The 57,671-nt window shown below is 47.2% G+C and carries 49 protein-coding genes, 7 tRNA genes and 1 CRISPR repeat array (2 of these 57 cut by a window edge); of the genes, 29 read left to right on the top strand and 27 right to left on the bottom strand.

Features of this window, described 5'->3' with window-relative positions; genetic code table 11:
• Together yaaA and gdhA are read right to left on the bottom strand one after the other, a co-directional pair.
• Positions 1–26, bottom strand: partial view of a peroxide stress protein YaaA gene (yaaA, locus tag MJ595_RS10180; RefSeq protein WP_263322203.1) — the start only. 754 nt of this gene lie to the left of the window's left edge; 26 of the gene's 780 nt are visible here — the first part of the coding sequence; its start codon is at positions 24–26; its stop codon lies beyond the left edge, outside the window.
• Positions 27–516: 490 nt separating this feature from the next.
• Entirely contained in the window at positions 517–1,863 is a 1,347-nt protein-coding gene (gdhA, locus tag MJ595_RS10185) for an NADP-specific glutamate dehydrogenase (protein ID WP_263322204.1), read from the bottom strand.
• Between the two features lie 79 nt (positions 1,864–1,942).
• Here gdhA and MJ595_RS10190 point away from each other — a divergent pair, with 79 nt between their 5' ends.
• A complete protein-coding gene (locus MJ595_RS10190) occupies positions 1,943–2,572 on the top strand; it encodes a flavin reductase family protein (protein WP_263322205.1) in 630 nt (209 codons plus the stop codon).
• Positions 2,573–2,597: 25 nt separating this feature from the next.
• Here the strand turns inward: MJ595_RS10190 and MJ595_RS10195 are convergent, their stop codons facing one another.
• The 7 genes from MJ595_RS10195 to MJ595_RS10225 form a co-directional block, all read right to left on the bottom strand.
• Positions 2,598–4,001 carry a PhoH family protein gene (locus tag MJ595_RS10195; RefSeq protein WP_263322206.1) on the bottom strand — a complete coding sequence of 468 codons (1,404 nt, stop codon included), beginning with the start codon at positions 3,999–4,001 and terminating at the stop codon, positions 2,598–2,600.
• Between the two features lie 385 nt (positions 4,002–4,386).
• On the bottom strand, positions 4,387–5,790 hold the full coding sequence (gene rhlB, locus MJ595_RS10200; RefSeq protein ID WP_263322207.1) for an ATP-dependent RNA helicase RhlB: 1,404 nt from the start codon (positions 5,788–5,790) through the stop codon (positions 4,387–4,389).
• Positions 5,791–6,072: 282 nt separating this feature from the next.
• Positions 6,073–6,390, bottom strand: coding sequence for a hypothetical protein (locus MJ595_RS10205; protein ID WP_263322208.1), 318 nt, complete (start codon positions 6,388–6,390; stop codon positions 6,073–6,075).
• A gap of 200 nt (positions 6,391–6,590) precedes the next feature.
• Complete coding sequence (pyrI, locus tag MJ595_RS10210; RefSeq protein WP_263322209.1) at positions 6,591–7,046, bottom strand: aspartate carbamoyltransferase regulatory subunit; 456 nt, start codon at positions 7,044–7,046, stop codon at positions 6,591–6,593.
• A gap of 10 nt (positions 7,047–7,056) precedes the next feature.
• Entirely contained in the window at positions 7,057–7,980 is a 924-nt protein-coding gene (pyrB, locus tag MJ595_RS10215; RefSeq protein WP_263322210.1) for an aspartate carbamoyltransferase, read from the bottom strand.
• A gap of 333 nt (positions 7,981–8,313) precedes the next feature.
• Positions 8,314–10,062 (bottom strand): formate--tetrahydrofolate ligase, encoded by a 1,749-nt coding sequence (locus tag MJ595_RS10220; RefSeq protein WP_263322211.1) that lies wholly within the window; start codon positions 10,060–10,062, stop codon positions 8,314–8,316.
• 140 nt (positions 10,063–10,202) lie between these two features.
• A complete protein-coding gene (locus MJ595_RS10225) occupies positions 10,203–12,011 on the bottom strand; it encodes an extracellular solute-binding protein (RefSeq protein ID WP_263322212.1) in 1,809 nt (602 codons plus the stop codon).
• Between the two features lie 248 nt (positions 12,012–12,259).
• Between MJ595_RS10225 and MJ595_RS10230 the strand changes: the two genes are divergently transcribed.
• Positions 12,260–14,224 carry a hypothetical protein gene (locus MJ595_RS10230; protein ID WP_263322213.1) on the top strand — a complete coding sequence of 655 codons (1,965 nt, stop codon included), beginning with the start codon at positions 12,260–12,262 and terminating at the stop codon, positions 14,222–14,224.
• Here the strand turns inward: MJ595_RS10230 and yfaE are convergent, their stop codons facing one another.
• The 4 genes from yfaE to MJ595_RS10250 form a co-directional block, all read right to left on the bottom strand.
• On the bottom strand, positions 14,225–14,503 hold the full coding sequence (gene yfaE, locus MJ595_RS10235; RefSeq protein ID WP_263322214.1) for a class I ribonucleotide reductase maintenance protein YfaE: 279 nt from the start codon (positions 14,501–14,503) through the stop codon (positions 14,225–14,227).
• A 168-nt stretch (positions 14,504–14,671) separates the two neighbouring features.
• Positions 14,672–15,802, bottom strand: coding sequence for a ribonucleotide-diphosphate reductase subunit beta (gene nrdB / locus MJ595_RS10240; protein ID WP_263322215.1), 1,131 nt, complete (start codon positions 15,800–15,802; stop codon positions 14,672–14,674).
• Between the two features lie 134 nt (positions 15,803–15,936).
• Entirely contained in the window at positions 15,937–18,207 is a 2,271-nt protein-coding gene (gene nrdA / locus MJ595_RS10245) for a ribonucleoside-diphosphate reductase subunit alpha (protein WP_263322216.1), read from the bottom strand.
• Complete coding sequence (locus MJ595_RS10250; protein ID WP_263322217.1) at positions 18,207–18,413, bottom strand: hypothetical protein; 207 nt, start codon at positions 18,411–18,413, stop codon at positions 18,207–18,209. The genes nrdA and MJ595_RS10250 overlap by 1 nt, the downstream gene beginning before the upstream one ends.
• 423 nt (positions 18,414–18,836) lie before the next feature.
• Between MJ595_RS10250 and MJ595_RS10255 the strand changes: the two genes are divergently transcribed.
• The 12 genes from MJ595_RS10255 to MJ595_RS10310 all read left to right on the top strand — a co-directional run bounded on the left by MJ595_RS10255 (position 18,837) and on the right by MJ595_RS10310 (position 24,512).
• Positions 18,837–19,556 (top strand): winged helix-turn-helix domain-containing protein, encoded by a 720-nt coding sequence (locus MJ595_RS10255; RefSeq protein ID WP_263322218.1) that lies wholly within the window; start codon positions 18,837–18,839, stop codon positions 19,554–19,556.
• 2 nt (positions 19,557–19,558) lie between these two features.
• Positions 19,559–21,148, top strand: coding sequence for an ATP-binding protein (locus tag MJ595_RS10260; RefSeq protein WP_263322219.1), 1,590 nt, complete (start codon positions 19,559–19,561; stop codon positions 21,146–21,148).
• Between the two features lie 155 nt (positions 21,149–21,303).
• Positions 21,304–22,122: a M48 family metallopeptidase gene (locus MJ595_RS10265; RefSeq protein WP_263322220.1), complete on the top strand. Its 819-nt coding sequence runs from the start codon at positions 21,304–21,306 to the stop codon at positions 22,120–22,122.
• Between the two features lie 143 nt (positions 22,123–22,265).
• A complete protein-coding gene (gene grxD, locus MJ595_RS10270) occupies positions 22,266–22,610 on the top strand; it encodes a Grx4 family monothiol glutaredoxin (RefSeq protein WP_263322221.1) in 345 nt (114 codons plus the stop codon).
• Between the two features lie 263 nt (positions 22,611–22,873).
• Complete coding sequence (locus MJ595_RS10275; RefSeq protein WP_263322223.1) at positions 22,874–23,476, top strand: peroxiredoxin; 603 nt, start codon at positions 22,874–22,876, stop codon at positions 23,474–23,476.
• Between the two features lie 219 nt (positions 23,477–23,695).
• Positions 23,696–23,771 (top strand) — tRNA-Asn (locus MJ595_RS10280).
• Between the two features lie 29 nt (positions 23,772–23,800).
• Positions 23,801–23,876 (top strand) — tRNA-Lys (locus MJ595_RS10285).
• An 82-nt stretch (positions 23,877–23,958) separates the two neighbouring features.
• Positions 23,959–24,034, top strand: a tRNA-Lys gene (locus tag MJ595_RS10290).
• 47 nt (positions 24,035–24,081) lie between these two features.
• A tRNA-Asn gene (locus MJ595_RS10295) sits at positions 24,082–24,157 on the top strand.
• A 40-nt stretch (positions 24,158–24,197) separates the two neighbouring features.
• Positions 24,198–24,273, top strand: a tRNA-Lys gene (locus MJ595_RS10300).
• Between the two features lie 47 nt (positions 24,274–24,320).
• A tRNA-Asn gene (locus MJ595_RS10305) sits at positions 24,321–24,396 on the top strand.
• Positions 24,397–24,436: 40 nt separating this feature from the next.
• Positions 24,437–24,512, top strand: a tRNA-Lys gene (locus tag MJ595_RS10310).
• A gap of 39 nt (positions 24,513–24,551) precedes the next feature.
• Here the strand turns inward: MJ595_RS10310 and MJ595_RS10315 are convergent.
• Both MJ595_RS10315 and MJ595_RS10320 read right to left on the bottom strand, forming a co-directional pair.
• The gene (locus tag MJ595_RS10315; RefSeq protein ID WP_263322224.1) at positions 24,552–25,307 is read right to left on the bottom strand and encodes a lipase family protein; all 756 of its coding nucleotides are present in this window, start codon (positions 25,305–25,307) and stop codon (positions 24,552–24,554) included.
• Positions 25,308–25,475: 168 nt separating this feature from the next.
• A complete protein-coding gene (locus MJ595_RS10320; protein ID WP_263322226.1) occupies positions 25,476–25,823 on the bottom strand; it encodes a hypothetical protein in 348 nt (115 codons plus the stop codon).
• Between the two features lie 473 nt (positions 25,824–26,296).
• Here MJ595_RS10320 and cas3 point away from each other — a divergent pair, with 473 nt between their 5' ends.
• From cas3 to MJ595_RS10360, 8 genes are all read left to right on the top strand, one after another.
• Positions 26,297–28,702: a CRISPR-associated helicase Cas3' gene (cas3, locus tag MJ595_RS10325; protein ID WP_263322227.1), complete on the top strand. Its 2,406-nt coding sequence runs from the start codon at positions 26,297–26,299 to the stop codon at positions 28,700–28,702.
• Between the two features lie 10 nt (positions 28,703–28,712).
• Positions 28,713–29,375, top strand: a complete 663-nt coding sequence (gene cas5c, locus MJ595_RS10330) for a type I-C CRISPR-associated protein Cas5c (RefSeq protein WP_263322228.1) — start codon at positions 28,713–28,715, stop codon at positions 29,373–29,375.
• Positions 29,372–31,192, top strand: a complete 1,821-nt coding sequence (gene cas8c / locus MJ595_RS10335) for a type I-C CRISPR-associated protein Cas8c/Csd1 (protein WP_263322229.1) — start codon at positions 29,372–29,374, stop codon at positions 31,190–31,192. Before cas5c ends, cas8c begins: the two co-directional genes overlap by 4 nt.
• On the top strand, positions 31,189–32,163 hold the full coding sequence (cas7c, locus tag MJ595_RS10340) for a type I-C CRISPR-associated protein Cas7/Csd2 (RefSeq protein ID WP_263322230.1): 975 nt from the start codon (positions 31,189–31,191) through the stop codon (positions 32,161–32,163). Before cas8c ends, cas7c begins: the two co-directional genes overlap by 4 nt.
• Positions 32,163–32,783, top strand: coding sequence for a CRISPR-associated protein Cas4 (gene cas4 / locus MJ595_RS10345; RefSeq protein ID WP_263322231.1), 621 nt, complete (start codon positions 32,163–32,165; stop codon positions 32,781–32,783). Before cas7c ends, cas4 begins: the two co-directional genes overlap by 1 nt.
• Positions 32,780–33,799, top strand: a complete 1,020-nt coding sequence (gene cas1c / locus MJ595_RS10350) for a type I-C CRISPR-associated endonuclease Cas1c (protein WP_263322232.1) — start codon at positions 32,780–32,782, stop codon at positions 33,797–33,799. Before cas4 ends, cas1c begins: the two co-directional genes overlap by 4 nt.
• Positions 33,800–33,816: 17 nt before the next feature.
• Positions 33,817–34,110 (top strand): CRISPR-associated endonuclease Cas2, encoded by a 294-nt coding sequence (cas2, locus tag MJ595_RS10355; protein WP_263322233.1) that lies wholly within the window; start codon positions 33,817–33,819, stop codon positions 34,108–34,110.
• A gap of 207 nt (positions 34,111–34,317) precedes the next feature.
• A CRISPR array of direct repeats spans positions 34,318–35,673; the repeat unit is 32 nt; unit sequence GTCGCGCCCTTCCCGGGCGCGTGAATTGAAAC.
• A gap of 107 nt (positions 35,674–35,780) precedes the next feature.
• On the top strand, positions 35,781–36,899 hold the full coding sequence (locus tag MJ595_RS10360) for a hypothetical protein (RefSeq protein ID WP_263322234.1): 1,119 nt from the start codon (positions 35,781–35,783) through the stop codon (positions 36,897–36,899).
• A gap of 178 nt (positions 36,900–37,077) precedes the next feature.
• Here the strand turns inward: MJ595_RS10360 and MJ595_RS10365 are convergent, their stop codons facing one another.
• The gene (locus MJ595_RS10365) at positions 37,078–37,263 is read right to left on the bottom strand and encodes a DUF3094 domain-containing protein (RefSeq protein WP_263322235.1); all 186 of its coding nucleotides are present in this window, start codon (positions 37,261–37,263) and stop codon (positions 37,078–37,080) included.
• Positions 37,264–37,361: 98 nt separating this feature from the next.
• On the opposite strand from MJ595_RS10365, the gene MJ595_RS10370 reads away from it, so the two are divergent.
• Positions 37,362–38,048, top strand: coding sequence for a class I SAM-dependent methyltransferase (locus MJ595_RS10370; protein WP_263322236.1), 687 nt, complete (start codon positions 37,362–37,364; stop codon positions 38,046–38,048).
• Positions 38,049–38,211: 163 nt separating this feature from the next.
• On the top strand, positions 38,212–38,664 hold the full coding sequence (locus tag MJ595_RS10375) for a hypothetical protein (protein ID WP_263322237.1): 453 nt from the start codon (positions 38,212–38,214) through the stop codon (positions 38,662–38,664).
• A gap of 393 nt (positions 38,665–39,057) precedes the next feature.
• Here the strand turns inward: MJ595_RS10375 and MJ595_RS10380 are convergent, their stop codons facing one another.
• From MJ595_RS10380 to MJ595_RS10410, 7 genes are all read right to left on the bottom strand, one after another.
• Complete coding sequence (locus MJ595_RS10380) at positions 39,058–39,822, bottom strand: hypothetical protein (RefSeq protein ID WP_263322238.1); 765 nt, start codon at positions 39,820–39,822, stop codon at positions 39,058–39,060.
• Between the two features lie 302 nt (positions 39,823–40,124).
• Positions 40,125–41,117, bottom strand: coding sequence for a nucleoid-associated protein (locus tag MJ595_RS10385; RefSeq protein WP_263322239.1), 993 nt, complete (start codon positions 41,115–41,117; stop codon positions 40,125–40,127).
• A gap of 101 nt (positions 41,118–41,218) precedes the next feature.
• Positions 41,219–42,163 (bottom strand): phosphatase PAP2 family protein, encoded by a 945-nt coding sequence (locus MJ595_RS10390; RefSeq protein WP_263322240.1) that lies wholly within the window; start codon positions 42,161–42,163, stop codon positions 41,219–41,221.
• On the bottom strand, positions 42,163–42,759 hold the full coding sequence (locus MJ595_RS10395) for a TetR/AcrR family transcriptional regulator (RefSeq protein ID WP_263322241.1): 597 nt from the start codon (positions 42,757–42,759) through the stop codon (positions 42,163–42,165). The genes MJ595_RS10390 and MJ595_RS10395 overlap by 1 nt, the downstream gene beginning before the upstream one ends.
• Positions 42,760–42,924: 165 nt before the next feature.
• Positions 42,925–43,452 (bottom strand): cytochrome b/b6 domain-containing protein, encoded by a 528-nt coding sequence (locus MJ595_RS10400; protein ID WP_263322242.1) that lies wholly within the window; start codon positions 43,450–43,452, stop codon positions 42,925–42,927.
• Positions 43,453–43,554: 102 nt separating this feature from the next.
• On the bottom strand, positions 43,555–45,180 hold the full coding sequence (locus MJ595_RS10405) for a glycosyltransferase family 39 protein (RefSeq protein WP_263322243.1): 1,626 nt from the start codon (positions 45,178–45,180) through the stop codon (positions 43,555–43,557).
• Between the two features lie 73 nt (positions 45,181–45,253).
• The gene (locus tag MJ595_RS10410) at positions 45,254–45,499 is read right to left on the bottom strand and encodes a DTW domain-containing protein (RefSeq protein ID WP_263322244.1); all 246 of its coding nucleotides are present in this window, start codon (positions 45,497–45,499) and stop codon (positions 45,254–45,256) included.
• A gap of 59 nt (positions 45,500–45,558) precedes the next feature.
• Between MJ595_RS10410 and MJ595_RS10415 the strand changes: the two genes are divergently transcribed.
• Both MJ595_RS10415 and MJ595_RS10420 read left to right on the top strand, forming a co-directional pair.
• Positions 45,559–46,065, top strand: a complete 507-nt coding sequence (locus MJ595_RS10415; RefSeq protein ID WP_263322245.1) for a hypothetical protein — start codon at positions 45,559–45,561, stop codon at positions 46,063–46,065.
• A gap of 40 nt (positions 46,066–46,105) precedes the next feature.
• Positions 46,106–46,534 (top strand): hypothetical protein, encoded by a 429-nt coding sequence (locus MJ595_RS10420; protein ID WP_263322246.1) that lies wholly within the window; start codon positions 46,106–46,108, stop codon positions 46,532–46,534.
• Between the two features lie 23 nt (positions 46,535–46,557).
• Here MJ595_RS10420 and MJ595_RS10425 read toward each other — a convergent pair whose 3' ends face one another.
• A complete protein-coding gene (locus tag MJ595_RS10425; RefSeq protein WP_263322488.1) occupies positions 46,558–46,980 on the bottom strand; it encodes a transposase in 423 nt (140 codons plus the stop codon).
• Between the two features lie 136 nt (positions 46,981–47,116).
• On the opposite strand from MJ595_RS10425, the gene MJ595_RS10430 reads away from it, so the two are divergent.
• A complete protein-coding gene (locus tag MJ595_RS10430) occupies positions 47,117–48,484 on the top strand; it encodes a transposase (protein ID WP_263078002.1) in 1,368 nt (455 codons plus the stop codon).
• 302 nt (positions 48,485–48,786) lie between these two features.
• On the opposite strand, the gene MJ595_RS10435 is transcribed toward MJ595_RS10430, so the two are convergent.
• The 3 genes from MJ595_RS10435 to MJ595_RS10445 form a co-directional block, all read right to left on the bottom strand.
• The gene (locus tag MJ595_RS10435) at positions 48,787–49,260 is read right to left on the bottom strand and encodes a helix-turn-helix domain-containing protein (protein WP_263078037.1); all 474 of its coding nucleotides are present in this window, start codon (positions 49,258–49,260) and stop codon (positions 48,787–48,789) included.
• A 328-nt stretch (positions 49,261–49,588) separates the two neighbouring features.
• Positions 49,589–49,864, bottom strand: a complete 276-nt coding sequence (locus tag MJ595_RS10440; protein WP_263322247.1) for a YfcZ/YiiS family protein — start codon at positions 49,862–49,864, stop codon at positions 49,589–49,591.
• Positions 49,865–49,959: 95 nt separating this feature from the next.
• Complete coding sequence (locus tag MJ595_RS10445; RefSeq protein WP_263322248.1) at positions 49,960–52,521, bottom strand: autotransporter domain-containing protein; 2,562 nt, start codon at positions 52,519–52,521, stop codon at positions 49,960–49,962.
• Positions 52,522–53,046: 525 nt separating this feature from the next.
• Between MJ595_RS10445 and ppc the strand changes: the two genes are divergently transcribed.
• Entirely contained in the window at positions 53,047–55,695 is a 2,649-nt protein-coding gene (ppc, locus tag MJ595_RS10450; protein WP_263322249.1) for a phosphoenolpyruvate carboxylase, read from the top strand.
• A 674-nt stretch (positions 55,696–56,369) separates the two neighbouring features.
• Positions 56,370–57,671, top strand: the 5' portion of a protein-coding gene (locus tag MJ595_RS10455; protein ID WP_263322250.1) for an oligopeptide:H+ symporter. It continues 192 nt past the right edge of the window; the window shows 1,302 of its 1,494 coding nt (coding positions 1–1,302); it begins with the start codon at positions 56,370–56,372; the stop codon falls past the right edge of the window.

Below are 57,671 nucleotides of genomic sequence, written 5' to 3' on the forward strand. Positions count from 1 at the left end.
TTGGCAGGGGATACAACAAGCAGCATAAAGGTTCCTTATAAACAGTCGTAAAAGAGCTTCCATAGTAGATGAGAGTCTGGGTCTTGGATAGGGGGGGCTATTTGTTTTCTTCAGCAGCCCCTATCCTGCTTCCGAAAGAGTACTCCCTGCGACCTGGCAGGGAGGTGAATTTCGTTTTCCATAGTGCTACTATGTATTTGTCCTTGTGACCTACCCTCGGACAGAGGGAAAGTAAAGTCTGTGGAGTTAATGTAAGTCTCTTTGAAGCCATAACCATGAAGCAGAAACCTGTGTAAAATCGCGAGAAAGTAGCACCCTGTAACAGGAATCCTCCAGCGATCTAGTGCAGCCAAGCGTTAAAGACCACACACCGTTCGCACTGAGCCTGTCGAAGTGCGGGGACTCTATCCTTCGACAAGCTCAGGATGAACGGGGTGTATACCTATCAACGCTTCGCTGCACTAGCTGGAGGAGGATGTCAAAAGTATGGTATAGGTGTGAGTTTGTGGTTTTTCTCTAAACAACCCCATAAGCCAACATGGCATTGGCCACTTTCTTGAAGCCCGCAATATTGGCACCTTTTACATAATCGATGTAATCACCCTCCCGACCATGCTCTACACATTGTTCATGGATTTTTCGCATAATAGTGTGCAGACGGTCTTCCAGCTCTTCAATTGACCAGGAAAGACGCATGCTGTTTTGGCTCATTTCCAGCCCGGATACCGCGACGCCACCGGCATTGGCAGCCTTGGCCGGGGCAAACAGTACACCCGCTTCCCGAAGGCAGTGACTGGCTTCCAGAGTGGCGGGCATATTGGCTCCCTCGGCAACAACCATACAGCCATTTTTAATCAAGGTTTTTGCATCTTCCAGTTGCAACTCATTCTGGGTGGCACAGGCAAAGGCCGCCTGGCAGGGGTATTGCCATACTGAGGTTTCGGGATTGAACTGGCAATGGAAATGCTCGGCAAACTCATTGATTCTTCCCCGACGGTTTTCTTTCAGGTCGATTAACCAGTCCATTTGTTCCCGGGACAGTCCTTCCGGTACATGAATGCTTCCGGATGAGTCTGACAGGGCAACAACATAGCCTCCCTGCTGCATAATTTTTTGGGCTGCATACAGGGCAACATTGCCAGAGCCTGAAACAACACAGCGTTTACCAGCCAGTTCCTGATTGTGCTTTTTTAATAGTTCTTCAGTGAAGAATACAGTGCCATAGCCCGTGGCTTCTTTTCGAATCAGGCTGCCACCAAATTCAAGGCCTTTTCCGGTAAGAACCCCCTGGAATTGATTTTCAAGCCGTTTGTACTGCCCGAACATATAGCTTATTTCACGGCTTCCGACGCCTATATCGCCGGCAGGAATATCGGTGTGGGCACCAATATGTTTATGTAACTCGGTCATAAATGACTGGCAGAAGCGCATAACCTCCCGGTCACTTTTGCCTTTAGGGTTGAAATCAGCCCCCCCTTTAGCGGCTCCCAGTGGCAACGTTGTCAGGCTGTTTTTAAAGGTTTGTTCAAAGCCGAGGAACTTCAGGGTATCAAGGGTAAGGGTCGGGCTAAATCTTAGCCCTCCCTTATAGGGGCCGATGGCATTATTAAACTGGACACGACAGCCGCGATTCACCCGGATATGTCCCTCATCATCTTCCCAGCACACTCGGAATAAAATAATGCGGTCGGGTTCCGTCATTCTCTCGAGAATACGTTCTTTGACATATTTCGGATGCCTGTTGATAAAAGGAATGACACTTTCGGCAACTTCTTGGACTGCCTGGTGAAAATCCGGTTCATTGGGATTTCGTTTCACCAGGCCATGCATAAAATCATCGAGATCGAGCTGATTTGAGAACATAGGTTGAGTACCTTGCAGCGGGTAACTTTTTTTAGGCATGATAAGCCTAGCGAGGAGTTTAACCGGCAAGGGGGGGCATATGCATATAAATCCGGATACGGTATCAGCCAAAGATATCTATAAGCTATTAACCAGCACAGTGACACCCAGGCCTATTGCCTGGGTTTCAACAATCAATCAAAAGGGAGGGGTTAATCTGGCGCCTTTTTCTTTCTTTAATATTGTTAGTGTTGCCCCACCCGTTCTGGGATTTTCACCACTACTTGATGGTAACGGGCAAAGAAAGGATACCCTTAATAATATTGAGTCTACCGGAGAGTTTGTGGTGAATATTGTGGGGCCGGATACCTTGCAGCAGATGAATCAGACATCGGCCTCATATGCCAGTGATATTAACGAAATGGCGGAAGTGGGATTAACTGAAATGGCATCCTGCAGAGTGTCTCCACCCTCGGTTAAGGAAGCGTTGGTTCATTTTGAGTGCACTCTTCATGACATTGTCCCGTTTGGGGATGATCCACTGGCAGGCAGTCTGATTCTGGGAAGTATCTGTCATATTCATCTGGATGATACCGTTTATGATGGTAATTATGTGGATGTCACCGTATTGGATACAGTAGGGCGTATGGAAGGAAGTTGCTATACGAGGACTCGTGACCGACTTGAATTAAAGAGGCCTGTATCCGTCAAAACAGATACAGGCCAGTAGGTTGTTATCGTAGGTCAGCAGAATCCTAGAGATGGGCTTCTGCGTAAGCAGCCAGTGGTGAGCGGGGAACGCCCTTGAGTTGTATGGACCCTCCGTTGGGGAAGTTCTTCAGACGCTCTGTCATATAGGTGAGTCCCGAGCTGGTGGGTGCCAGGTAAGGAGTATCAATCTGGGCCAGGTTGCCCAGGCAGATCACCTTGCTGCCAACCCCTGCGCGGGTAATGATGGTCTTGATTTGATGGGGTGTCAGGTTCTGGCACTCATCAATAATGATCAGGCTGTGCTGAAAGCTTCGTCCCCTGATGTAATTCAGCGACTTAAAATGAAGGGGTACTTGCTTCAGGATGTAATCCACACTGCCATTGGTGGACTCGTCATCGCTATGCAGGGCCTCCAGGTTGTCGGTGATGGCACCAAGCCAGGGTTCCATTTTTTCCGCTTCGGTTCCCGGCAGGTAACCAATATCCTCATCCAGTCCCCGGGTGGAACGGGTGGCGATGATTCGCCTGTATTGTTTACTGGCCAGGGTCATTTCAATGGCGGCGGCCAGGGCCAGGATGGTTTTTCCTGATCCGGCGGCACCGTTGAGGTTGACCAGATGTACGTCAGGGTCCAATAGCAGGTTAAGGGCCATGGCCTGATAAATATCAAGGGGGTGTAATCCCCAGGCCTCCTGGTTCATCAGGCTGTCAGTGCTCAGGTGTTGCAGTTGAACTTCTGTTTCTGTCAGCCCGATCACTTTAGCGATAAATCCCTGGTCATCAATCAGGAACTTATTGAGGTAAAGGTCTTCCTTTATCTCATCCTTGGACAGGTTATGGGTGGTAACTCCTTCCTGTTGACAGGTTTTTACCTGAGTCACCCTGTCCCAGAAATTACCGGGATAGTGGATATAGCCTTTGGTCAGAAGGCCAATATCCGAAACCAGCTGGTCATTGTGGTAGTCTTCGGTTGATATGCCACAGCCCCTGGCCTTAAGACGCATATTAATGTCTTTGGTCACCAGAGTGACTGGCTGGTTTGGATTATCCCGTTGGTACTGAAGAATATCGTTGATAATCCGGTTATCGTTATTGCTGGTGGGTAGTGTGGTGACATTATCCAGCGCATGATTCATCAGGATGGACAGCCGACCATTAGGGGGGCTTTTATCTCCCCGGGCAATGGGCACTCCCTCTTCGATTTCTGCCGGGGAGGCTGATCCGAGAATATGGTCAATAAGCCGAATAGCCTGTCGGCAATCCGCTGCAATGGTTTGCTTGCCGTTTTTAAGTTTGTCCAGTTCCTCCAGAACGGTGATGGGGATAACTACCTGATGTTCTTCGAAGTTGAGTATTGAGTTAGGGTCGTGGATTAAGACATTACTGTCTAGTATGTAAGTGGTTGTTTTACTTGAGTTGATCGGCCTGGTCTCCAAGGCGTTTCCCATAGGCGGCTCCATGTCCGTTTTTTTATGATCACTCAACTTTGATTCTTATCTAAAAGTGGGGAGTGGGCAAGCCTAAATTCATACAGGTAATAAAAAAATAATAATTGGATAGTTATCTATTTGAAAATGAATAAGTTCTTTTTAATATTACAAAGTTAACCACGTTCTTAAGGTAAAGCTTCCTGTTTTTCTATGCAGATCATATGAATAGGGAGGTGGAAGGAAAATAACTCCACACTCCTCCCTGGTGCAGCCAAGCATTAATATCCATACAAGATAAGCGCCTCGTTCCCAGCGTCCCCGCTGGGAATGCATATGAGTGCTTCAACTTATTCAGTGGTTGTATGGATATTCACGCTTCCCTGCACTAGTACTCAGTTACAGGTTATGCGTGAGTAGGTTTTGTCAGCAGTTCCTGAGGGGGGTAACTGGTGTTTATCTTTCCACCTAGTAACTCTTCCAGGTCAGGAATCAGGAAGGAGTCATCTTCACAGGCAAAGCTGATACTGGTGCCACTGGCACCCGCCCGTCCGGTTCTGCCAATGCGGTGAACGTAATCTTCAAGGTCTTCAGGCAAGTGGTAATTGATAACATGGCTGATGCCGTCAATATGTATACCCCTGCCAGCAACATCGGTGGCAACAAGAACGGCTATGTTGCCCTGGCGGAAGTTTTCCAGTGTTCTGAGTCGCTTGTTCTGGGGAACTTCCCCGGAAATCTGGTCAGCTCTGATACCACTTCTCTGTAGTCTTTCAGTCAACTTCCGGGTCTGGTCGCGTCGGTTAGTAAACACAATTACCCGTTTAAGTTGTTTTTGGTTTATCAGGTTAACAAGCAGGGGGTACTTTTGCTGGCTGGTAACGATGTATATTTTTTGGTCAACGGTGTCGGTGGCGAGGCTATCGGGTTCAATCTCCACCTTGACGGGTTGCCAGGTCCACTGTTCTCCAAGCCTCAGTACTTCATCGGTAAAGGTGGCTGAAAACAGGAGTGTCTGGCGGTCACCTGGCCGGGGTGTCATCCGGACAATACGTCGAACCTGTGGAATAAAGCCCATATCCAGCATTCGATCGGCTTCATCAATAATCAGGGTTTCCACCAGGTCCAGGTGCAGGTCCCTGCGCTCACAGTAATCCAGCAGTCGTCCCGGGGTTGCAACCAGGATGTCAACATAGTTTTCATTGAGTCGCTTGCGTTGTCTATCGTAATCCATGCCTCCCACAACTGTGACGACGTGAAGGGGTAAGTGCTTGGTTAAATTTTCCGCATCATTGCCAATTTGAAGTGCCAGCTCACGGGTGGGGGCAATAATGACAGCTCTTGGCTCTCCGAGGTATCGGGGGGAGGGAGCCGGAATGTCTACTAACTGTTTGATGGTACTCAGCAGAAAAGCGGCTGTTTTGCCGGTTCCCGTTTGAGCCTTGCCAATGGCATCCCGTCCGGCCAGGGTGCTACCCAGTACCTCTGCCTGGATAGGTGTGCAGTATTTAAAACCTAAATCCTGAATGGCATGCATCAGGCCATCAGGTAGCTCAAAGTCGTGGAAACGGGTTTTGTCGGCTTCGGGTTCCACTTTGAACTGGCTGATATCCCAGGCGGGTTGTTGATGTTTGTGATGAGAGGAGTGCCTGGCTTTTCCTGTCTTATGGCTACGGGGAGATCTGGCTTTTGGTGAATGGCTACCAGAGGTGGGGGGCGCTTCGAAGTGCTGCCTGGAGTCTGATCTCCCACTTTTTTTGACTGGGGGAGAATCTTTCTTTTTTCCAAAAATGCCTAGAAAACCGCTCAATGCTTTAGTCTCGTTCCATTATTGTCAGTAAGTGGACTTGAAGCGAGTGGTTTCTGTCGTCGCTTCTGTTGACATAAGGTGATCAACAAAGCCTGAATGAAAAGGCATATTACTGACAATTGAATTGATGGTGAGCCGGGATGTTAAACCTGTATCATAGGAATAGCTCCGGTTTTTCAATGATAAAGCTTTGGTGTCTGTCATGGAATACGAAGGTATGCGAGGTGTTAATTTTATGCTCCAGACAAACCCTTGACTGCCAGTTTGCATTGTCACTGTTGTTTATACGTATTCTTTTGCCTGCTTTTCATGGCTATCAGGCTCGTGATCCCGTTTGCGTAATAATAGTCCGGGGACGCCTTTCTTCTTGTTGACCCGACGAAGTTCCTGCCTGCGCTTTTTTTCGTCCTCTTTATAAAGACGCCGCCAGAGGAAGGGCGCTATATCTTCAGGCCGAACCTGTTTCTTGAAAAAAGCGATGAAAAAGCTAGCCTCTTCCGTGAATTTACCGGCCTTTGTGGTATCAGATTCAGCTTGTGGCCTGGTTTCCGGTTCACTGCTGTAAAGCGTCATAATTTTATTTAAGGGATTGAACTGCATATTCCAAATCCTTATATCAATTATTTAATCGCCCTTGCACTGTAAAGGGTGCTTGCCATTTAGACTATTAGACTTTGGTGGCAGAGGTAAGTTCCATGGTGGTGAACCGGGTGATATAGAGGAGGTTGAAGGGGGATATTCTTCTCGTTCCCGGCCTCGGGAGTCCGGGAACGAGTCTATGGGCTTTGATTTATTGAATTTTATAATCCGGCCACAATATCTTTGCTAAATATTTTTTCACAGTAATGGCACTTTAACTGAGTATCACCTTTATTCTGGCTGAGCTGGAAATGGCTTTGAACCGGTTCGTTATGGGAGATACAGTTTGAATTGGGGCACTCAAAAACGCCTACCAGTTTTTCAGGAATCGCCATTTTGAACTTGCCTGTAACCTGATAATCATCAATCACATTGATTGTGGCGGTTGGGGCAAAAAGAGCCAGTTCATTGGCTTCCTGCTCGGTGAACTTTCTGTCGGCCACCTTGATAATGTCTTTTCTCCCGTGCAGCTTGCTGGGCAAATTAAAGCCAACGGTGATCCGGGCGTCGCTATCAAGAAGATGCAGGCGGTCGAGAATTTTCACGCCCTGGCCGGCAGGAATATGGTCGATGACAGTGCCCTTTAGGATCGCTTCTACCTGAAGTTTATTGTTCATGACCTGCTCCTTAAATGGTTTCATTCAGAATAAGTGCCAGCAGTGCCTGGCGTGCGTAAACACCATTCTGTGCCTGCTGGAAGTAGTAGGCGTGAGGGGTGTGATCAACATCAACGGTGATTTCATCCACCCTTGGCAGCGGGTGAAGGACTTTCAGGTGTGCCGGCGCTCCTTTCAGGCTATCTGCTGTCAGAATGTAGCGGGAGGCCATATGCTTATATTCCGTTTCGTCAAAGCGCTCTTTCTGAACCCGGGTCATGTAAATGATATCTGCTTCCGGTGCAATATCTTCGATGGAGCTGGCATTTCTGTAACGACAGCCCTTGGCATCCAGGTCGTCAAGAATATAGTCAGGCATAGCCAGGGCTTCGGGAGCCAGGAAACTGAATTCGGCGTTGAAGTGAGTGAGTGCCTGGGTCAGGGAGTGAACAGTGCGGCCATATTTGAGGTCGCCGACAAAGGCAACCTTCAGGTTGTCCAGTTTGCCTTGGCATTCTTTGATACTGAACAGATCCAGCAGGGTTTGGGTGGGGTGCTGGTTAGAACCGTCACCACCATTAATAACGGGTACTGATGCGAACTCGGAAGCAAGCCGGGCGGCACCTTCCTGAGGGTGGCGCATCACAACCGCATCGGTGTAAGAGCTAATCACCTCAATGGAGTCTGCCAGGCTTTCCCCTTTTTTGGCCAGGGATGTATTGCCCCCATCTGCGAAACCAATAATTGAGCCACCCAGCCTTTGGATGGCGGTTTCAAAGGAAAGGCGGGTTCGGGTTGATGCCTCAAAAAAACAGCTGGCAATTACTCTACCCTGGAGTAGTTCGGGACGAGGTGCATTCTTTAGTGAAGCAGCCTTATCCAGAATCAGTTCCAAATCCTCACGGTCAAGATCCGATATGGAAATGATATCCCGTTTGAAAAGCCTGTTGCCCATAGGTTTCACCTGTTGCTTTTGCTCATTAGGCTGGTTTTAGCTCAAAAAAAAGCCCCTGAAACAGGGGCTTTGGAAATGACCTTGGTAACGGAAAAAAATAATGGGGCAGGCATGCTTGCCTGCTGACAGGGCGGCTGGAATATATGCAACCATCTCTGTTTTTCCCCGTTACTATTAAAACCAGATTAACTTCAGCGGCAATTACAGGCAATGGTGGATGATCATTTTGCCTGAGCTGCCGACAAATTGCCGGGTATTTTACGTATATTTCTATGGGGGTCAAGGTTTTTTGTACAATGGTTCCATAGTATTCAAGCTTCCCTGCCTGAATGCTTAACTCAACCCGGTAATATGCCCTTCACTGTCAATATCAATATTCATATAACCCGGTTTGGAACCCAGTCCGGGCATGGTCATCACCTTGCCACAGAGGATGTAGACAAAGCCGGCACCGGCAGATACCCGGACTTCCCGAACAGGAAAATCAAAGCCCTTGGGAGCACCTTTCTGGCTTGGGTCATGGGAAATAGAAAGTGGAGTTTTAGCCATACAAACCGGCAGTTTGCCATAGCCTTCAGCTTCCAACCGGACAATTTGCTGTTCAGCCTGTTCAGAGAAATTAACCTTGGCTGCACCATACCCCTTGATGGCGATGGCCTTTATTTTATCTCTGAGTCCGGATTCCAGGGGATACAGGCGCTGGAAGTGGGCAGGCTTATTGCTGGCTTGTTCAACGGCACTGGCAACGGCCATGGCACCTTCACCGCCAAAGCGGAAGGTGTCGCTGATGGCCACCTCGTCAGCCCCGAGAATTCGGGTTTGCTTAAGCAGCCAGTCCAGTTCCTGCTGGGTGTCTTCCGGGAAGCGGTTTACAGCAACCACCACAGGGAGGCCGTAACGTTTAACGTTATTAATATGCCAGCTCAGGTTGGATAACCCTTTATCCAGGGCTGCCATATTAGGTTCAACCATTCCCTTATCAAAGGGGCGACCCGGTTTAAGGTCAAAAAGTCCGGAATGGGATTTCAACCCGCGCAGGGAGCATACCAGTACCACGGCATCCGGTGTCTTGCCGGAATAACGGGCTTTGATGTTACAGAATTTTTCCAGGCCCATATCGGAACCAAAGCCTGCCTCTGTCACAACGTAGTCCGCCAGTTTCAGGGCGATTTTATCGGCCAGAATGGAAGAATTGCCATGGGCAATATTGGCAAAGGGACCCGCGTGAATCAGACAGGCGCCGCCTTCCAGGTTCTGCATCAGGGTCGGGTTGATGGCATCTTTCATAATGGCAGTCATGGCTCCGGCCACTCTAAGCATTTCTGCGGTGACCGGGTTGCCATCCAGGTCATAGGCCAGAATGATATTACCAATACGTCGCCGCATATCCTGAAGGCTGTCTGTGAGAGCCAGAATCGCCATCAGTTCTGAGGCTACGGTGATATCAAAGCCCTCTTCCCTGGGGACGCCATTGAGGTTTTTGGGTGAATTGCCGGGAAGTCCGGTAGTAATTGCGCGTAAGGCCCGGTCATTATGGTCAACCACCCGTTTCCAGAGGATGCGGTCTTTATCAATTTTCAGGGCTTTCAGGCCGCTGCGTTGTTCAAAGGCGTCATAACCTTCCCGTTCCTCATGGTAAAGGCGACTGTCCAGTGCCGCTGAAGCCAGGTTATGAGCGCTGCTGATGGCATGGATATCACCCGTCAAGTGCAGGTTAAAGTCCTCCATGGGAACCACCTGGGCATAACCTCCGCCGGCAGCTCCCCCTTTTATGCCAAATACCGGACCCATGCTGGGTTGGCGAATACAGCTGATCGCCTTGCGACCCAGCATGGACAGTCCCATGGTCAGGCCAATGGTGTTGACAGTTTTTCCTTCTCCAAACGGAGTTGGGGTAATAGCACTGACCAGGATCAGTTTGCCTTCTTTTTTATCTTTGAGTTTATCCAGGGTCTCGATGCGGACTTTAGCTTTATAGTGTCCATGCGGTTCAATATCATGGAGATCGAGGCCAAGTCGGGTAGCAATATCGGTGATAGGTGATAAGCGTGCGCTGCGGGAAATTTCAATATCTGACTTCATGAAACTGGGAACCCCCCCTTGATTCAAGCTGTTAAAGCCATCTTGCAGGAGGGGCAATAGTGACAGAAAGCCGTTGATATAAGATTGATCTAAGGCATGGAATGTTTCTCGTTATTTAATTATATGGATACCCCTTTATCCTATTTGTGCCACATGGCTTCCAGCACATGGTAGTGGGGGTTACCCGTTCGAGGACGGTCAAGGTCATGCCAATAGGCAATGTGGTTCTGGTTGTCATGCCAGCGGGGGATTACGTAATAATTCCATAGCAGTACCCTGTCCAGTGCTTTAGTAACATCAATGATTTCATCGTATGTTGAGGCTTCCCTTAACTGCTTCACCAGTTTGTCGACGATTGGCTGGTTGACTCCCGCTAAATTATTGCTGCCAGGTTCCTTAGCCGCACTACTGCTCCAGTTATTGGTTTGCTCTGAGCCGGGAAAGGGTGAATGGATGAAGTGCCAGCTGGCCATTTCGAAATTGAATTCCTTGATCCTTTTTCGGTATTGACTGACATCCAGCGTTTGAATATTCATGGTGATGCCAATATCAGCCAAACTCTTTTTAAAAGGCTGGGTAACTCGCTCTGCTCCTGGGGAGTCAAGAAGCAGGGTGAAAGAAAACAGCTGGTTGGTTTCCCTGTGACGCATTTTACCTTTGTCAAGATGCCAGCCCGCCTGCTTTAACAGTTGTATGGCTGTTTTTTTATGGTTCCGGCTATTTCCATTGCCATCCGATACTGGTAGCGATGGCGGCAAGGTAAAAAGCTCTGGAGGAAGCTGGCTTTTATAGGGCACCAATAACTTTAACTCACCGGGAGAGGGTAACCCGGTTGCCATCAATGGCGTATTGCTAAAAAAGCTGGTGGTTCTTGTTTCATTGGAATGCAGTAGATAGTTATTGATCCACTCAAAATCAAAAACCTGAAGCAGTGCTTTTCTAACCGGCCTGTTTTTAAAAAGGGGGATACGGGTATTGAAAACCAGGGAACTCATACCGGGAGGGTGCAGGTTCGGGACATTTTCCTTAATCACCTCTCCCTTTTGAACCGCCCGAAAGTCATAGCTTTCATACCAGGTCTTGGTATCAAACTCATAACGGAAATTATAAAGGCCTGCCCGAAAAGCCTCCATGGCGGCATGGCTATCCCGGTAGTAATCAATTTTAATCTGGTCAAAATTAAAGAGTCCTTTTCTCACCGGAAGGTTCTCTGCCCAATAGTTTTTTACTTTTTCATAGGTGATTGACCGGCCTAATTGAAGCTCCTTGACTCTCATGGGGCCACTGCTGACTGGAGGGGTGGTTAAACCTGTACTAAATGAACGGCCTTGCCAGTAGTGTTTAGGCATTACGGGAATAAAGGCCAGGTAAGCCATAACCTTTATACCGCGCCCCGGACCCAGGTGGAAGATAACTTTGTCAGGTGATGGGTTACTGACGCTGATTACATCCCTTAAGATGTTTTTAATAAAGGGAGAGCCGGATTCCTGAAGCATTTTAAAGGTAAAAACAACATCTTCAGAGGTGATTGGCCTGCGGTCATCAAAGCGAGCCAGAGGGTTCATGTTAAAGGCAACCCAGCCATAATCATCGGGATGTTCAAAGCTTTTGGCTATCAGGGGATAGAGTGTATAGGGTTCATCGGCGGACCGGGTCATCAGGCGGTCGTGGATAGTATATAGACCACTTGCCGCACGGCCTTTGGTGTTATAGGAGTTGAGTGTGTCAAAGGTGCCAATGGCTGCCAGTTTCAGTGTTCCGCCTTTGGGGGCATCAGGATTGACGTAGTCAAAGTGTTGAAAATTATCTGAATAGGCGGCGTCACCGATAAGTGACAAGCTGTATCGGATATGCACTTTAGTGGCTTGTTCAGCAGGTCGTGCCGCAGAGGCAAAGGAGAACAATGCCAGGATTGCGCTTGCAAATAACAGTGTCTTGATGTTGGCCATGTTGACTGTTGGTTATCATCCATCTTGGTATTTTAAAGTTATAGATGAATTGAACCTTCATTGTGCACTAATCGCAGGTAGGTTTTTAACTTTTTTGCCGATAAGAGATAGATGTACTAACCCGGGTATTTTGATTGACCACTGAGGTACAAAGGTTCGAAAATTTATTGTTTGAAAATAAAAAGCTGTGCCTGTGTATCATCCTTGATGAAAAAAGATCAGTAAATTATTAAGAAAGGTAGCCAGCCATGGGACCCACTGATAAGCCTTCTGTACCAAAAACACCGGAAGTAGATAGAAAAAGTGTGCTGGAGAATGAGGGTGCAAGTGGTTCTGACTCAGGTGATAGTGGAACAGCTAAAAAGGGCCTGTTCAGGGGAAGAAAGCTTTTCCGGAAGGATAATGAACAAAAGCCGACCGCTCGTTTTTATGGAGTGGATGATGAGTTAAAGAGTGATGATGTTAAAGGGCCATCAAGATTTTATACAGACGAAAATAATGGCCCTACCCCGGTCAGGAAGTATAGCCCCGATTCTGTGTTAAAAAGAAAGACGACTGGAAGTGATGCACCCGGGAAAAATATCAAAGCCTGTATCAGTGCCGTTAATGAAGGACGGTTGATCACTCCTGAGGAGTTTTATGGGATTGCCGGAAAACCTAATGCTATTGGAGATGTAGAATACAAACAGTTGGGAAAATTATTGCAAGGATGTCAGGGTGTATTTTCTGACGTCGGGAAAGCGGCGTTACCATTGGCTGAGGTCTTTGCTAAAGTGCTTGATTTGCGAGAGAAGGCCCAAGCTTTTGTTGAAAAATACGGTGGCAGGCGCAAAAGTGATAAACATAACGAGCGGATCAGGGCCGTTGAATCGTTATTGTTTGTGATAGATGAAAGTGTTTTGGCAAATAAAAAAGCAAGTCAGGTTTTGTGTGATAGCCTTGGCCAGGGAGCTGCCGACTTGACGGGAAAAAGGCTTCTTAAGTCGCTTTTTTCCCAGCCCAGGGTTTTTAGGAAATTACTCAGTACTATGTCTTTAGTGGAGTTATTAACGTTTTCCAATGCCTGTCAACGAATAAAGCAAAATGATTGTAGAGTGGCTAGTGCATTTATGTCGGGCGCTAGTAATGCCTTATCCCGACTCTCCAGTGCAGAAATAAAACGGCAGTATGAGCTTTACTTGCAGTCTACCCAGGATGAAAATGCGACATACAGTGTATCGGATAATTCTTCCCTCGAACGAAACCGGGTTTTAATGGATATTGCCCGAAGTTTTTTTGATGGAGAAGGAACCTCTACGGATGTGGTTGCTGCAGCACTCTATCAATCTTATCAAGACGGCAACCTGACTATGAGTATGCTGGACCAGGTCAGTGAGTCTGCCGCCATTCCCTTTGGATTTGTTTATGGTGATCCGGAATCAGCACCGGAGGCATTAATTCAGTTAGAACAGGATTTTAAGGATCAGGGAATGCAGTCGTTGGAAATCGGGAAAGATTTTTTTTCCTTTCTGGAAGAATGCAGGAAAGATCCCAATCTTTTACTTAAAAACCCAAAGTATGCAGGTACTTTTTTAAAAATAAAACAATCGGCAATTATGCTGGCAGGGGAGCCTGGAAGTCATAATGATGGCTATAGGGATTTTGTTCAGGAATGGGATAAACTCCGTTTTAGAGTAATGCCAGATTATAATAATGCACATGGAAAGGATGATTTGGTAGACACTGTTGTACTCTCTTTGGAAGCATTTAAAATAACACCTGATTGGCTAAAGCGATTGAATGCAGCTCAGGGAAATTTGCAGGAGGTCAGAAGCCTGTTAAATGAAATGGGATGGCGGAAATCACCGGATCATATTAATTTTAGACATCAGCTTAAGGTAGCCAGCTCCGAAGAGAGTAAAGGCAGAGTGAAAGCCCTGGCATGCCAGGATTGCTTATTTCGTTATTTTGCCAAGCGAGCCGGTTTTGAACCTGCCGTTTTATCGCCAGACCCCCAGCGTAAATCCAAGCCCGCACTGAAGCCGGAAATAAAACCAAAGCCCCGGCACCTTTCTCCGGTAGCTCAAGCCAGGGAGCAAGCTGAAATGCCCGTTTTGAAGAAAGGAAAGCGTCCAGCTGAAGAGAGGGAGGGGGTGGTTAAACCAAAACCTCTGGGGCCGAAGCCAAAGCTACCAAAGATCGATGGCTCAAAGTCCCGGCCCCATGAGGGTTGATTATTCTTTTTTAATCCGGCATCCCCCCGGGATCTCAATGGTTAAGTCACTCTTTGGATAGCAGCAGCAAGACAGTATTTTTCCGTCAGCCACAAAGGCAATAGGTTCAGCAAAGTATTCCACCTCGCCTTCCACCAGTTGAACCTGACAGCTGCCACAGAACCCCTCCCGGCACTGGTATTCCATATCAACTTTTTGCGACTCAAGGGCTTCAAGCAAGGTTAGCTCACTTCGGGGGATAAAACTGAAACCTTCCATGATTTTGACAATATGGGCCATGATAACACTCCGAGGGGAAGGAGGCCGAAGTGGGTGTCCCATGCTCCGGCCTCAAAGTAAGCTGTGATGTGCCCGGGCATGCCAGAGCTGTTTGGTGAAAGCGCTTTAACCGTTGTTGTTTTATGGCAGGCCGCTGGAAAAAAGGCTTTCAACCGGATTTCTTTATGGTTATAGAGAGAAGTTACTGAAGTCCTCTGACTGAACTTCGCTGTCAATCTGGCCTACCAGGTAGGAGCTGACCTCTACCTCTTGGGGAGCCACCTGCACATGATCGCTGTTTAGCCAGCTGTTCATCCAGGGCAGCGGATTCTGTTTCATGGCAAAGGGGGCATCAAAACCAATGGCGGTCATGCGCTGATTGGTGATGTATTCGACATATTGACCGAGAATCTCTTTGTTCAAGCCAATCATGGAACCATCACGGAACAGGTATTCTGCCCACTCCTTCTCCTGTTCAGCGGCCGCAATAAAGATATTGTGGGCTTCCTGCCTGAGTTCTTTGGCTATCTCTGCCATTTCCGGATCATCCTTACCCTCTGCCATCAGCTGGAGCATATGCTGGGTGCCGGTCAGGTGAAGTGCCTCATCGCGGGCAATCAGTTTGATAATCTTGGCATTGCCCTCCATGGTGGAGCGTTCGGCAAAGGCAAAGCTGCAAGCGAAGCTAACGTAAAAGCGAATGGCTTCCAGAACATTGACGGAAACCAGGGTCAGGTAAAGCCTGCGCTTCAGTTCCCGTTGGGAAATGGAAATTTCCCGGCCATTAATGGTGTGTGTTCCTTCACCTAACTGGTTATACAGATTGATACCATCGATGAGGTCATCATAATAGCAGGTGATATCATTGGCCCGTTTAATAATGGCATCGTTGGTGACGATGTCGTCGAACACCTGGCTGGGTTCCGTGACAATATTACGAATAATATGTGTGTAGGAGCGTGAGTGAATGGTTTCACTGAATGCCCAGGTCTCAATCCAGGTTTCCAGTTCCGGTAGTGAGACAATGGGTAGCAGGGCAACATTGGGGGAGCGCCCCTGAACAGAGTCCAGCAGTGTCTGGTATTTCAGGTTGCTGAGAAAGATATGCTTTTCATGTTCAGGAAGTCCGGTAAAGTCCCTGCGGTCTGTGGACAAATCCACTTCTTCCGGACGCCAGAAGAACGACAGCTGTTTCTCTATGAGCTTCTCGAACACCGGGTATTTCTGAACGTCGTAGCGGGATACGTTGACACTTCGCCCGAAGAACATGGGTTCCCGGGTGGCATTAAACTGTTCCTGATTAAAGGTTGTATAGCTCATGGGTTCTGGTTTATGGGAGCCAGCGAGCCGGCTCTTTTCCTGTTTCGGTAGTGAGCCCGGAGAGGCGGCGGTTCGCGGCCTGTTCCGGGGCTGTTGGGTTTACATCGTTATTTTACTACGGCTGATCACCATGATCAGATTTTACAGGCACCTCCTGCACAGCCATCGTCGATGTCACTTTGGGAGTCAGCCGCACCATCCCTGGTGTTATGGTAATAAAGCGTCTTGACTCCCAGCTTATAGGCGGTCAAAAGATCTTTAAGTAGCAGTTTGACGGGAACCTTGCCTCCTTCAAACCGGCTGGGGTCATAGTTGGTGTTGGCAGAGATGGTCTGGTCAATGAACTTCTGCATAATGGCCACCAGTTGCAGATAGCCATCATTGCCGGGGATATTCCAGAGCAGCTCATAGTGATCACGGAGTTCTTCAAAGTCCGGAACCACCTGCTTGAGAATGCCATCTTTACTGGCCTTAACGGTGACGAATCCTCTGGGTGGTTCAATACCATTGGTGGCATTGCTGATTTGTGAAGAGGTTTCCGAGGGCATCAGGGCCGTCAACGTTGAGTTTCTTACGCCATGTTGGCGGATGTCATTGCGAAGCCCTTCCCAGTCAAGGTGAAGGGGTTCCTGGCAGACCTCGTCCAGATCCTTTTTATAGGTATCAATGGGCAGAATGCCCTGTGCGTAAGTGGTCTCGTTATACTTGCCACAGGTGCCCTGTTCCCGGGCCAGCCGGTTCGAAGCCTTGAGCAGGTAGTATTGAATGGCTTCAAAGGTTTTATGGGTCAGGCCATTGGCGGAACTATCAGAGTAACGGACCTGGTTTTTGGCCAGGTAATTGGCAAAGTTAATCACGCCAATGCCCAGAGGCCTGCGACCCATGGTGGCGTTGCGGGCAGCGGGTAACGGGTAATTCTGGTAATCCAGCAGGCTATCAAGGGCTCTGACCAGAAGATCAGACAACTCCTCCAGTTCATCCAAATTGTTCAGTGCGCCCAGGTTAAAGGCGGCCAATGTACAGAGGGCGATTTCCCCCTCTTCATCATTGACATGCCGGAGTGGTTTGGTGGGTAAGGCGATTTCAAGGCACAGGTTGCTCTGGCGTATGGGAGCCAGGCTGGGGTTGAAGGGGCTATGGGTGTTGCAGTGGTCAACATTCTGTAGATAGATACGACCGGTGCTGGCCCGTTCGGTGGCAAACAGGGAGAACAGCTCGACGGCTTTCAGTGTTTTCCGGCGAATGCTCTTGTCCTGCTCGTATTGTTGATACAGGGTTTCAAAACGGTTCTGGTCTTCAAAGAAGGCATCGTAGAGACCGGGAACATCACTGGGAGAAAACAGGCTGATATGGCCGCCTTCAATCAGTCGCTGGTACATCAGTTTGTTGAACTGTACGCCGTAGTCAATATGGCGAACCCGGTTCTCTTCAACACCCCGGTTATTTTTCAGCACCAGCAGATTTTCTACTTCATAATGCCAGATCGGATAAAACAGGGTGGCTGCACCCCCACGGACGCCCCCCTGGGAGCAGGACTTTACGGCAGTCTGGAAATGCTTATAGAAAGGAATACAGCCGGTGTGGAAGGCTTCCCCGTTACGGATGGCGCTGCCAATGGCGCGAATCCGACCCGCATTGATACCAATACCCGCCCTTTGGCTGACGTACTTCACAATGGCGCTGGAGGTGGCATTGATGGAATCCAGGGAGTCGTCGCACTCAATCAGTACGCAGGAACTGAATTGCCGGGTTGGAGTCCTGACCCCGGCCATAATCGGTGTAGGCAGGGATATTTTAAAGGTTGAAGCCGCGTTATAAAAACGTCGGATGTAGTCCATTCGCCGGTCTTTCGGATAGCTGGCGAATAGGCAGGCACCAATCAGGATATAGAGCACCTGGGGACTTTCATAGAACTCACTGGTGACCCGGTTCTGTACCAGGTACTTGCCTTCCAGCTGTTTGACGGCCGCATAGCTGAAATTCATATCCCGGTTATGGTCAATAAAGCCGTCCATCTCATCGAAATCTGCTTCCGAGTAGTCCTTGAGCAGGTGGGTGTCATATTTCTTCATTTCTACCAGCTTGGTCACCAGCTGGTGGAGGCGTGGTGGCTCAAACTGTCCGTAGGCTTTCTTGCGCAAATGGAAAATAGCCAGACGGGCAGCCAGGTACTGATAGTCAGGTGCTTGTTCGGAGATCAGGTCCGCAGCGGATTTGATCAGTGTTTCGTGGATATCTGTGGTTTGGATGCCATCATAGAACTGAATGTGTGACTTTAGTTCAACTTCAGAAACAGAGACATTATTCAGCCCTTCGGCTGCCCAGGTAATAACGCGGTGAATCTTTTCAAGATCAAGTTGCTCTTTTCCTCCGTCACGCTTGCTGACCAGGATGTTTTTGTTCATCAAACCCTTACCTGTGGACTCAAAATAGTGTGGTATTTAAAAACAGCGATAACAACAGGCTTAACCCCGGAGGCATAGAACTTGTCGTAACCTGCAGGGGAGTCAGTCATGTGACTCTTGAAATGGCGGACATACTGGGGAGGGGTTGCCAGCGTTGATGCCTGCTTGTCAGTCTGGAGAAAGCTCATCCGTGATAGAGGTGTCATTATGATCCTTTGGCACTATATATAGTATGACAGCCTTATATATACACAAGATAATGCGGTATGGCCGGAATTTCAAGCAGGTAAAATCGTGGAAAAAGTGTGTATAAGGTGTGGGTAAATTCCGATGTTAGTGTTCGCAAACTGGCTGTTAATTTACACCATCGAACTCGGCATTTTGCAAGTTTTACAAAATTGTTTTTATAACAAATATACATAGAGAAAATACTTATTATTGTTTTTCACCTGACTTTCAGTGTATATCCCATGTCTTTGGCAATTACAACTTAAATCCCGCAGGGTTTTTCCCGTAAAGGCAGGGAACCAGGAATTTATTGTTACCGCTTGTTGTCAAATCAGGACGACAAACAGCAGGTAGTGTAAGATCTGCCACCTATTGACAAGATCTTTTTTAAGTGTGAAAGCATGGCTGTAGAAAATACAGAAACAGGTCGTATCCTGATCGTTGAAGATGATGAGCGGCTGGCCAATCTGACCCGGGAATATCTGGAGAATAATGGCCTCCAGGTATCCATTGAGGGAGATGGGGCCAGGGCGGTTGACCGCATCCTGGAAGAACGGCCTGATCTGGTGGTGCTGGATCTGATGCTGCCGGGAGAAGATGGTGTGTCCATCTGTCGGCGGGCAAGAAGCCAGTTTCATAACCCCATATTGATGCTGACCGCCCGTACCGATGACCTGGACGAAGTACTGGGTCTGGAAATGGGAGCCGATGATTATGTGGCTAAACCCGTCAGGCCGCGGGTTCTGCTGGCCAGGATCAGGGCGCTGCTCAGGCGCAGTGGCTCTACTGTGGAGGGTGAGCAGGAAGAAGGCGTGTCCCGCTTACGATTTGGTCCGCTGGTGGTTGATAATGCCATGCGTGAAGCCTGGCTGGATGAAAATAGCATCGAGTTGACCAGTGCCGAGTTCGACTTGCTCTGGTTGCTGTGCTCCAATGCCGGGAGAGTGCTTAGCCGGGAGGAGATTTTTGCGCGACTCCGGGGTATTGAGTATGACGGACAGGATCGCTCCATTGATGTACGGGTTTCCCGGATTCGCCCAAAAATTGGTGATGACCCTATGCATCCAAGACTGATCAAGACCGTTCGTAGCAAGGGCTACCTGTTTGTAAAAAGTGGCTGAAAGTGAGCAGTATTTTTCTTCGCATCTATGGTGGCCTGCTGTTCTCCCTGGTTTTAGTGTCCCTGCTGTCCGGGATTGCGGTGACTATTGTGAACAGTTCCCGCCTGGCGGATTACCGGGAAGATATGGCCAGGGGAACATTCAGGCTGGTTTCAAAAAAAATAGCAGAGTTACCCGGGGATCAGCGTCAGCCCTGGCTGGATGACTGGGGCTATCGTCTGGCCATTCCCTTTACCCTGGGTACGGCTGAACAGTCAAACCTGGGTGAGAGAGATCAGGAAAGACTGCGTAACGGGCATGTGGTTGTTGAAATGCTGGATGCCAGCCAGGCGTACGTGTTTTCCTGGGTGGAGCAGGATCTTGTCTTGCAGGGTAATGTAGCCGTTATCTCTGAACAAATGACCAATGGCACCATCAGCCTGCTTCGGGAGCGCCTGAGGCAGCTTCCCGTTAACCAGCGCGCTCTTGAAATAGAAAGGCTGAATCATGAGGCCTTTAGCTATCCGGTGGATTTGGTGGAAACATCCGGGGCACCTTTGAGTCCGGTTCAGCAGGAACAACTACGTAAGGGCGGGGTTGTGACATTGCTGGATAACGAGGCCGATACGGTTTCCCTCTATGCCATGTTAGATGACAGTGGTCAGTTGATTCAGCTGGGGCCGCTGGGGTTGCTGACGCCATACCCGTTCAAATTGATTTTAACCATCAGCCTGTTTGTGCTGATTTCTCTCAGCGTGGCTATCTATGTCCTGGTACGGGGAATGGAAAAGCGGTTAAGGAAGCTTGAGCGTGCTGCCACACGATTCAGCGGTGGTGATTTTGATGTCAGGGTTGATGTGGCAGGGGCAGACTCCATTGGCCGTTTGGCAATGGCTTTCAATGCCATGGCAGGCCATATCCAGCGTTTGCTGAGTATCCAGAAAGAGATGATCCGGGGTGTGTCCCATGAACTTAGAACCCCTGTGGCCCGGCTGCGATTCGGACTGGAGATGATCGCAGATGCGGAAACCGCACAAGAGCGAGAATCACAGCTTTCCGGAATGGACAAGGATATTCAGGAACTGGACAACCTGGTGGATGAATTTCTTACCTATGCCAACCTGGAGCAGGGCGCTCCCACCATCCGTTTCCAGCGTCATGATGCGGACCAAATTGTGGCGCAGGTGGTCAGTGAGCATCTGCGGTTACAAAGCCGGGTTGAGATAGAGCATCTTCCTTCCAAATTGTCGGATCGAAAACGCCTGTCCGACCTGGACCAACGTTATATGCACCGTGCTGTGCAGAATCTGGTGGGTAATGCCTGCCGTCATGCCCGGAGTAAAATCCAGGTGAGCTTCTCGGTGACACAGGATAGTTGTCGTATTGATGTGGATGATGACGGTCCGGGTATCCCTGAAGATCAACGGGAGCGGGTGTTTACTGCCTTTTCCCGGCTGGATGACAGCCGTACCCGCAAGTCGGGTGGCTATGGCCTGGGACTCTCCATTGTCCGGCGCATTATGTACTGGCATAACGGCAGGGCTGTAGTAAGGCATAGCCCTATGGGAGGGGCACGCTTTAGCCTGATCTGGCCACGCAAGCAAAAGGCTTGACCTGGTGGTGTTGATGGTTGATGGCTAATGGTTGATAGTTGATGGTTAATAGGGAAGGGCGTACTAGGGGCTGTTCACGATCAAACGTCAATAGCCCCTGCTTCCCTATCAGCGTTTACAACAATTCCTCCTAAGAGAAACTGTCTGGTCCGACGATGAAAAAATGGTGCAAGGTTATCGGCTTGGCTCTGGGATTGCTGGTTTCCGGCTGTCAGAGTGTTTCCACAACCTCCAGTGGTGCTGTTGGTATTGAGCGGCAACAAAATATGTTTACCCTGCTGTCCGAGAAGCAGGTTAACAGTATGGCCCGGGAAGCTTACCAGGAGACAGTGAAGCAGGCACAAAAAGCAAAAAAATTGAACCAGGATTCTATGACCGTTCAACGCCTGCACAGGATTGCTGACCGGCTGATAGCCCAGGTGGGCAATTTCCGTCCTGATGCCAGGAATTGGCAGTGGGAAATTAACCTGATCGCTGACAAACAGCTCAATGCCTACTGCATGCCTGGGGGGAAAATTATGTTTTTCTCCGGAATTATTGATCAGCTTAAGCTGACCGATGATGAGATTGCAGCCATCATGGGGCATGAAATGGCCCATGCATTACGTGAACATGGCCGGGAAGCCATGTCAGAGGCCTATGCGGTGAAACTTGGTCGAAATGCCCTGCAAGCAGTGTTTGGGGTTGAAAGTCAGTCCTTACAGCTAGCGGATATGGTGGTGAATTATGCATTAACCCTGCCCCATAGTCGCACCAAGGAAGTGGAAGCTGACTTAATGGGACTTGAGTTGATGGCCCGGGCCGGTTATGACCCCGGTGCAGCGGTCAGCCTTTGGAAGAAAATGGCGAAGGCGGGAGGGCAGCAGGTGCCCGAGTTTATGAGTACCCACCCGTCTTATGATACCCGGATATCCGGGCTGGAGGCCTCTGTGCATAAGGTTGACCATTTATATAAGCGGTCTAAAGGTAGATAAAGACCAGATATCCGTAGATTTAACCTATGGAGACACTCAGGTATTTTCATTAGAATGCTCCCTGTTCTGTAACGGTGGAAGCCAAACGGGTTTGCACCGTTGCTTTGATTACAACAATAGCCTGATAAAGATGAGGTGGTTTCATGGATATCATGGAGCAAATAAAAGAGCAGATTGAAACCCACGATATCCTGCTCTATATGAAAGGTACCCCACAGCTTCCGAACTGTGGTTTTTCTTCCCGTGCGGTTCAGGTTCTGATGGCCTGTGGTGAAAAGTTTGCCTATGTGGACATTCTGGCAAACCCTGAAATACGGGCCAACCTGCCTAAGTACGCCAACTGGCCTACGTTCCCTCAACTATGGGTGAAGGGTGAATTGGTGGGGGGCAGTGATATTATTATTGAGATGTATAACAGCGGTGACTTACAGAAGCTTATTGCTGAAGCGGCGGGTAATAAAGAGGAAGATTCTGCACAGCAAGCTTGATGGCTAAAAGTATGAGTGAAAGAGGGAGTTTATAGCATTCTGTCTTTCTAATAGAAATACTCTATAAGCTGAAAGATAAAATTCATGGCAAAAACACGCCTGTCGGGTAGGCGTATACCGTTGTGGTGTGTATGATGGCCTCTGCTTAGTAAGTTGAAGTGCGTGTTTTTTTTGCAGTTATACTGCCAGGGGCTGAGCACACGGCCAAACGTCAACAGCCCCTAAGACAACGCTATTTTGATTAATCACCGGAGATTGAACGCATGGGCGTATTGGTTGGTAAAAAGGCTCCTGATTTTACTGTGCCTGCCGTATTGGGAAATGGTGAAATTGTTGATGCTTTCACTCTGTCTGAAGCTATTAAAGGCAAGTGCGGCATACTGTTCTTCTACCCTCTGGACTTCACCTTTGTATGTCCTTCCGAGCTGATCGCTCTGGATCACCGCATGGATGCCTTCAAAGAGCGTAATGTTGAAGTGATCGGTGTATCCATTGATTCCCACTTTACTCACAATGCATGGCGTAACACCCCTGTTGAGAAAGGTGGTATTGGTCAGGTGAAGTATACCCTGGCGGCGGACATGACCCATGAAATTGCCAAGGCCTACGATGTTGAGTCTGAAGGTGGCGTGGCATTCCGTGGTGCTTTCCTGATCGACAAGAACGGTGTTGTACGTTCCCAGATCATTAACGATCTGCCACTGGGACGTAATATGGAAGAGCTGGTTCGTCTGGTTGATGCCCTGCAATTCCATGAAGAGCATGGTGAAGTGTGCCCAGCTAACTGGGAAAAAGGTAAGAAAGGCATGAAAGCATCCCCTGATGGTGTGGCCAGCTACCTGTCTGAGAATGCAGAAGGTCTGTAACGATCTTTTGCTGCTGAAAAAAGCTGCCGACGGGCAGCTTTTTTTATGTGGCTTTTTTGAAAAAATTGTACGTGTTAGCCATAAGCTTGTGTGTAAAAGTATCGTTAGCTTGGAGCAACTGCTAAAAATGTTCTGAGAAGGACTTGACTCAGGCAGAAAACTCATTAATATTCGCTGCCGTCAGGTGATGACGGAGACGCACTCACCGAGACGCAAAGTTCCCCGATAGCTCAGTTGGTAGAGCAAATGACTGTTAATCATTGGGTCGCTGGTTCGAGTCCAGCTCGGGGAGCCATTTTCTTTTGAAGTACTATTCAAAAGCTTGGGTCGTTAGCTCAGTCGGTAGAGCAGTTGGCTTTTAACCAATTGGTCGTAGGTTCGAATCCTACACGACCCACCATATTTATACTGTCTGAATATCAGGCGGTTCGTTTTGAATGTTGGTGGGTTGACTGGCTATCATTATTCAGAACACATAATTTGGGTCGTTAGCTCAGTCGGTAGAGCAGTTGGCTTTTAACCAATTGGTCGTAGGTTCGAATCCTACACGACCCACCATATTTTCTGTGACTTTACCGATTGTAAAGTGCAGAATAAAAGGCAGATCCCCGATAGCTCAGTTGGTAGAGCAAATGACTGTTAATCATTGGGTCGCTGGTTCGAGTCCAGCTCGGGGAGCCATTTTTACAATTGAGAGCATAAAAGGCTTTCATACAGATTTGGGTCGTTAGCTCAGTCGGTAGAGCAGTTGGCTTTTAACCAATTGGTCGTAGGTTCGAATCCTACACGACCCACCATATTTTCTGTGACTTTACCGATTGTAAAGTGCAGAATAAAAGGCAGATCCCCGATAGCTCAGTTGGTAGAGCAAATGACTGTTAATCATTGGGTCGCTGGTTCGAGTCCAGCTCGGGGAGCCACTTTTACAATTGAGAGCATATAAGGCTTTCATACAGATTTGGGTCGTTAGCTCAGTCGGTAGAGCAGTTGGCTTTTAACCAATTGGTCGTAGGTTCGAATCCTACACGACCCACCACATATAAAAAACCACCCGGTAACGGGTGGTTTTTTTTTGTTACGCAGATAACTTTTCCAGCTTATCCAGATAGTTTGTCAGTGAATGATCAAAGGGCAGGTTCCAGGTATCGCCAAAAGTGATTATGTGTTCATTGTTAACATGCTTATAGTGATATTCATGAAAAACAGGTGGGCAGGATTTGGGAGGCAGTTTAGGAACCTCGTCATGGGAGTTGACGATGCGCCAGGAATGGTTAATACGCTCATTATAGCAATGGGCAAAATGATGATTGCCCGTCCTGGGGCTGGCAAAGGTATAAACAACGGGAGCTGTGTTAAATTGCGTGACGATATCCAGGGCGTTGATGGCCGCTAAAGCACCACCGAGGCTGTGGCCGGTTACATAAATGGTTTCAATGCCTTTTTCCTTTTTGATCTGTTCAAGGCAGGCATCTCTGGGGGATGGGTGAGTGGAACCATGCCCTGTACCGTACAGCTCGCTGAAACCCAGCTCCAGCTTAATAGATTCATCAAAAAAAGGGCAGTTTACCTGCTCAAACTTAATATCAATGATCCATTCTTCAACGTTATCCGTTCCTCGCCATGCAACGTACAGGTCATTCCCTTTTTTCGCCATAAACCCTATAGGAATAGCGTTGTCCTCATAGACACCATGAAGAGTGGTAAGAAACTGGTAGCCATCGGCAACAGACCAGGCTTCGCCTTTCTTTTGGGTTTCATATTGTGAATAAGCCTGTTTGCAGAGGTTACCAAGGGATAAGGCCAGAGGCATGGAGAATGATTGATTTGCCACGGAAGCCACCTTTTTATTATTTTTGATATGGATGAAAAGCCGGATTTATTTATCTTTCTTTTTACCACAGAGGCGCAGAGGGCGCAGAGATTTATTGTTTGAGCATATGAAAACCCTGTGCCCTCTGCGCCTCTGTGGTGAATAAAGGTATTTTGCAATAATTCAGATTTACTGCTGTCTGTTAATCAGGATTTTCAACATTTCTTCCATGTTATGGACACTGCCTTTAATTTCTTTTACATCACCTTTCAAACCGCCGACATCTTCTTTCAGGTCACTGACATGTACTTTCAGACTGTTCACATCCTCTTTCAATATGCGCACATCTGACTCCAGAACTATAACCCTGTCATTGGTACTGGCAGCCTGCCGGGTTAACTCAAAAATGCCTTGACGTATAGCGGCAATATCCTGCCGCATAATATCAATCTTGGCATTTTCCTCAGAGGCTTTTTGAGCCTTTTGATCATTAATGCCCAGTTTGATCAGGCAGTCGTACAGGTCTTTGTTTAGCATAACTGCTTCCTGATTATTTTTTCTAGGGTAAACGTAGAGGATATCTGGTCAGGTTGCCAGTTCTCATTATTAATAAGTTGTAGAAATATGAGGCTTCCGAAAAAAGCTGATTTTAATGATATGGGGTGCGAAAAAGAAAGTTTGCTGTAACAAAGACAGGGAGCTGCTAACAGCCCCCCCTTTGCGACTTGATTTAATAAAACAAAACCATGGTTTAAATTCACATTTTGACAGAAATACAGTCAAAACGAGCGTTAAATATAGTTGAAATATCAGACTAAAAATTATTTTTCTACAAAACCATGGAAGTAGTCTATTCTTTCCCTTTCTCAGAATTAGCTTCAGGTAACGGGCTGTGGACTGGCTGCCATTGTTGATACGAGAGCTACGGCTTCTGATAAGGGAGCTTGCGATTATCTCTGCGGTCCTCCTGACCCTTATGCAGCTTTTCCCTCTATAAAGTGGACTGCTTGATGAATCAGAAAAAGAAAAGAAAATACATTGCACACACAGCGTTCAATAGTGATGGTACAAGAAAACCAGATCATGAGTTGCCTGACCACCTGATGGATGTTTCAAAGCTGGCGGAAGAATTTTCTGAACAGTTTGGTAGCGAGTGGGGAAGGCTGGCTGGCTGTTGGCATGACCTGGGCAAATACCAGGCAGCATTTCAGAAATATATTGAAACCAGTACACAATCTAACGCAGAAAATGCTCATATTGAGCAAACAGAAAAAGAAAAAAGCCAGCGTATTACTCACTCAACAGCCGGTGCTATCCATGCCATCAACACGCTTGGAACTGTCGAAGGCAGTTTACTGGCCTACTTGATCGCTGGTCATCATGCGGGGTTGCCGGACTGGAGTGGGGCAAAAAAATCCACTTTGAAGTGCCGTCTTGATGAGGGGAAGGAGGAGTACAGAAAGAGTCTTGAAGCAGATATTCCGGCAGATATTTTATCAGGTGAGCTGCCTGACGTACCTGATGCAGCCCTTGATCCCGAAGCGACAGCCTTATGGATACGTATGGTTTTTTCTGCACTGGTTGATGCAGACTTTTTGGATACAGAACGTTATATGTCTCCAGAAAAAGCGCAAAACCGGGAGCAGTTTCCCGCACTGGAGGAGGTTGACCGGCGCTTCAGGAAAGCAGTAGCAGCACTGCAGGCAAAACCTCAGCCGGCCTCAGAAAAGCAGCGATTTCTTAACAAAAAGCGTAATGAAATTTACAACTGTTGCCTAACAGCAGGTAGGCAAGAAGAACCCGGTATTTTCAGTCTGACTGTGCCGACGGGTGGAGGAAAAACTCTGTCCAGTCTGGGTTTTGCCCTTGAGCACGCAAGAAAATATAAGAAGCGCCGTATTATTTATGCCATTCCCTTTACCAGCATCATTGAGCAGAATGCCAAAGTATTCAGGGACTTTATTGGTGATGATGCTGTTCTGGAGCACCATAGCAATTTCGATTTATCACCAGATGAAGAAAATAGCCGGAGTCGTTTGGCCGCTGAAAACTGGGATGCGCCTCTTATCGTGACGACCAATGTTCAGTTGTTTGAGTCACTCCATGCCAGCAGACCCAGTCGCTGCAGAAAACTCCATAACCTTCAGGATGCGGTGATCATACTGGATGAAGCCCAGCAACTGCCCAGGGATTTCCATGGGCCTATTGTGCGTTGCATGAAAGCGCTTACCCGGCACTTTGGCGTTACCTGGTTGCTTTGCACGGCAACCCAGCCGGATCTGAGCAGCCAGACAAGCCATGATAACCGGTCTTTATTGTCAGGGCTGGATAATGTGAAAGAAATTTATCCTGATTTTGAGCCGCTTTCAGAAGAGTTGAGGCGAGTCAATATTGAGTTTCCTGCAGTCATTAATAATCAGATAGAAGAAGTATCGTGGCAAGAAGTGGCGCACCAGTTGCAACAGGAAGACTGTGTATTGGCTATTGTCAATACCCGGCGGCAGGCTCGGGAGCTTTACCGTTTAATGCCCAGGGATAATACTCAGGGTTACAAAGAAAATGAAGAATCCCCCACCACTTTTCACCTGTCTGCCTGTATGTGTGCTGAGCACCGTTCAGCGGTATTGAATGTTATAAAAGCACGATTGAAAAATAAGCGTCAGGGTAAAGATAACAAACCATTAAGGGTAATCAGTACACAATTGGTGGAGGCCGGTGTTGATGTGGATTTCCCTGTAGTATACCGGGCTATGGCAGGGCTGGACTCTATTGCCCAAAGTGCCGGTCGCTGTAACCGTGAAGGCAGGCTGGATAAAGGGCGGGTTATTATATTTAACCCTGTTGATTGTCCTCCACCAGGTTTTCTGCGGGAGGCTTATCAAGCAACGGAAATGATGCTGAAAACGGAGGAACTTGATAAGCCTTTGTCACCCGCAGCCTTTAGCCGATTTTTTTCGTTGTTAAACCAACAGCGAAACAGAGACAGGTATGACATCAATGCGTTGCTAGCTCCTGATCAGGCAACCAGTGGTGAAGTTACCCTTCAGTTTCGTGAAGCATCTAGCCGATTCCGTATGATTGACGATAATGGTTTCAGCATAGTAGTCCCTTATTTACCTGAGCATGAACAGCCGAAAAATAATACTGGGGCAGGGGAAGTAAGCCTAAAAGAGAGTTTAGATAAAAGCCCTGTGATGGATTGGCTAACCAGGCTTGAAGCTGATCCTTCTCAAAAGGGGTTATATAAGAAGTTACAGCGATATACGGTCACTGTGCCAGAGCGCTTTGCCCAGCAACTCCAGGCAGCAGAACTGCTTGAAGTTAAAGCAGGCCAGTATTTGGCCAATATGTATGATAAACAGCTGGGACTGATACCACCTGACCACTTATTCAATGCAGAAGATTTAGTGATCTAGAGAGGAAACCATGGGATTTTGTCTTGAAGTCCGGGGGGATTTTGCCTGTTTTACCCGGCCAGAAATGAAGGTGGAGCGGGTCAGTTATGATGTCATTACCCCTTCTGCTGCCAGAAATATCTATCAGGCCATTTTATGGAAGCCGGCCATTGAGTGGCGTATCCAGAGAATAGAAATACTGAAGCCTATTCGCTGGCTCAATCTCAGGCGAAATGAACTCAAGTCTGTGGTGCCTTCTGGCAGTGTGAAAACTGCGATGAAAAAAGGGATCGGGCTGCTGGGAAGCTACATTGAGCCAGACCGTCAGCAGCGGGCTTCGCTGCTGTTAAGGGATGTGGCTTACCGCCTGCATGCAGATTTTACAATGACCGATAAAGCAGGGGCTGCTGATAATCCCGGCAAGTTTGCCGAGATGTTCCGCCGCCGGGCAAAAAAAGGGCAGTGTTTTACCCAGCCATATTTGGGAACCAGGGAATTTAGCTGTGATTTTCGCCTAATAGAAGACAGTGATATTGAGTCTGCAGCCCTGGCAGAAGACCGTGACCTGGGCTGGATGCTTTACGATCTGGATTTTACCGATCCGGCCAGCCCTCAACCCATGTTTTTCCATGCCCAAATGCAGCAGGGGGTAGTGCATGTGCCAGCAGCGGACAGTGACGAGGTAAGAAAATGATCCTGCAGGCACTGTGTGAGTATTACCAGCGTAAAATAAAAGATCCGAATGCGGATTTGGCACCAAGGGGCTTTGATTATAAAGCGATCCCCTTTGTTATTGTGATTGACCAGGATGGGCGGTTTATTCAGCTGAAGGATAACAGGGAAAGCGTGGGTAAAAAGCTGGTAGGGAAATTGGAGAGGATACCCAAGGGCAAAGGCCGGTCAGGTTCTAAGTCTTATGAAACAGCGTATTGCCTATGGGATCATTTTGGCTATGTACTGAACCAGCCCAAAGTGACTAAACCCGGTGCTGCCCCCACAGAAAAAGATAAGGCGATGGTGGAAAAACAGCACCAAAGCTTTATTCGCCAAACAGAACAAATCGCAAAGGATCTTGAAGATGATGCGGGGGTTCAGGCGGTGTATCGCTTTCTTTGTCAGTCTGAACAAATTGATGCCGTAAAGTCTGACAGACTCTATCAGGACTGCCTGAAAATCAATGGCTGCAATATGGCGTTTGAGCTGTACGGTGAAGGTAGGCTGTGTTGCCAATCCAGCAAATTGGTTGAGTGGATAAGTAAGCAGATAGAGCAGACTGAAATCGAGGATGGGGTTTGTCTGGTAACTGGGGAAAAAGCAAAAGTTGCACGATTGCATAGCGGGGTTAGCGGCATACTTGGTAATCCCGTACCATTGGCATCCATCAATGCTGAAGCTTATAAGTCTTATGGAAAAGAACAGGGAATGAACTTTCCTGTCAGTGAACAGGCTATGGATGAATATGCCAAAGCACTTACTTATCTTTTAAAAAATAGTGACCAGCGACTGCAGCTGGGAGATACCACGCTGGTTTGCTGGTCACAAAAAGGCCATACCCTTGAGAAAGATGTCAAAAGGCTGTTTGCGCCAGCCACCGAAGATGATCCTGATCGGGGTACTGACAAACTGGTTGATCGTTATAAATCACCTTTTACCGGAGCTGCAATAGCTCCGGATGATCAGCAGCGGTTTTATATCCTGGGGCTGGCACCTAACCCACCGGCACGCATAGCTATCCGATTCTGGATGACAGGTACAGTAGCCGAGTTCAGCCAGAAAATAGGCCAGTGGTTCCAGGACATTGATATTACTGGACGGGCAAAGTTTGGCTATCCGGGTATCCGGCGCTTATTGCTCAGTACTGCATTAAGAAAGAAAGATAAAAAAGATGAAGATAAAAACATTTCCCCGGTGTTAGTTGGTGAGGTATACCGGGCTATCTTCCAGGGACAGCCCATGCCCGAAACCCTGCTGGCTGCAGTTATACGCAGGTTACGGGCAGAAAAAGGCTATGTCAGCTATGAGCGAGCTTGTTTGATTAAGGCCTGTTTAAACCGGCGAAAGGTTGACCCGATTGAGAAGGAGGTATCTGTGTCACTTGATAAAACTGAAACCAATATTGGTTATCGATTGGGACGGTTATTTGCCGTTCTTGAGCTGCTGGAGCAGGCAGCCCATGAGAAAAAGATAAATAGTACTATTCGTGATCGTTACTACAGCAGTGCCAGTAGTACACCCGGCGTGGTTTTCCCAACGCTCATTCGCCGTTCCTCATTTCACCTTAACAAGGTAAGAAAACAGGAAAAACCTGCCATTAAAACAGCAGTCAGCTTCGACTGGGATTTTGGTGCAATTATTCATGAACTTTCGCCAGAGATAAACTTCCCCAGCTACCTGAATTTAAAGGATCAGGGGCTGTTTGCCATTGGTTATTACCATCAAAAATACCAACGAGCTGACTTTACTAAAGCACCATCCAAACAAGGCGAACAGCCAGAGGAAGTAGAAGCATGAGCCTGCAGAACCGCTATGAGTTTGTGTTGTTATTTGATGTTAAAGACGGTAATCCCAACGGTGACCCTGATGCAGGCAACCTACCCAGGGTTGATCCGGAAACCGGACAGGGGCTGGTTACGGATGTTTGCCTGAAACGCAAGATCAGAAATTTCGTGGGGCTGGTAAAGGGAGAAGAGCCGCCTTATGAGATTTATGTTAAGGAAAAGGCTGTGCTTAATCATCAGCATGCCCGGGCTTATGAAGATACAGACCTGCAAAAGAGGTGGGAAGAAGCGCAATCATTAAAAAAACCTGGCAAAAAAGCAACTGATGCAGAAAAGCGGCAATATCAAAGTGCACAGGAATTTATTGCCCGAGCAGAGGATATTGCGAAAGACTGGGTGTGTCATAATTTTTATGACGTCAGAACGTTTGGTGCCGTCATGTCCACCAGTGATAGCTCTAAAGATACCAGTAATTTGAAGAAAAAAGCGGGTCAAGTCAGAGGCGCTGTTCAAATGAACTTTTCCCGATCTATTGATCCTATAGTTACGGCAGAGCATAGCTTGACGGTGGTTGCAGCAAGAAAAGGCGACAAACCTATAGAGTCTCAGATAGGGATTCAAGGACGTAAGTATACAGTTCCCTACGGCCTGTATCGCTGCCATGGCTATATTTCAGCCCATCTTGCACAACAGACGAGGTTTGGGGAAGAAGATCTGGAGCTATTCTTGACTGCTCTGGAGCAAATGTTTGACCATGACCACTCTGCCAGCCGGGGTGAAATGGCAACCCGGGCACTGCTGGTATTCAAACATGACAATGCTCTTGGTAATGCACCGGCTCACAAGTTGTTTGATTGTGTCCGTGTTGAGAAAAAAGAAACAGCTTCAGGGCTTCCTGCCCGTAGCATTAACGACTATGCGTTAACCATCAAGGATAGCGAAATGCCTCAGGGCGTTGAGCTAATAAAACGGGTCATCTGGTAGTGGCAGAAGACCAACACCTGATCCCCCTCTCCGCCTTGCAACACTATGCATACTGCCCCCGGCAGTGCGCCCTGATCCACCTGGAGCAGGCCTGGTCTGAAAACTGGTTTACGGCCCAGGGGCAGTTGTTGCATCAGCGGGTGGACAGTGGTGAGCCGGAAACTCGCAGGGGGATACGTTTTGAGCGGGGCGTTCTGGTTAATGCACCAGAACTGGGGCTTACCGGAAAGCTGGATTTGTTGGAGCTTGAAAAGGCGACAGGTCGATATACGCCGGTGGAATACAAACGAGGCAAACCTAAAATAGAAGACTGGGATCGAATACAACTCTGCGCCCAGGGTTTATGCCTGGAAGAAATGCTGGGTACTTCTATTGAGGCAGGTGCCTTATGGTATTGGCAAACCCGTCACCGGGAAGTAGTTGCACTGGATACGTCGCTCAGGCAGAAAACCCGGAATATTATTGGGGCAGTACGCAAACAGTTTGACAGCAAATTAACACCGGCAGAGGCGGCCAAAAAACAGCGGTGCCGAGCCTGTTCCCTGATTGATCTCTGCCAGCCGGAGTTACTAAGAGTGGATCAAAGCGACCAGTATATCAAGGCATTGTTTCGTGAATGAAAAAACTACAAAACAGCCTCTATATTACCCGCCAGGGGACGTATGTTCATAAAGAGCGGGAAACCATTGTCATTGAACAGGAGCGGAAAAAACTGCTTCAGATTCCTGCACACTCAGTACAAAGCCTGTATTGCTTTGGTAATGTGCTGATATCCCCTTTTTTAATGGGTTTCTGTGGTGAACAGGGTATCGGCCTTTCCATGTTCACTGAATATGGACGTTTTCTTGGACGTTTTCACGGTCGTCAAAGCGGCAATATTTTATTGCGCAAAAAACAGTACCAGCTCAGTCAGCAACAACCACTGTCGGTTGCACGGGGCATTATTGCTGCCAAAATAGTCAGCAGTCGTGGGGTATTCCAGCGACAGCTACGTAACCATGGTGATAATGCTGTTTTGGCTAAAGCTATCACCAGTCTGGGACAACGCCTTGAAATGATAAGGGAGTGTCAGAACCTTGATAGCTTAAGAGGTTTTGAGGGGGAGGCTGCGGCTATTTACTTTGGGGCTTTTGGGGAGTTGCTATTACCTTCGGTAAAGGCTGACTTTCCCTTTGCTGGCCGCAACCGACGCCCACCTAAGGATGCCATCAATGCCATGCTGTCGTTTGGGTACAGCCTGCTGGGCCAGGAGATTGCCTCCGCCCTTCAGGGAGTTGGGCTTGATCCACAGGCGGGCTTTCTCCATGCTGACCGTCCGGGTCGGGATAGTCTGGCTCAGGATATACTGGAAGAATTCCGGGCCTGGTGGGTAGACCGGCTGGTGTTGAGTCTGGTTAACCGTAAACAAATTACCGCAAAAGGTTTTGAGCACCAGGCCAGTGGAGCGGTGGTTATGAAAGACGACAGTCGAAAACTGTTTCTGACAGCCTGGCAGGCCCGGAAGCAGGAGGAGGTTACCCATCCCTATTTAAAGGAAAAGGTTGCCATTGGCTTGCTGCCTCATGTCCAGTCATTGTTGTTGGCACGTCACCTCAGGGGCGACCTGGCATCCTACCCACCTTTTGTCAGTCGATAGACAGGGGGATTACAGATATGATGATATTAATTACCTACGATGTCAGCATGGAAGACCCTGAAGGCCATAAACGGTTACGGCGGTTGGCAAAAATCTGCCTCGACTATGGAGTGCGGGTGCAATACTCGGTATTTGAGTGTGAGGTGACACCTGCACAGTGGGTTAACCTGAAGGATCAGTTGCTTGGCACCTATGATGAGGATGTGGATAGCCTCCGGTTCTATAAGTTGGGAGCTAACTGGCGCCGTCGGGTAGAACACCACGGTGCCAAGCCCTCTATTGATATCTTTGGAGATACCCTGATCATTTGATCGTTGTCAATAAAAAGGGGAGTAGCCGTTTCGCTAACCCCTGGTGCTCTTTAAAAATGGGGAGTATTAGCGCATCGCTGCAAGCCTTGTCATATCAGGGATTTGAGCTAAATCACCGAATTTTGTATGCTTGGCTTGGTGCTTATATCAGGGGTTAGCGCAAATGCCCCATTAACCCTTTGCCTGGTCTGGCTGATAGAGCACGCTGTCGCGCCCTTCCCGGGCGCGTGAATTGAAACTGCCTTTAAGTGGAACAATGGACAGTTGACGCTTGTCGCGCCCTTCCCGGGCGCGTGAATTGAAACTGCAAGCATAGTTAAATTATGCGGGTTTGTGCATGTCGCGCCCTTCCCGGGCGCGTGAATTGAAACATCATTCATCCTCAAACCGGGGTTAATCCACTAATGTCGCGCCCTTCCCGGGCGCGTGAATTGAAACAATCTGTTAGTGATTGCCTCAGTGATTTAAACAAGGTCGCGCCCTTCCCGGGCGCGTGAATTGAAACTTCCTGAAAATATCCATGATTAACTATGCCTCACTGTCGCGCCCTTCCCGGGCGCGTGAATTGAAACAAGCTCTAGGGCGGGTTGTAGGCCGCTGTAGAGCGTCGCGCCCTTCCCGGGCGCGTGAATTGAAACTTCAACTGGGACTTGAATAGCTCACGGTCACTACCGTCGCGCCCTTCCCGGGCGCGTGAATTGAAACCTAGCACTGGTCTTTCTTTTTGCCATGGTCACAACGTCGCGCCCTTCCCGGGCGCGTGAATTGAAACCTGAAACATTGGAAAGAATCAGCCCTTGATTGTCGTCGCGCCCTTCCCGGGCGCGTGAATTGAAACCCTGAGAACCTGTTCCATTTCCCGGCCTTGCCTGGTCGCGCCCTTCCCGGGCGCGTGAATTGAAACAATATCACCATGCCCATAGATGACCCGTGCTATTGTCGCGCCCTTCCCGGGCGCGTGAATTGAAACAGTTTTTCGGGATTAGTGGCCACCGCATACCAGCGTCGCGCCCTTCCCGGGCGCGTGAATTGAAACGGTGTGAACACTGGCCAGTTACCGGGCACCTATAAGTCGCGCCCTTCCCGGGCGCGTGAATTGAAACAGAAAATCGCCCACAAAAACCGGCAGGCATTTCGTCGCGCCCTTCCCGGGCGCGTGAATTGAAACAAAGCTCGCAATCTTCATGCTTTACATGGCTGGCGTCGCGCCCTTCCCGGGCGCGTGAATTGAAACAGTTCTCTCACCCCCATTACTTTGCCCAGGTGCAGTCGCGCCCTTCCCGGGCGCGTGAATTGAAACAACCCTGAGACTGAGTACCTATCCCTCTCTTCTGTCGCGCCCTTCCCGGGCGCGTGAATTGAAACATCTTATCAGTGGTATGAAATTAAGTGGCATAGCGTCGCGCCCTTCCCGGGCGCGTGAATTGAAACTATTTCTATGATGCCCATATGCCGAATCTGGCTAGTCGCGCCCTTCCCGGGCGCGTGAATTGAAACTGCTTTCTGATCCCTCCGCAACGCATTGAAATATGTCGCGCCCTTCCCGGGCGCGCGGTTGAAATTTGTGTGAAAGGTTAAGGGGTTATAGCTGATCGGATAATCAGTTCTTGTCCTTGAAAGATACTACTATTACATATCTAAACTGAAGGTCAGTAAAAAGGGCTGTTGGTATGTGGTTGAAAGTGCTTGCCTTAATCGTGAGTATCAATATTGCGGTGCCAGGGATTGCAATGATGCAAGGTGATGTCTGTACTGCTAGCCCTTCGTGGGAGATATGCCTAAAGGGATATGTTCAATGTCTAATCATAAACTGTCGGGAACATTTGCCATTATATAATTATCATCGAGGGTACGTATCGGGGAAAAAACCCAGGGAGTTTGTCTTGGTATTCAAAGATATTCCTATGATTGCATCGATAGACTCGGTGGCTGAAATGCTAGAGTATCAATTGATGACTGAAGATACGGAAGAAAAAGGTCAGCTTGTAGCGGGTAAAGGTGCACCCCATGCTGGTCAAGAGCCTTTTGAAATACCATCGATGAATCAGCTTCAGGTTGAGTGTGTTGGAAATAATGTGACATTTATTACTTCTGTGAAGGATGATTTTACGACTGATCAGAAGGGACAAACTAAATTTAAACCAAAGCAAGGGGGCAGTATCCAAAGAAACTTTGTTCCTGGTGAGTGGGCTCCCTGGGTTTCAGAGGCAACTTCAGGTAGTTATCCTAAGCTAATTGATGATATGTGGTATAGCTTAAGTGGGCCAAATGAAGGTGAAATAATGTTAGGTAATACGCCAATCTCCGGCTTATTATCTCCAACCCCATCGGAGAGCGTTGATTTCGGCTTTATAGAAGCCAAGGTGACTCTGCCCGAGAGGGTATGGCAACGATATGGCGGAAAAGAGCGCCCTGATAAAACTTCTTTGAAAGTTAAAGCAGAGGAAATCAGTGGTGGTATGTTTTCTTCTGGATTGTATACCAGTCCTCTTGATGATTTCAGAATACAGCTATTGGTAAAAACGGCATCTGAAGATATTAAGCCAGAACTGGATGCATTTGTAGGTGATTTAAAAAAAATAGTAGAAGAGATAGCCAATGCAGATAGTAGCAGTCATAACTCGCAATATACTTCCGATGAGTTAAAGAAAAATATTAAGGGGCCACTTAAAAAGAAAATTATGGAAATGATGCGAAAGCATCACTCGGATCATAGCGGAGGTGAAGATCATCTGACTAAGGCAGTCATTGCAATTTATAAATTCTTGCAAGACTATGGTATTGCGTAATATTTTGCTAACAGTGTATTTTGAGGGGTGATTTCTGTTTCACTGACATAATAAAGAATGCTTGCTCCACGGCTTGCTAGTCACTCAGTGTCATGAATAGCATGCCGTGTGTAGCCTCAATAATCCGGTTGTTTTTCCGAAAGGCATCACCCAATGCCTGCTGTTGTTTTTCTAGTATTCATACTGGAATTAATTGCCCAATGAGCCGGCTTAACAGGCCCAGGGTTAGAATAATCACCAGTAACCAGGCCATTAATCGAATGGGTCGGAATGGTTGACGATGAACCGTGTTGATGCCTTTATTAAGGTACTGGTCGACACGTTCCTGGTCTTCCGGGTAGAGGCGGTTGTTATTATTGCTCAAAAGTTGCTCTCCCTGTTTGCTTGTTGAAACATGGTTTATGGAAACTGGCAGTCTAACCAATGATTGTACTGGGTATTTATGGCATAAAAAGGTGAGGGATGGAAACTATCATTAGCATGATTCGTTTTTTGATTCTGGCTGTTGTTGTCAGGGTTAAAGGGCTGTGGGAGACAGGGTGTGTGATCTGGCGTTATTTCAGGGTAAAAAAATTCGCCGGAGCATGGAGCTGGTTAAAGCTTAGTTATTTGCTGGAAAATCCCTATCGCTGTAGTCGTCGGTTTGTGAGGACCCGGGATCAGTATAAGAGCGTAGTCTATGGAGAAACGCCCCTGACAACCCTGGAACAGATAATGGCTTCAGCCGAGGTGGGGACTGGGGATCATATATTTGAACTGGGTTCCGGAGCCGGTTTTAGTAGTTTATGGTTAAATACTATACTGGGTTGCCGGGTTACGGCCATAGATATTATACCTGTGTTCTGCTGGCGTCTAATGAGGGTGATAAGGCGTTTTAATCTATCAGGTATCAATGTTCATTGTGAAGATTATACTAAAACTGATTTCCAGGGGGCTACGGTTGTTTATCTTTATGATCCGGGCCTGGATGACCGTGTGATTGCTGTATTGGCAGAAAAACTGGCAGGACTGCCTTCAGGTACCAAAATTATTAGCATCAGTTATCCGTTATCAGATTTTTCCGAATGGGGTTCTTTTAAACAGGTTAAAAAAATAGGTGTTGACTTTGATTGGGGGGAGGCTGAGGTTTTTATTCAGACAGTAGTCTGATGTAAGAGGCTGTTTGAAAGCAGGTGACTCCGTTGATACTGGCTATAAAGGCAGGCATTAGACTAAGGTATTATTTTATGTGATTAAACTAAAGTATTATTTTTTAGCTGAAGGATACCCTGTATTATTGTGACATTCTTAATGATTTAAAAGGAGTTGAATTATGTTGAAAGGTATTTTACCCCACACAATGACTCGCAGGCCTGTACAACATGGAAAAGGGAGAAAAGGGCAAGAACGTGCGACTGTTTTCGGTAGAAAAACAACTAAAAAAACGGTTGAACCTAGATTAGATCAATCTAAAAAATCACAAGATGAAAAAAGTATCTTAGGCAGGAAAGTAAAATGGGTAGAGGTTGCTGGAAGCCGCTTAAAAATAGCTGGAAGCTATTTGAAAATAGGTTTTTATAATATCTTATTAAAGTTGTCTGAGGATGAGAAGGAAATAGATGAATTAAAGAAGTGTATTAAAGATGAAAGGAAGTATATAGACAAGTTAAATGGCAAAGAGGCGCGAGAAGATTTTGTAGAAAATATTAAAAAAGGTAATTTCAAGGAAGCAGGCAAAAATGGCGCTGATGCAATTAAGTCAGCTTTTAAAGTAGTAACAGCTTGAATTTTATTGTCCCCGGCAGTAAGAAGTATTCCCAAGCTTTTTTTACTGCCAATAGTTTTCCATACTGTCGGGGAAATTCCCTCTCACGAATATAAGAAATGAGATTCTATGGTCAAAATAATTGAATGCTCCTGTCATTTGTGAAAAAATTTATTTTTTGTGAACTCAGGATGAGAACACTACGCCTTATTGTTTATTGTTGCTAACTATGGTGTTGTTAACAGGTACGTAATTAAACACATCACCCTGCCCGTTTTTCATCTGAGTAGGATCAAGATGTTCCTACGATTGTACTCAAAGCCACAATGCTCCTTGCCTGTAACAGTCATATGAACTCTCAGGAAAAGAATATAAGCACCCTCGGTAAAAATGTATGGGTGTGCTCTCTTTTCCCTAAAACATATTATGAATGGAAGCCAGCTGATCAACGATTTGGCTACTATATCGAGCAACTGTTGAAGGAACGGGTCGCCTTGGATACTGACCAATGCTTTTGGAGATAAAATTCCAGGTCATACTGGCTTGCCTGAGAGGTGCTTTGGCATGGGGGTGGGCTTTAAACTCCTGGTAGATTTTGCCCATACGCTGGTCAAACTGTTTTGCCATGGCCTGGAGTTGTTGCTGTCTGGCTTTTGATAAGGCCTGTTGGCTGGAGCTGGTGAGGAACAGGTATTCCCGGGACATTTTTTGCATGAGCAGGGCTTGTTCAAGGAACCTGAGTTGCTGGCTGGCTTTGGGGTTCGCCGCCAGGATTGTTTGACGCAGTATCTGTAGCTGGCGGTCGAGCTTGGCCAGTGCCTTGATCAGGGTATTGAGTTTGGGAGCTTCTTGTTTGGCAGGGAGTTTTGCCAGCCATCTCGAATGCTGGCTGATCACGGGCCATAGGGAATGGGTGATTAATAGTAATTGCCGGGTTTCATGATTATGGTGGGTTTTCGGGAGACCGGTAAGGTGTTTATCCAGTTGGGTCACCGTATCCTGTAGTCGCTCTTTGGTCTCTTGATTCTGAAAGTTCAGTTGCAATAAATGGATGTCCTGAATCAGGCTGTTCAGTAATAACTCTTGTTTAATGATCTGCTCTGGTGACAGGGATACATTGCTTTCGGCAGTAGCCAGGGTAGTCCACAGAAGGAAGAATATCAGCAGGGGGCGAGGCATCCTTGTTACGCTCCATTGTCAGCTCTTTTTACAGCCTATCACGATAGATTATCGGATAGTGAGTGCGCGTGCTTTAGGGGGCATGCTTCCCCCCAGGCGCTGTTCTCATTTCCCGTTCCCCGCGTTTCCGAGAGTGTCGCAAAAGTATGCTTTGTTTTAACCACAAAGACACAGAGGCACAAAGTTTTCTTGTTTTGTCCCTTATCAGGAGCAAAAATGATAAAAAAAACGCTTTTCTCTGTGTCTTTGTGTTTCCGTGGTTAATAAAAATAACTTTTGCGACAACCTCAATACGGTAGAAATCAGGACTGTTTTAATTGCTCCCGCAGTTTTTCAGGAATATCTGTAATCACCAGTTGGTCATTTTCCTGATCATAGCGGATCTGGCTACCCAGTAACTCAGCATCAAAAGAGAGGTTCAGGCCCTTGCTGCGTCCGGTATAACGAACCAGTCGCGTAAGGGTTCGTCGTTCCGGTGTCATTGGTAGTGTCATGTCGTAATCCCGGGTATTCACAAACCGGGCAAAGTCATCGGGGCCTGCCTCACTTAGATGACCGGTTAATTCTGATAGTGATACATCCTGGCCCTCATCCAGTTTATTCTGGCAGTAATCATAGACCTGTCTTTTAACGACTTTTCGTTCTTCTGATGGTGCTTCTTTGCAGTATTCCTGGACTGCCGTGATTAATGTATCGGTTTCTTCCTTGCTACCACTGGTTTCGCTACAGCCAATGGCCTGCTGAAAGACATCGCTTAAACGGCGGCCACCACGGGGGCGGACAAATGACAGGTAGCGGGTGCCGGAAGGGTTGCCTTGCCACTCAGTGATGTTGATACGGCAGGCCAGGGACATTCTGCCCGTATCAAGATAGGAGCAATCGGTGATATTCAGGTCTTTGGTTACGGTTACGCTGATATGGTTGGACAGCATGCACAGTAGCAGGTGCCTGCTCATTCCCTGCTGGTAGTCAGCAAACAGTACATAGCCTCCCCCTAATGCGCCTGCCTGATCCAGGCTTGCCTTCAGGGCGTCCAGGGCTTTGCAGGTAAAGTGGGTGAACTCCAGGGAGCCGGACAGGTATTGCTCCAGCCAGTGAGGAAAGTGCTCACCTTCAGCTTCGGTAAACTGACCATAGCGTTTATCCTGTTTTTTATTGTAGGTCTGCTGCAATTCATCCAGCATGGCTTCCAGTGCTGGAGTGGGGAGCAGGCTATGCTCAGCGGGCGTAGTAGTCAGGGTACTGGCTTCAGCATTGTGTTCCAGCTGGTGAACAATGATATTTTTAATGGTCATGGGACGTATCAAATAAGGAAATGGACTTAGGTGATTATGGTACTGATCTTATGAGCCTTGTACAGTATACAGGGATTTTATAACGATCCCGGGTCATTGGTTTATACGGTAGAAGTCCTGGTTTTTGAAAGGATTTTGGTTACTAACAACCGGTAAAGCCACGGCCATAATAAAATAGCCCAGACTGAAAAGAGAAAGCCCCTTATCAGGCAGTAACTGTAAATAAACATTGGCTGGCTTATGGTTGTAGGTGTTGATGAGGTTTGCTGCCAAAGAATAAGGGTTATTATGGCTCCGGGGATGGCTCGGGTAAAAAACAGGAGCCAGGGGGATAGTCGAGGTACTGTATTATTCTGTTTAATAGTCAGGCTGGCTGAGATTCCCAGCAGCAAGCCTGTTAGTAGTGAAATAAATGCATAGGGTGTGGCTGAGTTACTGCCATCCCCTAAGTTCCCAATCTCCCTTAGGCTTACTGTTATAAGCAGGGGAAGCAGGGAGGCTAATGAAACCACCGTAAGCCTGGTTGGGACAGAACGGTTTTTTAACCACCGTACTGTTTTTGTTTCACACTGGCTCCATATAACCACTATGCCCAGGCCTATTGAGCAGCCGATCAGTACCTGTAATGGAAAATGGACGCCAAGATAGAGACGGGAAAGGGCAATAATAGCGATTATCAGAACAGCCATGACTGTGATAAGTGTCTTTTTCAGACTCCAGGCTGTTAGCCCCCAGAAAGTTATGGCATTTTGCGTATGGCCTGAGGGCATTCCATACCCCCCTTCTTTAACGCCATTGAACATACTGGGCTCAAGCCAGTAGGGGCGGGGCGAAGCAAAAAAATGCCGCAGGCTGCCAAACACCAAGGTGCTTACCAGGGTGGCACAGGCCAGCCTTATGGCTAAAACCTGATGGCCAGTCCAGTAGAGGATAGCGGTGAGTAAAAGGTAGTGTTTGGAGTATGCATGCAGTGATAGCCATCGCAACATTGAATCAAATAACGAAAAAAAACCTTGCAGCTCTGCAATCAGCTGGAAATCGTTCATCAGCTGACCTGTTGGTTAAGTAAATGATTCAGGCTTTGCCTGACCGTATCATCCAGTTGTTTCTGGTTAGGTCTGGCCCGGGCTAATAGCTGTAAGGCAAGGTATAGATTGGATAATTCCAGAGAGAGGGATTCAGACGAACGGGGAGAGGCAACCAGGCCTCCTTTGCAGGCACGTTCCAGTTGCTGTTGAAAACCGGAGCGGATAATACCTATGCCCGAGTTAATTAACTCAATGGTTGTGTCTGGTAGAAGAGGCAACTCTGTGCAGGCACAGGCTAGAAAGCAACAGTTTTTAAACTGCTCCTCTTCCCGGTGTCGGTAACCGGAGGTCAAAAAACGGCGGATACCTTCCAACGGATTTCCTGTACTCAGATTCTTCGAAATACGGGCACTTAAGGGATGATCAACGTAATGCCGGAGTGTGGCCTGAAATAACAGTTCTTTATTGGTAAAGTGGTAGTACAGGCTTCCCGGGTTTAATTCAGTGACTTCTTCAAGCTGCCTGAGAGATGAGGCCGCAAACCCCCTCGACCAGAACAGGGCCAGGGCATTATTGAGTACTGTATGTCGGTCAAATGCTATTGGTCGTCCCATAATAAACAAGAGTGCTTTTATATAAACTTAACAGTCAAGTGAAAGGAATAACAAATAGCGTAGATGGTTTTTTAAATGGTGAGAAAAAAATTGAATGAAATAGTGGGAATAGGGAATAAAGAGTAGGGACAGCATCCCCGAATTATTCCCTTATTAACCAGCGCTTCAGGGTCTCAGGCTGATTCGATGTAAAATATCGTGTTTTTGAATAAACTGGTGATAGATAAAACCCGCAATATGGATAACGATTAGAGCGGCAAAACCATAAATCAGCGTAACATGAATTTCGTGGGCAAAGCCTGCCACTGCCGGAAGTTTTTCCCTGGCACCGGAAAGAGTCAATAAGGAGAAGAAGTGCGTATCACGACCTCCGGCCCATGACATCACAACGCCGGAGATAGGCATTGCCAGCATCATAAGGTAAAGCAGCAGGTGGATAAGACGGGCAATATGATCCTGAAGGGTATGTCCGGCAGTGACTACCCGGGAGAAAAGCCTTCCGGGGATTCTCAGTAAGATCAGTAGCAGGGCAAGCACGCCCAATGATTTATGCAGCCCCATCCATTCAAATTTTTCTGGCCCTTTAGGCATCTGGCCCATCTGCCAGCCCATAATCAGCAATGCAATGATCAAAATAGCCATAAGCCAGTGCATAAGGCTGCTGAACAGTGAATAACGTTGGCAGGGTTCCACGGTGTACCTCTCCTGAAAGTTTATTATGAGCATGTTTATACGGCGCGATAGTGTCATAAAATTTCCAGGCAGTACAGTATGCAATCGGCAGGCGCCTGATCATCACCTTTTCTGTGTGGGGGAAATCGTGTCCACCATCCGCTGACAGCTGATATCATCAGAGTCATCAGTTGGGTGGGGGCACAGATTTTCCAGATAGAGAATCCAGTCTCGATAGCGAGCTATTTCTGAAAATCTACTGCGAATATCCGGCGGCAGGGTATCAAATTCATTATCTTCAGCGGCCAGGAAATAGCGCTTTTCTGCTTGCTGTAGTTTTTCCCTAAGGCTTTCGGCACCACTCACTTCCTTTGCCTTGCCACTGGAATAGAAACGGGCTGAAAACGGCGTGCCATGAAGATAGAGAATACCGGGGTTACTGACAGCCTGCCGACTAATGACTTGCATTAATTGTTTCTGGGATTTTTGCCCTCCACCGTTCATCAGAAACAGGGTTAATCCAATCATCAAGACCGGAGTGATAGCGGCCGTGGCGATAATACGTTTCGGCCAGCCTTCCCACTTGTTCTGCCAGGTATCAGCCAGCAGTAAAGCCATGGCGGGAACAACAGGCAAGGCATAGGTCCAGATAATATTGCGGGCAAAGGTAAAAAATACCAGGGGACAGATCAGCCACAGTAACAGGAATGCCTGCCAGCATGTCATCGGCTTCCTGTTGCTGCCCTTCAGACATTTAAAGCCGAGCCATACAATGACAAGAGACCAGGGTAAGCAGCTTTGCAGCCAGCGAAGCCAGATAGTGCCCATGGGACGGATATGGGCTGCACCGTACTGGTCACCATCCCAACCGCTATCCAGATACCGTTGAAAATGCTCGCCAATAAAAAAGTAATACAGAAATCCTGGTGTCTTTATTTCAGCGGCAAGATACCAGGGTACAGCAATAAGCAGTGTCAGCAGGCTTCCTTTGATGCAGGGAAATGTTTGCCAAAAGGTTAATAGTCTGCGTTGGGGAAGGCACCAGAAAAAAATCGGTAGTCCGGCCAGCACCAGCACAGCCAGACCTTTTGCTAACAGGCCTGTGGCACAGCCAATAAAGAAAAAATACTGCCACCGCCGGGCTTTTAGGGGACAGGGTTCATGCCAGCCAATCCAGAAGCCGGTCATCATCATGGTGATGGCCAGCAGGCTAACCGGATCTGCCAGAATAGCACCGGACAGTGCCAGAAAAATGGCTGTAGAAGGAAGGATCAGCAGCACCAGCCCACCTGCTGATCGTCCCATTTGGTACAGGGCAAGCTTCAGGGTCAGGGCAAGAATGGCAATACTGACCAGTAGGGAAGGGAGGCGGGCGGCAAACTCATTGATGCCAAATAATTTAAAGGATAGGGCGGAAAGCCAGATAAACAATGGCGGCTTGCCCCAGAAAGGGACGTTGTAGTCAAACCATACGGTGATCCAGTCCCCGGTTTCCACCATCAGTCGGGCCATTTCACCATAGCGGGCCTCAGAGGTATCCTGCAGCGGATAGAGGCCGATGGAAACCAGTCGTATCAAAAAAGCCAGGGCGCATAGGGTAACAGCGGCCAGCCATGGAGAATTCGGGAGTATGGCAAATCGTTGCATGGCTTTACCTGAGGGAAAGGTGGTTTGTTCGCCAGATGCCTGCCCTGCTATGGACACTCCTGTATTGTAGACTCGTTCCCAGGCTCCAGCCTGGCAGTGCATACCTCTCCAGGCCGTGACCGTTAGAGATATCCGTATGCATTCCCGGCGAGGAGGTCGGGAACAAGAGGTTTATTTATGTGCAAAATTTATTCAGATAATTCTTCTGATAGATGGTCTTGCCCATAGCACTGATTTGTTTATCGACCAGTTGATCAAAGATATCCAGTAAAGATTGGTGTAATTGATCGTTTCCCCCGGTTTGTCTGAGAAATGTCACAATGGCTTCTACGGTGGATAGGGATGTTATTGAAGGCGCTTTTCTGATTCGGTGGTTAGATAGAGTTGATACTTTAAAATAATTGCTTTTTATATCAGACAAGAGTGATTTTTTTATAAGTATCTATATTGGGTTAGTGTCTTTCAGAGAAGGAGCAATCTATGAAGTTATATGTATTAATAACATATATTTTATGCCATTTTGCATCTTTTAATTCGTATGCTGATAAGGTGAAAGACGACGATCTTGTTGGTACATGGGGTGCTTTCATTGTTTGTAAAGACAAGTCAGAGAAGATATTTGCTTGTGAAAATGCCCCCCTATTCATTAGCAAGGTTGGGGGGGAAGAGATGTTAACTGTGCAATCTCAAAATAAATTGTTTTTTCTTGAAGGAGGTGGATTTATAGAGATGGTTTCTATAGGTGTGCGGGAAAACTTGATTAACGCAAAACTTAGAAACATTCCAATACTTGGAAAAGATCATGAGGGTATTGTTGCATACACTGGGGTAATGAAAAAAAAGGTAGCGTGTGTTTATTTGTGGCCTGTCATTGAACAGCACAAGATAAATGAATTAGCTATTTTAAAACGTGAGAATAGCTGGGAAATATTAAAGGATCTAATTGATTGGCTAATTGTAATGAAAAGGTTGGAGTCATTAACTTAGCTGGATTTTTAAGACTGCTTTAAGAAAAAGAGGGTTAATTATGAAACTGTCTCAACTGACTTTTTATACAGTAATTTTTTTCATTTTAGTTTCTTTTAACTTGTATTCAGAGAAAATCATCATTACTGATAAAGATATCATTGGAAGGTGGAAAATGATTTACTCTGATAAATGTTGGGGGGATATGAGATTAACTCTTGATGAGGATGTGCTGTTAATTGCTAGAGATAAACAATCAGGTAAGCTTGTATTGGAAAATCCACTGACTAAAGTGGTTGTGAATGGAAGAGCACCAGTAGAGCTAAAAACAATAAGCGTTAGGGAAAATATCATCAATGCCGTTTTTATAAATCTTCCAGAACAGCCTTCAGGAAATGATATTGAATACACAGGAACAATGACAGGAGACAAAAAGATAATTGTTTTATGGCCTTTAAGTGAGCAGGGTCAAATCAATGCACATAAGTAGTGTATAGATTGCTTTCGAATAATTTAACCATCCAGTCGGACAGTATTAGAAAATGAGATCATATACTCCTCTCCAAATGAAAAAAGCACCCGTTCAACTTCTTTTTCAAATTCCGCAAAGCTCTTGATTGACAAGAGGTTGAGCCATTCATACTTTATTTTCCTCCACAGGATTTCAATCAGGTTGAGCTCAGGTGAATATGTTGGCAGAAAGCAGACCAGCAATTTCTTTTCAATCATCCAGTCATCAATTCTGGCACAAAACTTTTTGCTGGTGTGAATGCTGGCATTATCCACCATAACTACCGTGTAACGATCATTTGAGCTGTATTTTTCATCTGCCATTTTCTCTGCAAAGTCATCAAAGGCCGCAATCACCGTATCGCTATTCACTGAACCCACAACAGGATAATGAAATAGCTCACAGCTTCGGTTCATAAACCCCAGTACGTTGATGCAGCTATTCCCGTGACATCAATTAAATCACTGCAACAGCAAGGCTTACAGTAAATTCCAAATGGAGTGATTTCGCACAAAATAACGTCTACTTTTGATAGGGATACTTTATCAATGGCTGTCTCTCATGGCTTATCCATTCCAAAAAAGTCGTAAGCATCTTTGTGCAAACAGTTTAATTACTACGATTTCTGAAAGTTATGAGCAAATTCCAGATGTCCGACCAAACAAGGATTCCAGAAAAATAACAATACATGATGCCTCCATGTCCGCTTTTGCCATGATGCATCTCAAGTACCCATCGCTCCTCTCGTTTGAGCGTGATAAAACAGAGCAAGAAGTAAGGCATAACCTTGAGCACCTGTATCAGATAAAAAAACGTGCTCCCTGTGATACCAGTATGCGGGAAATCCTGGATCCAATAGATCCCGTAGAGTTCAAAAAGCCTTTTAAGACATTGCTGTCTAACGTCCAAAGGGGCGGATTACTGAAGGCATTCGAATTTCACTGCGGGAACTTGAAAAATCACTACTTGCTCCCGATCGATGGAACTGGGCTATTTTACTCCTGCAATAATAAAAAACCTTGTCAGGAGTGCTGTACTAAAAATAAGGGAAAGGCCAACGAAGCTCACTACCACCAGTTAATGGCAGCATGCATTGCTCACCCGGATCAAAAAACAGTCTTGCCATTGGCACCGGAAGCCATAGTTTGCCAGGACGGTTCGACCAAAAATGACTGTGAAAAAAATGCCATTAAACGGTTGTTTGCCACCATACGAGAGCATCACCCACGTCTAAAGTTCGTTATTCTTCTGGACAGTCTTTATGCTGACAACCCCACTGTCCAACTGATTAAGAGTTATGGCTGGCATTACATCATTGTCGCGAAAGATGGCAACCATGCCTCGCTGGTTGAAGCGATGGATGAGCTGGATAAAGAAGGAAAAGTTCACCGTGCTGAAAAAGTTAATGAAGAGACTGGAATTAAGTGGTGGTTTCGCTATGCCAATGACGTCAGGCTGAACAAGGCAAAATATGCAGAACAGGTTAATGTGCTTGATTTTGTCGAAACCGATAAAAAAGGTAAACAGCATATCTGGTGCTGGGTGACTGATATTCCGCTTAACGAAGAAACCATAGAACCCGTCATGAAAGGAGGGCGCTGCCGATGGCATATTGAGAACCAGACGTTTAACACCCTGAAAAATCAAGGCTACGATCTCGAACATAACTACGGTCACGGTGAGAAGCACTTAGCCACAAATCTGGCCTATCTGACGATGCTTGCTTTTCTCGTAGATCAAATACAGGAACTGTGCTGTCCCCAGTTTCAGGAAGCTTTAAGAACCCGCTCAAAAGGAGTCCGTATAGCATTATGGAAATGGATACAGGGCTATTTTTTGCATTGGCTGATAAAAACGTGGGAGGGGCTTTTTTACACAGTAACTCATGGTATTGAAGAGAAAAGGGTGATTCCATTCGATACATCATAACCGGCCATATCGTAGCTACGTTCAGGGGTGACATTTTTTCTTTAAAGCTCCGCTTTGTTAATTGGCGGCTCAGTTTTGATCGGCTTCATTATTTTTGCTGCCTTATTGTCAATACCAACGATCATCGACGTTCATCATGCGGGAATAGCTGACGTTGATGCGTTTACTTTTGACTGATGGTATTCTGAGCTGCTTTCCTTTTTCCTGCCAACCGTATGGCACACAAGGTTCCTGGGTAAAGCCGGACTCATCAAAATAAAATAAATTGATTAACCCTTTGCTCTCGGCTTCCTGGGCATCTTTCAGAGCAGTTTTACAGTCATGGAATTGCTCTTCGTCCCGTTTATGTTTGCATGATTTACGGAGTCTTTTGTAAACCAGCCCTGCTTTTTTACAATGTTTGCCAGAGTAATTTTTGATGAAGATTTACCGGTTTCATCCTCGATCTTGGATTTGACATACGATAAGCGACGAGGCTCTTCAGCCACTAATTCTTTTATGCGTTGCACTTCGGATTCGTCATATATGCACGGCCTACCGCCACCATGCCCCTTGTACAAGGCACGAATACCATATTCTTCCCAATCATCAATCCACTGAGAAGCAGTTTGATATCTAATTTCAAGTATTTCGGCAATTTGCTCAAGGGTAAAGCCACGATTGCTCAATAAAAGGCTATGGGCTCTTTCCCTTATACATCTCAGAGGTCCGTAGTGTTTGGCGAATTTCAAAGTTAATAAAACAGCTTCATCAGTGATTGTAGTGACGTACTTCATAGGGAGAGGGATTTAAAGACCAGTACTCTCTTTATAATAGAGTAAATGTATCATTCAATAGCTATCTGATCGTTAGATCAAGAAGTAGATTTCTCGTACTGGCCGAACATCCAGTTTATTTGAAACCAAACTATGACCTACTTATAGTCGATGAGAGTGATGATGAGGACGCGGATCGACCGGGTCATAAAAGCCGTTTAGAACTCTTGATGACAATGGATAGAATAATCAGGATGCAGCGCGTTGAAGGGTAAATAGAATATTAGCGCTTTTCCAGATGGCCGGCCTCCAAAGTACAAGACTGAGGAAGCCTGCTACTTTTATTTTATTAACGCTGATTCATCTGAAAAATCAGTTTCTCAGCGGTGCAATCAAAGTCGAACATAGCCCGGATGTGAGTCATACCCTTGTCATCCAGGGTTTCAGAAGACACTTTGCAGTTGCCGGAACCGATGGACTTGGCTTTGGTTTCCAGGCGGCTAAACTCCTCACAGGCATTATCACCGGTAAAGTCCAGCACCAGACGGGTATCGTCTTCATTGATCAGTGTGCCCACATCAACACAGTTACAGGCCATGCTTTCAAATTCATCACTGTCTTTCATCGGAGTCTCTCCAAAATAAAAAACGGGGCGATAAAAACCCCGTTTTTTTGTACCGTTTCAGGCTTTCATTATAAGAGAAAAAGCCTGTTCAGCAATTAGAATGTATAGCCCATATCCAGCATAATACGGTCATCATTGCTCAGGCTGCTGCCGAACTTCTTGCTGTAGCTTAACTGAGTGGTCAGGCCTTCAACAATTTCAACCTGGCCGCCCACTTTAACAGTACCAAAGCTGCGGTCAGTCTCAGAGATAACCTCATTGATATAACCGTTGGTGGAGGCTTCGGTTTTCCAGTTCACCTCCTGATCCTTATCACCTGCCAGCTGCTGACGCCAGTCAAGGTCGGCGTAAGGCCTTACCGCCATACCACTAACCTGGAAGGTTTTGGAAACATTCAGGCCCAGGGCCAGCTCTCCACGTTTCAAGTTAGTATCATCGAACCTGACGGCACCTGCCGTATCTGTTTTTTCTGCGTAGCTGTCAATATGTTCATATTGGTAGTTCAGGTTGATACGGGGCATCAGGTCAATGCCGGATATATCATAACGGCCATTGGCACCCAGGCTGCCACCCACCATGATACTGTCGGTTTCACTGGTATTCCTGACAGCAACCACCTTATTGGTATTGGAGTTATCACCCAGGGTGTAGCTACCAACCTGTTCATAGTCACCTTTACCAAGGTAGCTGTTAAAGCCCCAGGACCAGTGGTCAGTAATATGCTGGTTCAGGTAGATACCGGCGATATAAGCTTCACGTTCCTGTTTTCCGGCCATATCCTGTTTAAAGTCCTGCTTGTCACGCTGGACGTTCAGCATAAAACCGCCGCTGGTCTGTTCGCTGATACCGTAATCCATGGCAGCATACAGACGAACACTGTCTACCTTGCCCTTGGCCAGGTTATGGTGTTCGGCGCCATCATGCCTAGAGCCACTGATATTGACATAAGGACGCAGCTCACCTTTAGCAAGAGGGTTTGCAACCAGTTCAGTACGACGGCTTTCAAACAGTTCAGCCAGTTCGTTTTGCCCGGAGCGGGCCAGGGACTGCATGCTGGCATTATAGCCAGCTGCTTTCAGGTAACCATTGGAAACCACATCTGCCAGATATTTATGGACGGCACTGGATGGGTGTACGCCATCGGCGAAGATATAGTTTTTAGCGGCTTCCTGAATCAGCTTTTGTTTTGCTGTGGCTTTTTGCTCTGCGCTGGTGGCTTTGTTGCTGTCAATGGCTGCCAGTTGTGCATTCAGTTCTTCATCCTTTGGAGAGCACAGTAAGCTGCTGCCGTCACAGAAGGTTTGATTAGCCTTTGCAACATCAAAACCAAATTTTTGCGGATTAGCTTGAATGGTTTTCAGGAAACCGTTGATATCAACGTAAATAACGCTGCTTTTGCCCAGGCTGGCCTGGAGCATTTGGTTGAAGCCGTTAACACCCTCGCTGGCGGTAGCTTTTTCTTCTTCGGACTGGTTGATGTAGTCCGGAGTACCTGTGACATCAGGCATATTGGTGACAACAACATATTTTGCGCCAGCGCCTAAAAGTCTTTTAGTTTGATTGGCAACTTCCATAGCAGAATCAATGATAATATTTTCTACATTAGCCTTATTTTCTTCAATGGACTGTAGGGCGGCTTGTTGGCCTACTATTTCGGCTTGTTTTTTTATACTGGCTTGTACTTTAGGGTCGGTTATAGTGCCATTGTTTGTGGCCTGCTCAATTAATTCCTGTGTTTTTTCTGATGCGGCTTTTTCGGCTGCTGCTTTTGCATAAATAGGGATTAAGTTGGTGGCTGTGCCAGCCCTGAAAAGGTCGTTAGCACCGGCGGTTATGGTATAAAGCGCATTTGAACTGGCCTTGCCATCCCGGTCAAGGTACATGGAGACCTGGTCTGCCAAAGTTTTCTGCTGTAGTGGGAAATTGACAGCCAATTTATCAGCAAGTTTTCCTCCTAACATGCCCTCAAGCGCTTCGATAGTGAAACCAGAGCCATCAAGCATGGAGATGAGTTGCTCTTTTGTTAGCTCTAATGGAAAGGTTGAATCATTGGTACTGGACGTAGCAGATGCACCACCAGTAGCAAAATTGTTACCATCCGTTTGTTTGTAATCAATGATAGTATTGTTGGGATCGCTTAAATAAGAGTCAAGAATAACCCGCTGCAGTTCTGCAAAGGCCAAAGCCTGAGAGTTTGTGAGTGAGTCAACAGAGTCAAAGGATTCGGGGATCTGCCCAAGAAGGCTGCTAACTTGCCCTGCCAGGTCATTTGGCAGCTCCTTAATAGATTCTTTAGCCATATTGATTGCTGAAGAGGGGTTGGCAGCCATCAGTACAGGAAGTAGTTTCAGCATGGTTAATGGCTGAGCTGTATCTATATTGACAGTAGCTTCCAGAGCTGCTGTTGACTCCTTTCCATAATTATTTGCAAGGTGTCCGGCAGCGGTGCTACCTCCAGGGGTTGTGAAGTTCTTTATTGATACACCTGTGGGCACCATTGGCATACTGCTGATACCTTTCATAACCCCCATATCAGAAAGACTATCCCCAAACGAGTAAACGTTGGAAAACTGCGGGTTATAGGCCGCCTGAACAGAACAGGCCATACCAATGGAAAGTGCCAGGGCAGAAAGTTTAAGCTTGGATGTGTGAGACATGTTACTTCTTGTGTCTATTAGTGTTGATTGGTCTATCAATCTTTTCCGGGATGCTAGCGGGAGGGGGATAAACAGAAACTTAATAATAAAATTAGTTTTAGTAACAAATTGTTATTTGTTATTTTCTCTCGTTCCCAGCGAGGAGAGGCTGTCGCAAAAGATACTTTATTCACCACAGAGGCCCAGAGAGCGCGGAGAATTGTTTTTTAAGAGCAATGAAAGCCCTGTGTTCCCTGTGCCTCTGTGGTGAAAAAAAGAGTAAAAAAACCTACTTTTTATCTACAGGACTGGTTTTCGCTACAGCCTCAGGATGCTGGGAACGAGGCTAAAAAATAATCGTGTATTTTCTTTCTTTATCAATTAATAACACTGGATATTATTGAGAAAAAATATGAATTTGTGGCTTTTATTGGATATGGTGTAGTCTTGGAAAATCGAAAGACTGTTTCGTGATTTCGAATACCTCTTAATGCATATTGTGGTAAGTCCAGTGTGCATTGACAGGTTATTTGAAGGAAGTCGACGATGTCTGAAAAGCCAATTGCATCAGAGAGCCATGTGTCCCTGAGACGCAATGTCAATTTATTGGGCACCTTGCTGGGTAATACCATAAAGGCGGACAAAGATGAGCCTTTCTTTAACAAGATCGAAACGATCCGGCAGCTGGCTAAAGCCGCCCGTGCCGGAAGTAATGACGATCATAATGCACTATTAAAACTGCTAAAAAATCTTTCTGATGATGAACTGGTTCCTGTGGCCAGGGCATTCAGCCATTTCCTGAATCTATCCAATATTGCCGAGCAGTTTCACTCTGTCTCCAGGCAGCGTGAAGAAAATTTCTGTGTCCCTGATCATCTTGATGAATTACTGGCGCGTCTCAAACATCAGGGTTTCTCTAATGACCAGATTGTTGAAAGTATTGCCAATCTTGATATCGAGGTGGTGCTAACAGCCCATCCTACAGAAGTAACCCGTCGTACGGTGATTCAAAAATACGAACAGATCTTCAAGTGCCTGAAGTCTCTGGAAAGTGATGACCTGAGTGAACGGGAGCGAAGCCGCCTGCAAAATCGTATGCAGCAGCTCATTAGCCAGGCCTGGCATACCTTTGAATTTCGCTCTGAACGACCCACACCCGTGGATGAGGCCAAGGGTGGGTTTGCCACCATTGAGCACTCATTATGGGAAGCGGTGCCGCGTTATGTGCGCGGTATTGATGAACGTCTCAGGGAGCATACCGGGCAGCCATTGCCCATTGATGCTGTACCTATCCGTTTCTCGTCATGGATGGGAGGGGATCGGGACGGCAACCCCTTTGTAACGGCAAAAGTGACCAGGGAAGTGTTACTGCTGAGTCGCTGGATGGCGGCAGATATGTACCTGCGCGACCTGAAACCATTAATTGGCGAGTTATCCATGAACCAGTGCAGTGATGCGCTGCGTGCGGAAGTGGGCGACTGTCGTGAGCCTTACCGGGTTATCCTTAAGAAGCTGCGGGCACGATTGCGTCAGACGCAAAGTTGGTGTGAACAGAAACTGGAGGGTGATTCCGTTCTGGGTATTTTGCAGAATACCGAGGCGTTATTGAAACCCCTAAGGCTTTGTTATGACTCTTTGCATGAATGTGGTTTAGGAATCATTGCGGACGGCCCCCTGCTGGATATGCTCAGGCGAGCCCACTGTTTCGGTCTGACCCTGATCAAGCTGGATATTCGCCAGGAGTCTGAACGCCATACTGAAGCACTGAGTGAACTCACCCGTGCCCTGGGAATGGGGGATTACGGGCACTGGGATGAGTCCCAGCGCCAGACCTTTCTGTTAAATGAGCTGCAAAGCCCTCGCCCTCTTCTTCCAAAGGATTGGCAACCTTCCCCCAACGTCAGGGAAGTGATTGATACCTGTAAGGCCATTGCAGAGGAAGGACCGGGAGCACTGGGTCCCTATGTGATATCGATGGCTACTGCGCCTTCGGATGTGTTGGCGGTTGCCCTGTTGCTCAAAGAAAGCGGTGTCAGCTTTGATATGCCCATTGTGCCGCTTTTTGAAACCCTGGATGACCTGGACTCTGCCGCTGACTGTATTGACCACTTGCTTTCCCTGCCCTGGTATCGGGGCTATTGTCATGGTCGGCAAATGGTGATGATTGGTTATTCTGATTCCGCCAAGGACGCTGGCTGGATGTCCGCAGCCTGGGCACAGTATCGGGCCATGGAGTCATTGACAGAGGTATGTCGTCAAAAGAGCATCAAACTGACATTGTTTCATGGCCGTGGTGGCACCATTGGCCGTGGTGGTGGTCCTGCCCATGCGGCAATACTTTCACAGCCACCGGGATCAGTGGATGGCCATTTGAGAGTGACCGAGCAGGGGGAAATGATTCGATTCAAGTTTGGGTTCCCCAGAGTTGCCATCCAAAGCCTGTTTATCTATACCAGTGCGACCCTGGAGGCGACCTTGTTACCGCCACCCGTGCCAAAAGAGCACTGGAGGGAGGTGATGGGGCAGCTCTCAGCCGACTCCCTTGACGTTTATCGGGGTGTGGTGCGTGATGAACCTGACTTTGTTCCTTATTTTCGTGCGGTAACACCCGAGCGTGAGCTGGCTAAATTACCCCTGGGGTCCCGCCCTGCCAAACGTCGTCAGGAGGGTGGAGTGGAGAGCCTCAGGGCCATTCCCTGGATTTTTGCCTGGACCCAGAACCGGTTAATGCTGCCTACCTGGCTAGGCTTTGGTGTGGCACTGGATAATGCCTTAAAAAGTGGCCGTAAAGACATTCTGGAAGAAATGATTGAGCAATGGCCATTTTTCAAGGCCAGGCTGGATATGCTGGAAATGGTGTTTATGAAAGCAGACCCTCAATTGGTTAGTTTTTATGAGGAACGGCTGGTGCCTGATAATTTGAAGCCGTTGGGAAAGCGATTGCGAACCATGCTTACGAATGCCATTGAGGTGTTGATTAATCTTAAAGGGGGAAAGGAACTGATGTCTGGTCAGCCTCAGTCCAGGGATGCCATTGCCTTGAGAAATCCTTATACCGATCCGTTGAATTTTCTTCAGGCAGAATTGCTGCAACGGGTCAGGACTCAGCCTGAGGATCAGCCCTGCGAAAACCTGGAGCAGGCCCTAATGATTACAATGGCGGGTATTGCTGCCGGAATGCGTAATACGGGCTAAATATAGCTAAATAACCTGAGTTCGACATAAGCAACTGATTTTTAGACTCGTTCCCAGGCTCCAGAGGGCATTGCGACACACTCTGGATGCCGGGAACGCGAGGAATATCTCCCGCTCTGACTGAACACGTCAAACGCATTGAAATGATGGATTGGTCTAATCGGTATTCTAACGGCTATTTTCATATATTATTTTTATTTGCCTTATGGGCTAAAAATAGATGTTATTTTCTCTTAACTATTCTTTCTTGGTTGTTTTTACTGCATCTTGCCACATTTAATAGTTATTCATTATATTGATTTAATATGCGCTTTTTTTTAGTTCGCAATCACGTTGCTTGATATCGGTTAGCGTGACTTGATTGCGGCTTATATCTTTTTTCTGTTTTTTTACTGTGTTTTTTTCGGTCATGTTTCGCGCTTTCTTATCACCACTTCGTAAATTACAGATTATGATTTAATCGTATTTAGTTATAAATAAATGAAAAATTATTCATATAACGCTTCCATACAAAAACAGGTAATAATTTTTCGTGAGTCAACAGCCCCTGGCAGACCCGATCGTATCCATGGTACAGGCTCACGGCTATGATCAAGAAGTGAACAAGCCAGCTGTTATAGCATGATGATTATCAGGTGCTATAGAGGGATACAAAAAAACCAGCCGGAGATATTATGTCGCAGTCGTTTAATGTGCTGAAGCAGCCCAAGCCGTTCTACATGATCTTTTTTATCGAGCTGTGGGAGCGCTTTGGCTACTATGGTCTCCAGGCTTTGCTGGCTGTCTATTTTGTCCGGATGCTGGGCATGCCGGAAACAGAGTCCTTTGTCACATTCGGTGCGTTCAGTGCCCTGGTTTACGGACTGGTGGCCATCGGCGGGTTTCTGGGTGACAAGGTGCTGGGCACGAAGCGCACCATGTTATTAGGTGCTATCGTGCTCACCATCGGTTATGTACTGATGACCATGGCCGGTGAAAATCGCAGTCTGGTATACCTGGCGCTGGGTTCTATTGCTGTGGGTAATGGCTTGTTTAAGGCCAACCCCTCCAGCCTGCTGGCAAAATGCTACGGTGAGGGGGATCAGCGTCTTGATGGTGCATTCACCATGTACTATATGTCTGTGAATATTGGCTCTATGGTTTCCATGGTTGCCGTCCCTTATATTGCCGATGCCTATGGTTGGAGCATGGGCTTTCTGACCAGTGTCATTGGTTTGGCAGTGGCTCTTGTTAACTATGTATTAACCCGTCACTGGGTGGCGGATATGGGATCGGAGCCGGATTTCCGTCCTGTGCCCTTCTCTACTTTTGCCCTGGTGGTTGCAGGTGTTGTGGCTGCCTGCTTTGTTTGTGCCTGGATCCTTGATCACCTGACAGTGGCTCATCTTTTGCTTGCAGTAGTGGGAGCTGTTGTCCTGTTAATATTCCTGAAAGAAATTCTTGCTTCGGCAGGTGCCGAACGTCGCAAGATGGTTGTGGCACTGATTCTGATGATACAGGCCATTGCTTTCTTTGTGCTTTATATGCAAATGCCCACATCCCTGAACTTTTTTGCCATTAATAATGTGGAACCGACTTTGTTGGGCATTACTGTGAACCCACTGACTTTCCAGTCCCTGAACCCCTTCTGGATTATGGTGGCAAGCCCTGTATTGGCCTACCTCTACAATCGCAGTGGCAGTAATGGCAAAGATCTTTCCATGCCAACCAAGTTTGCGCTGGGCATGCTATGCAGTGCTGGTAGCTTTATGGTATTGCCTCTGGCGATCCAGTTTGCCAATGAACAGGGCATGGTGTCTTCCAACTGGATTGTGCTGAGTTATTTGTTCCAGTCCATTGGTGAGCTGATGATTAGTGGTCTGGGGCTGTCTATGGTTGCCCAGCTGGTTCCGGAGCGTCTCCACGGCTTTATTATGGGAGCCTGGTTTCTGACCACTTCTGCCGCTTCTGTATTGGCGGGTTTCCTGGCCGGGTTT

This window comes from Endozoicomonas sp. Mp262 (assembly GCF_025643335.1).
Lineage (GTDB): Bacteria > Pseudomonadota > Gammaproteobacteria > Pseudomonadales > Endozoicomonadaceae > Endonucleibacter.

What these genes read in the sequence shown, in the direction of transcription:
- gdhA (WP_263322204.1), bottom strand. Translation starts at nt 1,863, where the DNA reads ATGTTCTCAAATCAGCTCGATCTCGATGATTTTATGCATGGCCTGGTG.
- pyrI (WP_263322209.1), bottom strand. Translation starts at nt 7,046, where the DNA reads ATGAACAATAAACTTCAGGTAGAAGCGATCCTAAAGGGCACTGTCATC.
- yfaE (WP_263322214.1), bottom strand. Translation starts at nt 14,503, where the DNA reads ATGGCCCATATTGTCAAAATCATGGAAGGTTTCAGTTTTATCCCCCGA.
- cas3 (WP_263322227.1), top strand. Translation starts at nt 26,297, where the DNA reads ATGAATCAGAAAAAGAAAAGAAAATACATTGCACACACAGCGTTCAAT.
- cas1c (WP_263322232.1), top strand. Translation starts at nt 32,780, where the DNA reads ATGAAAAAACTACAAAACAGCCTCTATATTACCCGCCAGGGGACGTAT.
- MJ595_RS10405 (WP_263322243.1), bottom strand. Translation starts at nt 45,180, where the DNA reads ATGCACTGCCAGGCTGGAGCCTGGGAACGAGTCTACAATACAGGAGTG.
- MJ595_RS10275 (WP_263322223.1), top strand. Translation starts at nt 22,874, where the DNA reads ATGGGCGTATTGGTTGGTAAAAAGGCTCCTGATTTTACTGTGCCTGCC.
- MJ595_RS10415 (WP_263322245.1), top strand. Translation starts at nt 45,559, where the DNA reads ATGAAGTTATATGTATTAATAACATATATTTTATGCCATTTTGCATCT.
- nrdA (WP_263322216.1), bottom strand. Translation starts at nt 18,207, where the DNA reads ATGAACAAAAACATCCTGGTCAGCAAGCGTGACGGAGGAAAAGAGCAA.
- MJ595_RS10385 (WP_263322239.1), bottom strand. Translation starts at nt 41,117, where the DNA reads ATGACCATTAAAAATATCATTGTTCACCAGCTGGAACACAATGCTGAA.
- ppc (WP_263322249.1), top strand. Translation starts at nt 53,047, where the DNA reads ATGTCTGAAAAGCCAATTGCATCAGAGAGCCATGTGTCCCTGAGACGC.
- cas5c (WP_263322228.1), top strand. Translation starts at nt 28,713, where the DNA reads ATGGGATTTTGTCTTGAAGTCCGGGGGGATTTTGCCTGTTTTACCCGG.
- MJ595_RS10320 (WP_263322226.1), bottom strand. Translation starts at nt 25,823, where the DNA reads ATGCTAAACAAAGACCTGTACGACTGCCTGATCAAACTGGGCATTAAT.
- MJ595_RS10435 (WP_263078037.1), bottom strand. Translation starts at nt 49,260, where the DNA reads ATGAAGTACGTCACTACAATCACTGATGAAGCTGTTTTATTAACTTTG.
- MJ595_RS10420 (WP_263322246.1), top strand. Translation starts at nt 46,106, where the DNA reads ATGAAACTGTCTCAACTGACTTTTTATACAGTAATTTTTTTCATTTTA.
- MJ595_RS10225 (WP_263322212.1), bottom strand. Translation starts at nt 12,011, where the DNA reads ATGGCCAACATCAAGACACTGTTATTTGCAAGCGCAATCCTGGCATTG.
- MJ595_RS10440 (WP_263322247.1), bottom strand. Translation starts at nt 49,864, where the DNA reads ATGAAAGACAGTGATGAATTTGAAAGCATGGCCTGTAACTGTGTTGAT.
- MJ595_RS10370 (WP_263322236.1), top strand. Translation starts at nt 37,362, where the DNA reads ATGGAAACTATCATTAGCATGATTCGTTTTTTGATTCTGGCTGTTGTT.
- MJ595_RS10255 (WP_263322218.1), top strand. Translation starts at nt 18,837, where the DNA reads ATGGCTGTAGAAAATACAGAAACAGGTCGTATCCTGATCGTTGAAGAT.
- MJ595_RS10375 (WP_263322237.1), top strand. Translation starts at nt 38,212, where the DNA reads ATGTTGAAAGGTATTTTACCCCACACAATGACTCGCAGGCCTGTACAA.
- MJ595_RS10360 (WP_263322234.1), top strand. Translation starts at nt 35,781, where the DNA reads ATGTGGTTGAAAGTGCTTGCCTTAATCGTGAGTATCAATATTGCGGTG.
- MJ595_RS10220 (WP_263322211.1), bottom strand. Translation starts at nt 10,062, where the DNA reads ATGAAGTCAGATATTGAAATTTCCCGCAGCGCACGCTTATCACCTATC.
- grxD (WP_263322221.1), top strand. Translation starts at nt 22,266, where the DNA reads ATGGATATCATGGAGCAAATAAAAGAGCAGATTGAAACCCACGATATC.
- MJ595_RS10430 (WP_263078002.1), top strand. Translation starts at nt 47,117, where the DNA reads ATGGCTTATCCATTCCAAAAAAGTCGTAAGCATCTTTGTGCAAACAGT.
- MJ595_RS10195 (WP_263322206.1), bottom strand. Translation starts at nt 4,001, where the DNA reads ATGGGAAACGCCTTGGAGACCAGGCCGATCAACTCAAGTAAAACAACC.
- MJ595_RS10205 (WP_263322208.1), bottom strand. Translation starts at nt 6,390, where the DNA reads ATGCAGTTCAATCCCTTAAATAAAATTATGACGCTTTACAGCAGTGAA.
- MJ595_RS10265 (WP_263322220.1), top strand. Translation starts at nt 21,304, where the DNA reads ATGAAAAAATGGTGCAAGGTTATCGGCTTGGCTCTGGGATTGCTGGTT.
- pyrB (WP_263322210.1), bottom strand. Translation starts at nt 7,980, where the DNA reads ATGGGCAACAGGCTTTTCAAACGGGATATCATTTCCATATCGGATCTT.
- MJ595_RS10190 (WP_263322205.1), top strand. Translation starts at nt 1,943, where the DNA reads ATGCATATAAATCCGGATACGGTATCAGCCAAAGATATCTATAAGCTA.
- nrdB (WP_263322215.1), bottom strand. Translation starts at nt 15,802, where the DNA reads ATGAGCTATACAACCTTTAATCAGGAACAGTTTAATGCCACCCGGGAA.
- MJ595_RS10395 (WP_263322241.1), bottom strand. Translation starts at nt 42,759, where the DNA reads ATGGGACGACCAATAGCATTTGACCGACATACAGTACTCAATAATGCC.
- cas2 (WP_263322233.1), top strand. Translation starts at nt 33,817, where the DNA reads ATGATGATATTAATTACCTACGATGTCAGCATGGAAGACCCTGAAGGC.
- MJ595_RS10445 (WP_263322248.1), bottom strand. Translation starts at nt 52,521, where the DNA reads ATGTCTCACACATCCAAGCTTAAACTTTCTGCCCTGGCACTTTCCATT.
- MJ595_RS10230 (WP_263322213.1), top strand. Translation starts at nt 12,260, where the DNA reads ATGGGACCCACTGATAAGCCTTCTGTACCAAAAACACCGGAAGTAGAT.
- cas7c (WP_263322230.1), top strand. Translation starts at nt 31,189, where the DNA reads ATGAGCCTGCAGAACCGCTATGAGTTTGTGTTGTTATTTGATGTTAAA.
- cas8c (WP_263322229.1), top strand. Translation starts at nt 29,372, where the DNA reads ATGATCCTGCAGGCACTGTGTGAGTATTACCAGCGTAAAATAAAAGAT.
- MJ595_RS10380 (WP_263322238.1), bottom strand. Translation starts at nt 39,822, where the DNA reads ATGCCTCGCCCCCTGCTGATATTCTTCCTTCTGTGGACTACCCTGGCT.
- MJ595_RS10250 (WP_263322217.1), bottom strand. Translation starts at nt 18,413, where the DNA reads ATGACACCTCTATCACGGATGAGCTTTCTCCAGACTGACAAGCAGGCA.
- MJ595_RS10390 (WP_263322240.1), bottom strand. Translation starts at nt 42,163, where the DNA reads ATGAACGATTTCCAGCTGATTGCAGAGCTGCAAGGTTTTTTTTCGTTA.